Source organism: Roseateles sp. FW301-B2, assembly GCF_058788955.1.
The window spans coordinates 112612-168892 of sequence record NZ_JBYTBE010000001.1 but is presented as its reverse complement, the minus strand read 5'-3'; the positions used below and the strand labels follow the sequence as shown (position 1 = coordinate 168892).

General features: G+C 69.3%; 48 protein-coding genes (2 of these 48 running past the window's edge). 16 read left to right on the top strand and 32 right to left on the bottom strand.

From position 1 onward, the window contains the following. From AC3WQY_RS00725 to AC3WQY_RS00685, 9 genes are all read right to left on the bottom strand, one after another. On the bottom strand, positions 1-1334 hold the 5' portion of the coding sequence (locus tag AC3WQY_RS00725) for a TonB-dependent receptor plug domain-containing protein (RefSeq protein WP_492705012.1). 862 nt of this gene lie to the left of the window's left edge; only the first 1334 of its 2196 coding nucleotides appear in the window; it begins with the start codon at positions 1332-1334; its stop codon lies off the left edge, out of view. A 125-nt stretch (positions 1335-1459) separates the two neighbouring features. Beyond that, the gene (locus AC3WQY_RS00720; protein ID WP_492705010.1) at positions 1460-3808 is read right to left on the bottom strand and encodes a Tex family protein; all 2349 of its coding nucleotides are present in this window, start codon (positions 3806-3808) and stop codon (positions 1460-1462) included. Between the two features lie 62 nt (positions 3809-3870). Next, positions 3871-4620, bottom strand: a complete 750-nt coding sequence (gene eutC, locus AC3WQY_RS00715; protein WP_492705008.1) for an ethanolamine ammonia-lyase subunit EutC — start codon at positions 4618-4620, stop codon at positions 3871-3873. After that, a complete protein-coding gene (locus AC3WQY_RS00710) occupies positions 4617-5999 on the bottom strand; it encodes an ethanolamine ammonia-lyase subunit EutB (protein WP_492705006.1) in 1383 nt (460 codons plus the stop codon). Before AC3WQY_RS00710 ends, eutC begins: the two co-directional genes overlap by 4 nt. A 44-nt stretch (positions 6000-6043) precedes the next feature. Beyond that, a complete protein-coding gene (locus AC3WQY_RS00705) occupies positions 6044-7330 on the bottom strand; it encodes a BaiN/RdsA family NAD(P)/FAD-dependent oxidoreductase (RefSeq protein ID WP_492705004.1) in 1287 nt (428 codons plus the stop codon). A gap of 65 nt (positions 7331-7395) precedes the next feature. Next, the gene (locus AC3WQY_RS00700) at positions 7396-8292 is read right to left on the bottom strand and encodes an SDR family oxidoreductase (RefSeq protein WP_492705002.1); all 897 of its coding nucleotides are present in this window, start codon (positions 8290-8292) and stop codon (positions 7396-7398) included. Beyond that, the gene (locus tag AC3WQY_RS00695; RefSeq protein ID WP_492705000.1) at positions 8289-9230 is read right to left on the bottom strand and encodes a glutathione S-transferase family protein; all 942 of its coding nucleotides are present in this window, start codon (positions 9228-9230) and stop codon (positions 8289-8291) included. The genes AC3WQY_RS00700 and AC3WQY_RS00695 overlap by 4 nt, the downstream gene beginning before the upstream one ends. Next, positions 9227-9661, bottom strand: a complete 435-nt coding sequence (locus AC3WQY_RS00690; RefSeq protein WP_285232983.1) for a GNAT family N-acetyltransferase — start codon at positions 9659-9661, stop codon at positions 9227-9229. The genes AC3WQY_RS00695 and AC3WQY_RS00690 overlap by 4 nt, the downstream gene beginning before the upstream one ends. Beyond that, positions 9661-10680: an NADP-dependent oxidoreductase gene (locus tag AC3WQY_RS00685; RefSeq protein ID WP_492704997.1), complete on the bottom strand. Its 1020-nt coding sequence runs from the start codon at positions 10678-10680 to the stop codon at positions 9661-9663. Before AC3WQY_RS00685 ends, AC3WQY_RS00690 begins: the two co-directional genes overlap by 1 nt. A gap of 248 nt (positions 10681-10928) precedes the next feature. On the opposite strand from AC3WQY_RS00685, the gene AC3WQY_RS00680 reads away from it, so the two are divergent. Beyond that, complete coding sequence (locus AC3WQY_RS00680; protein WP_492704995.1) at positions 10929-12497, top strand: methyl-accepting chemotaxis protein; 1569 nt, start codon at positions 10929-10931, stop codon at positions 12495-12497. Here the strand turns inward: AC3WQY_RS00680 and AC3WQY_RS00675 are convergent. From AC3WQY_RS00675 to AC3WQY_RS00635, 9 genes are read right to left on the bottom strand one after another with little or no spacing between them, the layout of a single operon-like run. Next, positions 12469-12954 carry a PaaI family thioesterase gene (locus AC3WQY_RS00675; RefSeq protein ID WP_285232987.1) on the bottom strand — a complete coding sequence of 162 codons (486 nt, stop codon included), beginning with the start codon at positions 12952-12954 and terminating at the stop codon, positions 12469-12471. The two genes, AC3WQY_RS00680 and AC3WQY_RS00675, sit on opposite strands and share 29 nt — an antisense overlap. 5 nt (positions 12955-12959) lie before the next feature. Then, on the bottom strand, positions 12960-13754 hold the full coding sequence (locus AC3WQY_RS00670; RefSeq protein WP_285232989.1) for an SDR family oxidoreductase: 795 nt from the start codon (positions 13752-13754) through the stop codon (positions 12960-12962). Positions 13755-13772: 18 nt separating this feature from the next. Further along, entirely contained in the window at positions 13773-15587 is a 1815-nt protein-coding gene (locus AC3WQY_RS00665) for an acyl-CoA dehydrogenase (RefSeq protein WP_492704992.1), read from the bottom strand. Between the two features lie 28 nt (positions 15588-15615). Beyond that, a complete protein-coding gene (locus tag AC3WQY_RS00660) occupies positions 15616-16035 on the bottom strand; it encodes a PaaI family thioesterase (RefSeq protein ID WP_492704990.1) in 420 nt (139 codons plus the stop codon). Between the two features lie 4 nt (positions 16036-16039). Further along, positions 16040-16456 (bottom strand): PaaI family thioesterase, encoded by a 417-nt coding sequence (locus AC3WQY_RS00655; protein WP_285232992.1) that lies wholly within the window; start codon positions 16454-16456, stop codon positions 16040-16042. Positions 16457-16472: 16 nt separating this feature from the next. Beyond that, positions 16473-17336, bottom strand: coding sequence for an SEL1-like repeat protein (locus tag AC3WQY_RS00650; protein ID WP_492704987.1), 864 nt, complete (start codon positions 17334-17336; stop codon positions 16473-16475). Positions 17337-17343: 7 nt separating this feature from the next. After that, positions 17344-18519 (bottom strand): acetyl-CoA C-acyltransferase, encoded by a 1176-nt coding sequence (locus AC3WQY_RS00645; RefSeq protein WP_492704985.1) that lies wholly within the window; start codon positions 18517-18519, stop codon positions 17344-17346. Between the two features lie 31 nt (positions 18520-18550). Beyond that, positions 18551-20035: a M20 family peptidase gene (locus AC3WQY_RS00640; RefSeq protein WP_492704983.1), complete on the bottom strand. Its 1485-nt coding sequence runs from the start codon at positions 20033-20035 to the stop codon at positions 18551-18553. A gap of 5 nt (positions 20036-20040) precedes the next feature. Further along, on the bottom strand, positions 20041-22137 hold the full coding sequence (locus AC3WQY_RS00635; protein ID WP_492704981.1) for a 3-hydroxyacyl-CoA dehydrogenase NAD-binding domain-containing protein: 2097 nt from the start codon (positions 22135-22137) through the stop codon (positions 20041-20043). Positions 22138-22325: 188 nt separating this feature from the next. Here AC3WQY_RS00635 and AC3WQY_RS00630 point away from each other — a divergent pair, with 188 nt between their 5' ends. The 5 genes from AC3WQY_RS00630 to AC3WQY_RS00610 all read left to right on the top strand — a co-directional run bounded on the left by AC3WQY_RS00630 (position 22326) and on the right by AC3WQY_RS00610 (position 27207). Then, on the top strand, positions 22326-24089 hold the full coding sequence (locus AC3WQY_RS00630; RefSeq protein ID WP_492704979.1) for a GGDEF domain-containing protein: 1764 nt from the start codon (positions 22326-22328) through the stop codon (positions 24087-24089). A 169-nt stretch (positions 24090-24258) separates the two neighbouring features. Next, on the top strand, positions 24259-24675 hold the full coding sequence (locus tag AC3WQY_RS00625) for a hypothetical protein (protein ID WP_492704977.1): 417 nt from the start codon (positions 24259-24261) through the stop codon (positions 24673-24675). A gap of 24 nt (positions 24676-24699) precedes the next feature. Next, entirely contained in the window at positions 24700-25155 is a 456-nt protein-coding gene (locus AC3WQY_RS00620; RefSeq protein WP_492704975.1) for a GNAT family N-acetyltransferase, read from the top strand. Then, positions 25152-26396: an esterase/lipase family protein gene (locus AC3WQY_RS00615; RefSeq protein ID WP_492704973.1), complete on the top strand. Its 1245-nt coding sequence runs from the start codon at positions 25152-25154 to the stop codon at positions 26394-26396. Before AC3WQY_RS00620 ends, AC3WQY_RS00615 begins: the two co-directional genes overlap by 4 nt. Positions 26397-26448: 52 nt before the next feature. Further along, the gene (locus tag AC3WQY_RS00610; protein ID WP_492704970.1) at positions 26449-27207 is read left to right on the top strand and encodes a substrate-binding periplasmic protein; all 759 of its coding nucleotides are present in this window, start codon (positions 26449-26451) and stop codon (positions 27205-27207) included. Positions 27208-27216: 9 nt separating this feature from the next. On the opposite strand, the gene AC3WQY_RS00605 is transcribed toward AC3WQY_RS00610, so the two are convergent. From AC3WQY_RS00605 to AC3WQY_RS00595, 3 genes are read right to left on the bottom strand one after another with little or no spacing between them, the layout of a single operon-like run. Then, a complete protein-coding gene (locus AC3WQY_RS00605) occupies positions 27217-29667 on the bottom strand; it encodes a Lon protease family protein (protein WP_492704968.1) in 2451 nt (816 codons plus the stop codon). A gap of 18 nt (positions 29668-29685) precedes the next feature. Then, positions 29686-31968, bottom strand: a complete 2283-nt coding sequence (locus tag AC3WQY_RS00600) for an ATP-dependent DNA helicase (RefSeq protein WP_492704966.1) — start codon at positions 31966-31968, stop codon at positions 29686-29688. Continuing rightward, complete coding sequence (locus AC3WQY_RS00595; RefSeq protein WP_492704962.1) at positions 31965-32774, bottom strand: hypothetical protein; 810 nt, start codon at positions 32772-32774, stop codon at positions 31965-31967. The genes AC3WQY_RS00600 and AC3WQY_RS00595 overlap by 4 nt, the downstream gene beginning before the upstream one ends. Positions 32775-32837: 63 nt before the next feature. Here AC3WQY_RS00595 and AC3WQY_RS00590 point away from each other — a divergent pair, with 63 nt between their 5' ends. Continuing rightward, positions 32838-35432, top strand: a complete 2595-nt coding sequence (locus tag AC3WQY_RS00590) for a cation-translocating P-type ATPase (protein WP_492704958.1) — start codon at positions 32838-32840, stop codon at positions 35430-35432. A gap of 2 nt (positions 35433-35434) precedes the next feature. On the opposite strand, the gene AC3WQY_RS00585 is transcribed toward AC3WQY_RS00590, so the two are convergent. The 6 genes from AC3WQY_RS00585 to AC3WQY_RS00560 form a co-directional block, all read right to left on the bottom strand. Then, the gene (locus tag AC3WQY_RS00585; protein WP_492705376.1) at positions 35435-36130 is read right to left on the bottom strand and encodes an ABC transporter ATP-binding protein; all 696 of its coding nucleotides are present in this window, start codon (positions 36128-36130) and stop codon (positions 35435-35437) included. 11 nt (positions 36131-36141) lie between these two features. After that, positions 36142-36906 (bottom strand): ABC transporter ATP-binding protein, encoded by a 765-nt coding sequence (locus AC3WQY_RS00580; RefSeq protein WP_492704955.1) that lies wholly within the window; start codon positions 36904-36906, stop codon positions 36142-36144. After that, the gene (locus AC3WQY_RS00575) at positions 36903-38210 is read right to left on the bottom strand and encodes a branched-chain amino acid ABC transporter permease (protein ID WP_492704952.1); all 1308 of its coding nucleotides are present in this window, start codon (positions 38208-38210) and stop codon (positions 36903-36905) included. The genes AC3WQY_RS00580 and AC3WQY_RS00575 overlap by 4 nt, the downstream gene beginning before the upstream one ends. Positions 38211-38294: 84 nt before the next feature. Further along, complete coding sequence (locus tag AC3WQY_RS00570) at positions 38295-39260, bottom strand: branched-chain amino acid ABC transporter permease (protein WP_425334709.1); 966 nt, start codon at positions 39258-39260, stop codon at positions 38295-38297. Between the two features lie 140 nt (positions 39261-39400). Then, positions 39401-40645, bottom strand: a complete 1245-nt coding sequence (locus tag AC3WQY_RS00565; protein ID WP_492704950.1) for a branched-chain amino acid ABC transporter substrate-binding protein — start codon at positions 40643-40645, stop codon at positions 39401-39403. A 108-nt stretch (positions 40646-40753) separates the two neighbouring features. Next, positions 40754-42415: a 3-(methylthio)propionyl-CoA ligase gene (locus AC3WQY_RS00560; RefSeq protein ID WP_492704948.1), complete on the bottom strand. Its 1662-nt coding sequence runs from the start codon at positions 42413-42415 to the stop codon at positions 40754-40756. A 196-nt stretch (positions 42416-42611) separates the two neighbouring features. On the opposite strand from AC3WQY_RS00560, the gene AC3WQY_RS00555 reads away from it, so the two are divergent. The 7 genes from AC3WQY_RS00555 (at position 42612) to AC3WQY_RS00525 (ending at position 48898) form a co-directional block, all read left to right on the top strand. After that, positions 42612-44156 (top strand): methyl-accepting chemotaxis protein, encoded by a 1545-nt coding sequence (locus AC3WQY_RS00555; protein ID WP_492704946.1) that lies wholly within the window; start codon positions 42612-42614, stop codon positions 44154-44156. Positions 44157-44216: 60 nt separating this feature from the next. Beyond that, a complete protein-coding gene (locus AC3WQY_RS00550; RefSeq protein WP_492704944.1) occupies positions 44217-45713 on the top strand; it encodes a protein adenylyltransferase SelO in 1497 nt (498 codons plus the stop codon). Then, positions 45710-46114 (top strand): peptide-methionine (R)-S-oxide reductase MsrB, encoded by a 405-nt coding sequence (msrB, locus tag AC3WQY_RS00545; protein WP_492704942.1) that lies wholly within the window; start codon positions 45710-45712, stop codon positions 46112-46114. Before AC3WQY_RS00550 ends, msrB begins: the two co-directional genes overlap by 4 nt. 302 nt (positions 46115-46416) lie before the next feature. Then, positions 46417-47064, top strand: coding sequence for a septation protein A (locus tag AC3WQY_RS00540; RefSeq protein WP_285233014.1), 648 nt, complete (start codon positions 46417-46419; stop codon positions 47062-47064). Further along, positions 47061-47333 carry a BolA family protein gene (locus tag AC3WQY_RS00535; RefSeq protein ID WP_492704940.1) on the top strand — a complete coding sequence of 91 codons (273 nt, stop codon included), beginning with the start codon at positions 47061-47063 and terminating at the stop codon, positions 47331-47333. The genes AC3WQY_RS00540 and AC3WQY_RS00535 overlap by 4 nt, the downstream gene beginning before the upstream one ends. Before the next feature lie 101 nt (positions 47334-47434). Continuing rightward, positions 47435-48235 (top strand): peptidylprolyl isomerase, encoded by an 801-nt coding sequence (locus AC3WQY_RS00530; protein WP_492704938.1) that lies wholly within the window; start codon positions 47435-47437, stop codon positions 48233-48235. Between the two features lie 99 nt (positions 48236-48334). Continuing rightward, complete coding sequence (locus AC3WQY_RS00525) at positions 48335-48898, top strand: DUF2062 domain-containing protein (protein ID WP_285233017.1); 564 nt, start codon at positions 48335-48337, stop codon at positions 48896-48898. Positions 48899-48905: 7 nt separating this feature from the next. Here AC3WQY_RS00525 and AC3WQY_RS00520 read toward each other — a convergent pair whose 3' ends face one another. Next, entirely contained in the window at positions 48906-49601 is a 696-nt protein-coding gene (locus AC3WQY_RS00520) for an ABC transporter ATP-binding protein (RefSeq protein WP_285233018.1), read from the bottom strand. Positions 49602-49614: 13 nt separating this feature from the next. On the opposite strand from AC3WQY_RS00520, the gene AC3WQY_RS00515 reads away from it, so the two are divergent. Further along, positions 49615-50271 carry an arylesterase gene (locus AC3WQY_RS00515; protein ID WP_492704936.1) on the top strand — a complete coding sequence of 219 codons (657 nt, stop codon included), beginning with the start codon at positions 49615-49617 and terminating at the stop codon, positions 50269-50271. A 12-nt stretch (positions 50272-50283) separates the two neighbouring features. Here the strand turns inward: AC3WQY_RS00515 and AC3WQY_RS00510 are convergent, their stop codons facing one another. Continuing rightward, positions 50284-52179: a DUF6600 domain-containing protein gene (locus AC3WQY_RS00510; protein ID WP_492704934.1), complete on the bottom strand. Its 1896-nt coding sequence runs from the start codon at positions 52177-52179 to the stop codon at positions 50284-50286. Positions 52180-52262: 83 nt separating this feature from the next. Next, entirely contained in the window at positions 52263-52799 is a 537-nt protein-coding gene (gene def / locus AC3WQY_RS00505) for a peptide deformylase (RefSeq protein WP_285233021.1), read from the bottom strand. A gap of 40 nt (positions 52800-52839) precedes the next feature. Between def and AC3WQY_RS00500 the strand changes: the two genes are divergently transcribed. Continuing rightward, positions 52840-53781 (top strand): MBL fold metallo-hydrolase, encoded by a 942-nt coding sequence (locus AC3WQY_RS00500; protein WP_492704932.1) that lies wholly within the window; start codon positions 52840-52842, stop codon positions 53779-53781. A gap of 18 nt (positions 53782-53799) precedes the next feature. On the opposite strand, the gene ntrC is transcribed toward AC3WQY_RS00500, so the two are convergent. Both ntrC and glnL read right to left on the bottom strand, forming a co-directional pair. Beyond that, complete coding sequence (gene ntrC, locus AC3WQY_RS00495; RefSeq protein WP_492704930.1) at positions 53800-55281, bottom strand: nitrogen regulation protein NR(I); 1482 nt, start codon at positions 55279-55281, stop codon at positions 53800-53802. A 35-nt stretch (positions 55282-55316) separates the two neighbouring features. Further along, positions 55317-56281 carry the 3' portion of a nitrogen regulation protein NR(II) gene (gene glnL, locus AC3WQY_RS00490; RefSeq protein ID WP_285233025.1) on the bottom strand. The gene runs 127 nt beyond the window's last position, so 965 of the gene's 1092 nt are visible here — the last part of the coding sequence; the start codon falls outside the window, past its right edge; it ends in the stop codon at positions 55317-55319.

Sequence of the window (56281 nt, the reverse complement as noted above, 5' to 3'; positions counted from 1 at the left end):
CTGGTGTTGCGCACCTCCTCGCCCAGGCCCACGCTCTCGGTGGCGATGCGCTCGCCGCGCAGTCCCAGATAGGTGGACCATTGCGGCGAGAGTTCCCACTCGTCCTGCACGAACAGGGCCTGGCGCTGGATGCGTGCGCCAAAGGGCTGGCCGTCGAACTCGGGCAGCTGCGGCCGGCCCAGTTCGGTCACCGTGCGCTCCTCGTTGCGCTTGCGCCATTCCAGGTCCCAGCCCAGGGTCAGGCTATGGGCATCGCCCAGCAGCTGGGCGTACTTGCCGGCCTGGGTCAGGCTGCGGTCGTGGTTGTCGCCGACCGTGTGGCGCTGGTCGGCGCCGGCGCGATAGGTCTGGGTATCGAAGATGCTCTTGGAGTCGCCCGCGCCGGCCTTGAGCTCGACGCGCTGGCTGTCGCTGAAGCGGTTCACGTACTGCGCATTGGCGCGCAGGTTCTGCCAGATGCCATGGCTGTAGGCATCGTCGTCGATGCTGGCATTGGGCGTCACCGCCTCGTTGCGGTAGAGCTGGCGGTTGTTCCAGTTGCCGCGCTGGGCAAAGCCCTGCAGGCTCAGCGTCTCCTCGTCGCTCAAGCGCCAGTTGACGCGCGGCGCGCTGTTGAACCCATGGCCCCAGACCGGCTGCAGCTGGTGCTGCACCGAGCTGGCCGGCTTGCCATCGGTGCCGGGCATGGTGCGCGCCAGCGTCGCTTCGTTCTGGCTGCGCCACTCGAACGCCGAGACCGGCAGCGACAGGGCCAGCGGCCCCAGCGTCTCGCCGAAGGTGAAGGTGGCCGAGGGAGTGGGCCGCAGCGCGCTATAGCCGACACCCAGGCGCAGATCGCGCTGGGTCACGCGCGGGGCGTCCTTCAGGATGATGTTGATCGCGCCGGCCACGGCCTGCGCGCTCTGGTCGGCGGTGGGGCCCTTGGTGACCTCGATGCGCTCCACCTGCGCCGGGCTCAGCTGGTCCAGTTGGAAGCCGGGCGGCGCCGGATCGCCGTTGATGAGTATCAGCGTGTAGCCGGCGCCCAGGCCGCGCATGCGCGGCGCGCCGCCGGCCAGATCGACCCCGGGCAGGCGCTTCAGCACATCGGCCACATTGGTGTCACCGTACTTGTCCATCTCCTCGCGGCCATAGATCTGCTTGGCCACGGTGGCCTTGCGGCGCAGATCGGTATCGCTCTGCCGGCTGGAGGTGATTTCCACGCGGTCCAGCTTGGCGCCGGCCGGCCGCTGCTGCGGTTCACCCACACCGGGGGGCAGGTCTTGCGCACGGGCCGGGCTGGCGCACAGCGCGAGGGTGGCAGCAGCCACGGCGGACAGGACAAAGGCTCTCAAGAAGTACTCCAGGGGACGATCGGACGCGCGGCACCATAGCCCAGACGCGCGCGCCGGTCAGCCGCCATGCGATCAGTTGCGGGATCCGGGGTGCCAAGCCCGGCCCGCAGTATCTCAGCGCTCGCTCAGCGTTTGCCCTGCAGCTTGGCAAAGGCCGCGGCCATGGCATTGCCACCCGTGGCCGCTGGGGCGCTGTGCGCACGCGCCGCGCCCGCCGGGCGCTCGTGGCGCGCCGCCGGGCGGAAGCTGTTGTCCTGCGCCTTGCGCTCGCCGCGCGGCGCGGCGGCCGCATCCAGCTTCATGGTCAGCGAGATGCGCTTGCGCGCCAGGTCCACCTCCAGCACCTTGACCTTGACGATGTCGCCGGTCTTCACCACCTCGCGCGCATCACTGACGAACTTGTTGGCCAGCTGGCTCACATGCACCAGGCCGTCCTGGTGCACGCCCAGGTCCACGAAGGCACCGAACTGCGCCACATTGGAGACCGTGCCCTCCAGCACCATGCCTTCCACCAGGTCCTTGATGTCGTCCACGCCCTCGTTGAAGCGCGCCACCTTGAAGTCAGGTCGCGGGTCGCGGCCGGGCTTCTCCAGCTCGGCAAAGATGTCCTTGACCGTGATGGCGCCGAACTTCTCGTCCGCAAAGGCCTCGGGCTTGAGCGCACGGATCACGTCGCTGCGCCCCATCACCTCGGCCGCCGGGCGGCCCAGCTGGGCCAGCACGCGCTGCACCAGCGGATAGGTCTCGGGGTGCACGCCCGAGAGGTCCAGCGGGTTGTCGCCATCGCGGATGCGCAGAAAACCCACCGCCTGCTCGAAGGTCTTGGGGCCTAGCCCCGTCACGTCCAGCAACTGCTGGCGGTTCTTGAAGGCACCGTGGGTGTCGCGCCAGCGCACGATGCTGGCGGCCACCGCGTTGGAGAGGCCCGACACGCGCGACAGCAGCGGCGCCGAGGCGGTGTTGAGGTCCACCCCCACCGAGTTCACGCAGTCTTCCACCACCGCCACCAGGGTGCGCGCCAGCTCGCTCTGGTTCACGTCGTGCTGGTACTGGCCCACGCCGATGCTCTTGGGGTCGATCTTCACCAGCTCGGCCAGCGGATCCTGCAGGCGGCGTGCGATCGAGACGGCGCCGCGCAGGCTCACGTCCAGGTCGGGCAGCTCCTTGGAGGCGAACTCGGAGGCCGAATACACCGAGGCGCCGGCCTCGCTGACCACCACCTTCTCGATCACAGTGCCGGGTGCCAATTGCTGGATGCGCTTGATCAGATCGGCCGCCAGCTTGTCGGTCTCGCGGCTGGCCGTGCCATTGCCGATCGCGATCAGGTTCACGCCATGCGTGGCCACCAGGCGCGCCAGCGTGTGCAGCGCGCCTTCCCAGTCCTTGCGCGGCTCGTGCGGGTAGACGGTGTGGGTGTCCAGCACGCGGCCGGTATCGCTCACCACCGCCACCTTCACACCGGTGCGGATGCCGGGGTCCAGGCCCATCACCACGCGCTTGCCGGCCGGCGCGGCCAGCAGCAGATCGCGCAGGTTCTCGGCGAACACCTTGATGGCGACCTTCTCGGCCTCGTCGCGCAGGCGCGCGAACAGATCGCGCTCCAGGCTCATGCTGAGCTTGACCTTCCAGGTCCAGGCCACCGTCTTGCGCAGCAACTCGTCGCTGGCACGCTTGCCATGGCTCCAACCGAGGTGGCGCGCGATGCGGCCTTCGGCCAGCCCAGGCTGGCCGGCCACCACCTCCTCGTCCAGCACCAGCTTGGCATCCAGGAACTCCTGGGTGCGGCCGCGGAACACCGCCAGCGCGCGGTGCGAGGGCACGGTGCGGATAGGCTCCGCATAGTCGAAGTAGTCGCGGAACTTGGCGATGTCGGGGTTGTTCTCGTCCTTGCCTTCCATCAGCTTGGACTGGAACAGGCCCTCGGCCCACAGCCATTCGCGCAGCTTGCCGATCAGCAGGGCATCCTCGGCCCAGCGCTCGGAGAGCAGGTCGCGCACGCCGTCCAGCACCGCGAAGGCGTCGGCAAAACCCAGCTCGGCATTCACGAAGGCTGAGGCCTCGGCCTGCGGGTCCAGCGTGGGGTCGGCAAACAGCTTGTCGGCCAGCGGCTCCAGGCCGGCCTCGCGGGCGATCATGCCCTTGGTGCGGCGCTTCTGCTTGTAGGGCAGGTAGAGGTCTTCGAGCTCCTGCTTGGTGGGCGCGGCCTCGATGGCTGCGCGCAGCTCGGGCGTGAGCTTGCCCTGCTCTTCGATGCTCTTGAGCACCGCGGCGCGGCGCTCTTCGAGCTCGCGCAGATAGCCCAGGCGCGACTCCAGCTCGCGCAGCTGGATGTCGTCGAGGCCGTCGGTGGCCTCCTTGCGGTAACGGGCGATGAAGGGCACGGTGGCCCCGCCATCGAGCAGCTCCACGGCGGCGTGGATCTGGGCCGGGCGAACTTTCAGTTCGGCGGCAATCTGAAGCAGGATCTTGTCCAAAACGTCGGGGATCGGCTGAATGCGAAGCGCGCGAGTTTGCCACAGCGGGCCATGCAGCGGCGTCAGCGCGCCAGCAGCAGGGTCTCGCTCTCGTCCTTCAGGCCCACGCCGCTCAGGCGGCGGCGCAGGGCCTCGCGCAGCAGCCAGTTCAGGCGCAGCGCCGCCAGCGCGGGCGCCAGGCCTTGCGGGCGGATATTGCTGATGCAGTTGCGCTGTGCATCGTGGCAGCCCAGGCGTGGCGCGTGGGTGAGGTAGGCACCCAGGCTGTCGGGCGAAGACAGCCCCGGTCGCTCACCGATCAGCATCAGGGCCAGGCACGCACCCAGCAGCCCGGCCGCGTCATCGGCCAGGGCCACGCGCGCCTGGCTGGCCAGCAGCAGCGGCGCCAGGCTGAACTCGCCGCGCAATGCGTCGCGCAACGCCCGCAAGAGCGGCACGGCGTGCGCCTGCACCGCCTGGGCCGAGAGCCCGTCGCCCAGCACGATGAGCAGATCCACCGCCGCCCCGCCCTGCGCCTCCAGGCGCTGCGCGCTCGCCGCGTCCAGCCGGCGGCCCAGATCCGGCCGGCGCAGGTACTCGGCGCGGTCGGCGGCGCGGCTGGCCACGCGCAAGCTGGCCCAGCCCTCGGCCTGCAGCGCCGCCTCCAGGGCGGGCAGATCCAGGGCCTGGTGCACGGCATCGCGCGCCTGCGCATGCGCCGCCCCAAAGGCCAGCAGCTCGCGCGTGGGCAGGCTGGCGCCAGCGCGGCCCAGGGCGATGCGCGCCGGCGTGTGGCGGCGCAGCTCGGCCCAGGGGTCGGTGGGTGTGCTCATGACTTCGGCAAGAGCCGCTGCAAGGCCGCTGCCAAGGCGGGCTGGGCGGGCGCCGGCAAGAGCGCGCCCGCCGCATCGGTGATGGACATGGCTTGCAGCCATTCCTCGAACTCCGGCGCACGGCGCAGGCCCAGCAGCTGGCGCACAAACAGCGCGTCGTGGAAGGAGGTGCTCTGGTAGTTCAGCATCACATCGTCGGCACCCGGCACGCCCATCATGAAGTTGAGGCCGGCGCTGGCGAGCAGCACCAGCAGATTGTCCATATCGTCCTGGTCGGCCTCGGCATGGTTGGTGTAGCAGATGTCGCAGCCCATGGGCAGGCCCAGCAGCTTGCCGCAGAAGTGATCTTCCAGCCCGGCGCGGATGATCTGCTTGCCGTCATACAGATACTCCGGGCCGATGAAGCCCACCACCGTATTGACCAGCAGCGGCCGGTAGCGCCGCGCCACCGCATAGGCGCGCGCCTCCAGGGTCTGCTGGTCCACGCCATGGTGGGCATTGGCCGAGAGCGCCGAGCCCTGCCCGGTCTCGAAGTACATCAAGTGCTCGCCGCCACGGCCCAGCCCGCGCACCGCCGCATGCGCCTCGTCCAGCAGCGCGAGGTCGATGCCAAAACTGCGCTGGGCGGCCTCGGTACCGGCAATCGACTGGAACACCAGGTCCACCGGCGCGCCCTGCTGCATCGCCTGCAGGGTGTTGGTGACATGGGTGAGCACACAGCTCTGGGTGGGGATGGCATGGCGCGCGATCAGCTCGTCCAGCATGTGCAGCAGCCGCAGCTGCGCGGCCACGCTGTCGGACACCGGGTTGATGCCGATCACCGCGTCGCCCGCGCCATACATCAGGCCGTCGATGATGCTGGCCAGGATGCCGGCCGGCTCGTCCGCCGGATGATTCGGTTGCAGGCGCACCGCCAGCGTGCCGGGCAGGCCCAGGGTGGAGCGAAAGCGTGTCACCACGCGGCAGCGGCTCGCCACCAGCAGCAGGTCCTGATTGCGCATCAGCTTGCTCACCGCCGCCACCATCTCGGGCGTGAGGCCGGGCGCCAGGGCGGCGAGGCTGGCGCCATCGGCGGCGAGCAGCCAGTCGCGCAACTCGCCCACGGTGAGATGCGCCACCGGTGCGAAGGCGGCGGCATGGTGGCCGTCGATGATGAGGCGCGTGATCTCGTCGGCCTCATAAGGCACCAGGGCCTCCTGCAGAAAGGTATTCAGCGGCAGCTCGGCCAGCGCCATGCGCGCGGCCACGCGCTCCGCGGCACTGTGCGCCGCCAGGCCGGCCAGCTCGTCGCCGGAACGCGCCGGGCTGGCCTTGGCCATCAGCTCGCGCAGATCGGCAAAGTGATAGCTCTGTGCTCCCAGGCTGGCGCGGTATCCCATGGCGGCGTGCTGCTGTAAGCCCCCAGCGTAGCAGCTGGCGCTGGCTAAGCGTTCAGATACGCCGCCGCGCCCTCGCCCGCCACCCAGCCGCTGGCCATGGCGGCGGTGAGCAGATAGCCGCCGGTGGGCGCTTCCCAGTCCAGCATCTCGCCGGCGCAGAACAGGCCGGGCACCTGCTTGAGCATCAGGCGGGCATCGAGCTCGCCCAGGCAGATGCCGCCCGCCGTGCTGATCGCCTCGGCCACCGGGCGCGGGCGCGCCAGGCGCAGCGGCAGCTGCTTGAGCGTGCGCGCCAGCAGCGCCGTGTCCAGGTACTCGGCCTTGCTGAGCACCTCGTGCAGCAGCCCGGCCTTCAGCCCCTCGATGCCCAGCCGGCTCTTCAGGTGCGTGGACATCGAACGCGTGCCACGCCCGCGCGCCACCTCGGCCGCCACCTGGGCCTCGCTGCGGTCGGGCAGCAGGTCCAGCCGGATCAGGGCCTCGCCGAACTCGTCGATTTCCTCGCGCAGGAGGCTGGAGGCGGCATAGATCAGCGAGCCCTCCAACCCGCTGGCGGTGATGACAAACTCGCCCTGGCGCGCAAAGTGGCGCCCGCTGCGGCCCTCGAAATGCAGGGCCACGGGCTTCACCGGCAGGCCGGCAAAGCGCTCGGCAAACAGCGCGCTCCAGCCGGGCGACGGCGCATCGGCGCGCCGCGGGCCCAGGTCGAAGCCGCAGTTCGAGGGGCGCAGGCCCGCCACCGCCACGCCGCGCGCCGTCAGCAGCGGCACCCAGCCGGCGTTCGAGCCGAGCTGGGGCCAGGAGGCCCCGCCCAGCGCCAGCACCACCGCGTCCGCCGCCACGCTGAACTCCTGCCCGGCCTGCGAGAACAGCAGCTCGCGCCGCTCGTTCCAGCCCAGCCAATGGTGGCGCATATGAAAGCGCACGCCCGATTCGCGCAGCCGGCTCAGCCAGGCACGCAGCAGCGGCGCGGCCTTCATGTCGACCGGGAACACTCGCCCCGAGCTGCCCACAAAGGTCTGCACGCCCAGGCCCTGCGCCCATTCGCGCAGGCCCGGCCCGTCCAGATGCTGCAGCCAGGCGGCCACCTCGGCACAGGGCTCGCCACGGCCGGTGCTGTAGCGGCCGGCAAAGGCCTCGCCGGGCTCCGAGTGGGTGAGGTTGAGCCCGCCCTTGCCGGCCAGCAGGAACTTGCGGCCCACCGAGGCCATGGCGTCGTAGACATCCACCTCGGCGCCGGCGGCGCGCAGGCGCTCGGCGGCCATCAGGCCGGCCGGGCCGCCACCGATCACGAGGGCACGAGGGGGGGACGATGGCAGGGAATCAGGCATGGACACTCGCGACAACAACTGGTCGCGAGTGTGCCAGATCGGCCCGTTCGGGCCGATCTACCGGATCAGACGGCCTTGAGCGCCTCGCGCAGCTTCTGCCCCAGCTCCGGCTTGTCCTTGAAGGGATCGCTGGGGTTGCGCAGCTGCATCACGTCTTCCAGGCGGGTCTGCACGCCGGCCAGCGAGTGCGGATGGCTGAAGACATAGAACTGCTCGTGATCCATGGCATCGAACACCATGGCCGCGACCTGGGCGGCGGTGAACTTGCCGGCGTTGACCGCCTTGTCGCTCATGGCCTGGCCGATCAGCTGGCTCCGGGTGGGGCGGCTGCCGGCCATCTCGGCGGGGCGGTTGCGATGGCTTTGCGCAATGCCGGTGGGCACGAAGAAGGGGCACAGCACCGAACAGTGGATCTGCTCGGTCACCAGGGCCAGGTCTTGATAGAGCGTCTCGCTCAAGGCGACCACCGCGTGCTTGGAGACGTTGTAGACGCCCATGTTCGGCGCGTTGAGCATGCCGGCCATCGAGGCGGTGTTGACGATATGCCCTTGATAGCCCGGGTCGGCCTCGGCGGCCGCCAGCATCATGGGCGTGAACAGGCGCACGCCATGCACCACGCCCATCAGGTTGACGCCCAGCACCCATTCCCAGTCGGCCAGGCTGTTCTCCCAGACCAGGCCGCCGGAGCCGACGCCGGCGTTGTTGAAGACGAAATGCGGCGCGCCGAAGCGCTGCTGCACCGCCGCCGCCAGCGCCTCCATCTCCGCGGCCTTGCTCACATCCACCCGCATGGCCAGCAGGGCGTGGCCGTCGAACTCGGCCGCGGCCCGCTCCAGCGCATCGGCCTGTACATCGCACAGCACCAGATTCATGCCGCGCTGGGCGGCCAGGCGCGCCACTTCCAGGCCGAAGCCCGAGCCCGCACCGGTGATCACCGCCGTCTTGCCTTGATAGTTCTTCATGATGCTTGGTCCTCGTCCTTGCGCAGGGCGTAGCCGATGCGCGGGAAATGCACATGCAGCAGGCCGGCACGGGCGTCGCTGCGTTCGATGATGATGCGTTCGTGGCTGAGCCCCACCAGGCGGCCTTGCACCGGGTCGCTGGCGTAGTCGGTGGCCGACACCTGGACCGGCGCGCCGGCGGCAAAGCCCTGCTCGGGCTGCACCGTCACGGCCTCGTGCCGGCCGGCCTCGCGGGCGATGGCGAGCGCCGCCTCGCTGTCCAGCTTCTCGTGCCGGCCATGGCCAAAGGCCGCAACGCGCTTGAACCAGTCGGCCAGCGCCGCATACGGCGCCAGGATGGCGTCCACCGGCGGCGCACGCCGGATGTACCAGAGGCTCTGCGCCACCGAGAAGTCCGCCACCGAGGGCTCGGCGCCGAGCAGGAAGGCACGGCCGTCCTTGAGCAACAAGCTCTCCAGCCAGCCCAAGTAGCTCTGCAGCGCGGCGGCCGCATCACGCGCGCTCGGGCGCTTCATGCCGGCCGTCATGGCGGCGCGGTCGGCCGCGAAGGCCTGCAGGAATTCGGGCGGCGCGCCGGCAAAGATGGCGGCGGCGCCGGCCGGTTGCATGGTGTAGGGGATGGCGGCCCAGAACAGGTCGGAGTCGGCCCATTGCGCGAGCAGCGGGGCCATGCCGGCGGCCGCCACCGGATACAGCGTGGGCGCGGGATGGCGCGCCTCGATCACCTGGCACATCAGCGCGCTGTCGCAGTAGATGTCGGCCCCGATCTGCAGAAAGGGCGTGCGCCGGTAGCCGCCGGTGAGCGCCACCACGTCGGGTTTGGGCAGCATCACCGGCACCGTGACGCTCTGCCAGGCCAGGCCCTTGTAGCCCAGCACCAGCCGCATCTTCTCGGAGAAGGGCGAACCGGCGTAATGGTGCAGTATCAATTCGCTCATGAGACCTCCTGCCGCATGTCGATATGGGGGATGCCGTCCTCGTCGTAGACCGCCGAGACCGGCGCAAAACCCAGGCTGGCATAAAAGCCCTGCAGATAGGCCTGGGCCTGCAGGCTCACCGCCTGGCCCGGCCAGCGCCGCGCGCATTCGGCCAGGGCCTGCTGCATCAGCGCGCGCCCCTGGCCCTGGCCGCGCGCCTGCGGCGCGGTCAGCACACGGCCGATCTTGGGCCCGTCCAGCAGGCGCGCATAGGCGAGCAGCCGGCCGTCCTCGGCCAGGCCCAGCAGATGCCAGGCCTGCAGATCCTGGCCATCGGGGTCCAGATAGACGCAGGCCTGCTCGACCACGAACACCTCGGACCGCAGGCGCAGCACCGCGTAGAGGGTGCGTGCGTCCAGCTCGTCCAGGCGTGCACAGCGCCAGCTCAGCATCAGATCAGCTTGACGATCTGCTTGCCGAAGTTCTTGCCCTTGAGCAGGCCCAGGAAGGCCTCGGGCGCGCTGGCGATGCCTTCGGCCACGCTCTCGCGGTACTTGAGCTTGCCGGTGGCCACCAGGGTGCCCAGCTCCTTGAGCGCCTCGGGCCAGACCTCCATGTGCTCGGAGACGATGAAGCCCTCGATCTTCATGCGGTTCACCAGGATCAGCTGGGGCGCGCTCATCGGGATGGGCTCGCCGTTGTAGCCGGAAATCATGCCGCACATGGCGACACGGCTGAAGGCATTGGCGCGCAGCAGCACGGCGTCGAGGATCATGCCGCCGACATTCTCGAAATAGCCGTCGATGCCGTTCGGGCAGGCGGCCTTGAGTGCGGCCGAGAGCGACTTCACGTCCGGGTGGGCCTTGTAGTCGATGCAGGCATCGAAGCCCAGTTCCTCGACCACGTAGCGGCATTTGTCGGCGCCACCGGCGATGCCGACGGCACGCGCGCCGCGCACCTTGGCAAGCTGGCCCACCGCACCGCCGACGGCGCCGCTGGCGGCGCTCACCACCACCGTCTCGCCCGGCTTGGGGTTGATGATCTTGACCAGGCCGTACCAGGCCGTCACGCCCGGCATGCCCACCGCGCCCAGATAGGCCGAGAGCGGGATATGGCTGGTGTCGACCTTCTGCAGCACGCCGCGCTGGCTGGCATCGACGAGCTGGTACTCCTGCCAGCCGCCCATGCCCACCACCTTGTCGCCCGGCTTGAAGTTGGCATTGAGCGACTCCACCACCTCGCCCACGGTGCCGCCCAGCATCACCTCGCCCAGCGGCTGGGGTTGGGCATAGCTCTTGCCGTCGTTCATGCGGCCGCGCATATAGGGGTCCAGGCTCAGGTAATGGTTGCGCACCAGCACCTGGCCCTCGGTCAGCGCCGGCACGGCGGCCTCGACCAGCTTGAAGTTCTCGGCCGTGGGCTCACCCTGCGGGCGCGAGGCCAAATGAATCTGATGGTTGATGCGGCTCATGGGCTAGAACTCCTGGTGAACAAAACACGATGCCGCGATTGAATCACGCGCGCCGGAGCGGCAAAGTCCCATGGGCGACAAAAAAGCACGACCGTTCTAAAACAGCCGGGAACGGCAATCGGCCACGGCGAGCGCGCAATCAAACCCGCCAAAAAGGCCTTGATCCTCTCGCATTGCCGCCCTCGCTGAGGTGGAATACAAGACTGACCGGGCCCGCGCCCGGCCACAGCAACAAGGAGCACCGGGAAATGCAGTTATCCGATTACAAGATCTCCATCAAGCTGGTCGCGAGCTTTCTCGCCGTGGCCCTGATCGGCGCCGCGACGGGCAGCTTTGCCGTCTACAACATGAACCGCATCAACGATGCCGACAGCGATCTCTACGACCACGAGACCATCGGTCTGTCGCTGGTGAAGGAAGCCAATGTCGAGCGCCTCAAGGGCGTGGTGGCGCTGCGCGACGCCATCCTGGCCACCGATGGCCAGGAGCGCGAGAGCTACCTCAAGTCGGCCCAGGGCAGCCGCGATCTGGCCCTGAGCCTGATCGAGCAGGCCGGCGAGCATGTGCGCAACGACAAGGCCAAGCAAAGCCTGGCGCAGCTGCAAAGCGATTGGGGCAAGGACAAGGCCAGCACCGAGGGCCTGATCCAGCGCATCGCCAAGGCCGACCTCAACACCTCCAACGACACCCTCAAATTCCTCAAGAGCGAGTACGCGCCCAACAGCGTCGCCGTCGGCAAGGCGATGAGCCAGCTCTCGCAGCTCAAGGAGGGCGACGCCAAGGACATCTCCGACGCCAACGACGCGCTCTACACCAGCAGCCGCAACATCACCTTCGTGCTGATCGTGCTGGGCGTGGTGGCCGGCGTGGCGCTGGGCCTGGCCATCAGCCGCCATGTGACCCGGCCGCTGGAAGAGGCGGTGCGCGCGGCGCAGCGCATGAGCGAGGGCGACATGACCCAGAGCCTGCGCAGCGGCGGCAAGGACGAGACCTCGCAGCTGCTGCAGGCGCTCGAGACCATGCGTCAGCGCCTGCGCGACATCGTCGCCACGGTGCGCGGCAATTCCGAGAGCGTGGCCACCGCCAGCGCCGAGATCGCCCAGGGCAATTCGGACCTGAGCCAGCGCACCGAGGAGCAGGCCAGCGCGCTGGAGGAAACCGCCGCCACCATGGACCAGCTGGGCGCCACGGTGCGCAACAACGCCGACAGTGCCCAGCAGGCCAATCAGCTGGCCCTGGGCGCCTCCGATGTGGCGGCGCGCGGCGGCGAGGTGGTGGCCCAGGTGGTGCAGACCATGGGCGGCATCAACGAGAGCTCACGCAAGATTGCCGACATCATCACGGTGATCGACGGCATCGCCTTCCAGACCAATATCCTGGCGCTGAACGCGGCGGTGGAAGCCGCGCGCGCCGGCGAGCAGGGGCGTGGCTTCGCGGTGGTGGCCTCCGAGGTGCGCAGCCTGGCCCAGCGCAGCGCCGAAGCGGCGAAGGAAATCAAGTCGCTGATCGGCGCCAGCGTCGAACGCGTGGAGCAGGGCAATGCCCAGGTGGCGCGCGCGGGCGAGACCATGGAAGAAGTGGTCAACGCGATCAAGCGCGTCACCGACATCGTCGGCGAGATCAGCTCGGCCAGCCGCGAGCAGAGCTCGGGGGTCTCTCAGGTGGGCGAGGCCATCACCCAGATGGACAAGGTCACGCAGCAGAACGCCGCCCTGGTGGAACAGAGTGCCGCCGCGGCCGAAAGCCTGAAGCAGCAGGCCGAGGAGCTGGTGAGCGTGGTGTCGGTGTTCAAGCTGGATGCTCACCACCATCACTGAGCGACTCTGAGCGCTGCAGCGGCTTGAGCGCCCTGCCCCGCCCCGGCAGCGCCTTCAGGTATTTGAAGGTGGCGGTGGCATGGGCGCAGAGCTTGCCGTCCTCGCCCAGCACCGAGCCTTCGCAGAAGGCCATGGTGGTGGAGCGGTGCAGGAGCTTGCCGATGGCGCGCAGCTCGCCCTCGCCGGGGCGCATGAAGCTGGTCTTCATCTCGATCGTCACCACGCCCGGGCCGAAGCCCGGTTGATCGCGGTGGATGCTGCGCGCGGCATGCGCCATGGCCACGTCCAGCAGCGTCATCAGCACGCCGCCATGCGCCACCTCCCAGGAGTTGAGGTGGCCCTCCTTCAGGTCCACACGCAACTCCGCCACCCCCTCGCCCATGCTGTGCAGCTCGAAGCCGAGCTGCTCGACAAAGGGAATGTGGACGGGGAAGGACAGCTTGGTCTTGCTCGACATCGATCTCAGGCTCCGTGAATGGCGGAGACGCCGCCATCCACGGCCAGGATCTGGCCGGTGATGTGTTTGCCCGCCCTGGAGGCGAACAGCAGGGCGGCGCCCTTCAGGTCCTCATCATCGCCGATGCGATTGAGCGGCGCCTTGGCCGCCATGTTCTCTTCGCCCAGGGCGGCCAGCAGGCCCTTGGTCATCTTGCTGGGGAAGAAGCCCGGCGCCAGGGCGTTCACCGTGATGCCGTAGGGGCCCCATTCGCCCGCCAGCGCGCGCGTGAAGTTCACCGCCGCGCCCTTGCTGGTGTTGTAGGCCAGGGTCTTCATCGCCGGGGTATTGCCCGCCAGCCCGGCGATCGAGGCGACGTTGATGATGCGGCCGTAGCGGCGCGGAATCATGCTGCGCTTGCCGACCTCCTGGCTCATCACGAACAGGCTGCGGATGTTCAGGTTCATGACCTTGTCCCAGGCCTCGACGGGATGGTCCTCGGCCGGTGCACCCCAGGTGGCGCCGGCGTTGTTCACCAGGATATCGATCTGGCCCAGGCGCTCGAGCGTCTGCGTGACCACGCCGCGCGCCTGCGCCTCGTCGGCCGCGTCGGCGGCGATCCAGCGCGCATCGATGCCGCGCGCCTGCAGGTGCGCCACGGCCTCTTCCAGATCGCTGGCCTTGCGCGAGCTCAGCATGATCTTGGCGCCGGCCTCGCCCAGGGCTTCCGCAATCTGCAGGCCCAGGCCGCGCGAGCCGCCGGTCACCAGCGCCACCTGGCCGCTGAGGTCAAACAGTTCCTGTACTTTGGTATTGCTCATCATCGTCTCCGTTGTGTCTTAGAACCACGCGTCCTGCATGTCACGCGCGACGGGCTCGCGGCTCGCCGCCACCGCCAGCCAGGCGCCGATCTTGGGCAGCTCGTAGGTAAAGAAGTAGCGTTGCGCGGCCTGCTTGCCACGCGCGAAGTCACTCTCGCCCTGGGCCGCCAGCACCACGTCCAGCCACAGCCAGGCCAGCACCACATGGCCGAAGGCCTGCATATAGGGCGTGGCATTGGCGAGCGCCTCTTCGGGATTGCCGGTGGACCAGGCTGCCTTGGTGGCCTTGCCCACCTGGGCCAGCGCCGCGGCGAGCTCGTTGGCATGTTGGGCAAGAGCTGGCACCTGGACTGCCGCCTGCACCGTCTCGTTGATGCGCCCGGCCAGCGCCAGCAGGGCGCTGCCGCCGTTCATCACCACCTTGCGGCCCAACAGGTCCAGGCCCTGGATGCCATGCGTGCCCTCGTGGATCATGTTGAGGCGGTTGTCGCGCCAGTACTGCTCCACCGGGAAGTCGCGCGTGTAGCCGTAGCCGCCCAGCACCTGGATGGCGAGGCTGTTGGCCTCCAGGCACCATTCGCTGGGCCAGCTCTTGGCGATCGGGATCAGCACCTCCAGCAGCAGGCCGGCGGCCGCCGCCTGCGCGGGCGTGCCGCTGTGCTGCTCGTCCACCAGGCGGGCGCAGAACAGCTCCAGCGCCAGCGCCCCCTCCACATAGCTCTTCTGCGCCAGCAGCATGCGCTTGACGTCGGCATGCTCGATGATGGGCCGCTGCGGCGCGGCGGCATCCTTGCCGGCGGCCGTCATGGGTCGGCCCTGCGGCCGCTGGCGCGCGTACTCGAGGCTGGCCTCGTAGCCGGCATAACCCAGCATGGTGGCGCCCAGGCCCACGCCGATGCGCGCCTCGTTCATCATGTGGAACATGCACTTCAGGCCCTCGCCGGGCCGGCCCACCAGATAGCCGATCGCGCCGCCCTGCCCGCGCGGCTGGAAACGGCCCTCGCCGAAGTTCAAGAGGCAGTTGGTGGTGCCGCGGTAGCCCAGCTTGTGGTTGAGGCCGGCCAGCGCCACGTCGTTGCGCTCGCCGGTCAGCTCGGCGCGCTCGTTCACCAGATGCTTGGGGCAGATGAACAGCGAGATGCCGCGCGTGCCGGGGATGGTCTTGCCATCCGGCCCGGGGATCTTGGCCAGCACCAGGTGCACGATGTTCTCGCTGATCTCGTGCTCGCCGGCCGAGATCCACATCTTGTTGCCCTTGAGGCGGTAGCGCGGGCCCAGCGGGTCGGCCTCGAAGCCTTCGCCATCGGGCTCGGCGCGCGTGGCCACGTCCGACAGCGAGGAGCCCGCCTGCGGCTCCGACAGGCACATGGTGCCGAACCAGCGCCCGGCGAACTCGTTCTTCGCGAACACTTCCTGCTGCAGCGGCGTGCCATGCGCCATCAGCAGATTGGCATTGCCGTTGGTGAGCATCACATAGCCACCCATGGCGATATTGGCCTTGCTGAAGAAGGCATTGGCCGCCATCTCGATCACGCAGGGCAGCTGCATGCCGCCGAGCTCGTAGTCCTGCGCCGCCGCCAGCATGCCGGATTCCACATAGGCGGCCAGCGCCGCGTGGGTGGACTCGGGCAGGTGCACGCGCTCGCCATCGAAGTGCGGCTCCTGCGTATCGGCCAGGCGGTTGAAGGGCGCGAACTTTTCGCGCGCGATCTTCTCGCAGGTGTCCAGCACCGCCGCAAAGGTCTCGGCGCTGTGCTCGGCGAAGCGTTCGCGCTGGGTCAGCTCGCTGACCTTGAGCCAGTCGTGCAAGAGGAATTCCAGGGTCTGGCGCAAGGCGCTCTCCTCGATGAATGGGGGATGACTAGATCTTCACGACGGCCATGGTGGCCGAGAGCCGCGCCACCAGCTGCGACTCACCGTCGGCGTCGCAAAACACGTCGGCCTCGGTGAACATGAGCTGGCGGCCGGGCTTGATGACGCGCGCCTCGCAGCGCAAGACCTGACCCTTGGCGCCGCGCAGCAGGCTCAGCTTGAGCTCGGCCGTCACCGTCATATGGCCCTCGGGCACCAGGGTCTGGGCGGCACCGCCGGCGCTGTGATCGGCCAGGGTGGTCATCACGCCCGCATGCACCACGCCGCTGTGCTGCAGATGGCGCGGCTCGATGCGCAGGCGGCTGTGGCACAGGCCGGCGCCCACCTCGGTGAGCTCGGCGCCCAGGTCCGCCACAAAGGGCGCGGCGCGGAAGATGCGCTGATACTGGGCCAGGCGTTCGTCGCTCATGGCTTCAGCCCAGCTTGACGATGGTGCCCTGCGCCAGCGCGCAGAGCTTCTCCGCCCCGTCCGCGACGGCATAGACCTCGCAGCGGCAGACCGCCTGGGTCTTGCTGACATGCACCGCCTCGGCGCGCGCGATCAGGCGCTCGCCCAGGCCGGGCCGCAGATAGTTGATCTTGAACTCGGATGTCACCACCGGCACCTGCATGGCGGTGCCGCCGGCATAGGTCAGGGCGTTGTCGGCCAGGTAGCTGATCACGCCGCCATGGGCAAAGCCGTTCTGCTGCTTGAGCTGCTCGCGCAGCGCGAGCTGCAGTTCGGCACGCCCGGGCGCCAGCGCGCTGAGCTCGGCGCCCAGCAGCTGGCTGAAGGCCTGCTGGGCCAGCACCTCGCGGCCCATGTTCAGAAAGACTTGCGGGTCCACCATCGCCACTCACCTTGCTTCAATGACTGCGCATGCCGTCCACGCGCAGACGGATGCGCCAGCCGGCATCCACCTGGGCCGGCCGCGGGAAGCGCACCAGTGCATCGCGCGCCACGCGCTCCACCTGGGTCGCCAGCTCGCCTCGGGCCACCTCGGCCTGCTTGGCGCGCAGCTGATCGGCCGAGGGGTCGTTGGCATAACCCTGCATCTGCATGGAGCCGCCGGCCTGGGTGATGCGCGCGCGCAGCTCCTTGCCCTCCTGCTGCAGCTGCGCATAGGCGACGTTGAGCTTGCCCTGCGCCGGCTGGTAGTCCAGCGCGACGCCGTCGCCGGCGTCCTCGGCGGCCTGGATGGCGAAGTCGGCGTCCAGCACGGCCAGCAGGCCGCTGACATGCACGCAGGCATCCAGCTGGCCCGCGGGCCAGGCCGTCAGCACCTTGGCAAAGGCCTCGGCGTCAGCGCGCGAGCCGGGCGCAACGACACAGGCCGCCGGCAGCGGCAAGCCGGCCTGCAGGGCCCACCAGAGCGCCGCGCCCTTGTCCGGGCCGGCCGCCGGCGAGGCGTAGAGCGCCGTCAGGCGCGCGCGCGCGCCCACGCCCCCGAGGTCCGCGGCGCGCATATACAGGCGCACCGCACGCTCGAGATTGGGCTTCAGGCACAGGCCCTGCTCGAACATCGCGCCGCCCAGCATCAAGGCCTCGGCCGTGCCGCCCGCCAGGGCCTGGTTCAGCTCGCGCACCGCGGCCACGCAGTCCTTGGCCTCGATGGCCTTGACCACGGCGCGCGTGGCGTCGGGCGACGCGGCGGCCTGCGCCGGGATCAGGGCGGCGGTCAGCGACAGGGCACAGGCAAGGCGAGCAAGTTGGCGGGCAGCAGATTTCATTTTGAGTTCAGAGGACTTCGAAGACACCGGCGGCACCCATGCCGCCACCGATGCACATCGTCACACAAACTCGCTTGGCGCCACGGCGCTTGCCCTCGATGAGCGCATGGCCGGTGAGGCGCTGGCCCGACACGCCATAGGGGTGGCCCACCGCGATGGCGCCGCCGTTGACGTTCAGGCGGTCCATCGGGATGCCCAGGGTGTCGGCGCAGTACAGCACCTGCACGGCAAAGGCCTCGTTGAGTTCCCAGAGGTCGATGTCGGCCACCGTCAGGCCCAGCTTCTTCAGCACCTTGGGCACCGCGAACACCGGGCCGATGCCCATTTCGTCGGGCTCGCAGCCAGCCACCGCAAAGCCCAGGAAGCGACCCAGGGGCTTGAGGTTGTGGCGCTGGGCGTAGTCCTCGCTCACCACCACGCAGGCGCCGGCGCCGTCGGAGAACTGGCTGGCATTGCCGGCCGTGACCACGCCGCCGGGCATGGCCGGACGGATGTTCTTGACGGCGTCATAGGTGGTGCCCTCGCGCAGACCCTCGTCGGCGCTCACCGTCACCTGCCTGGTGGTCAGGCCCATGACCTTGTCGGCCACGCCGGCCGTCACCGTGATGGGCGCGATCTCGTCGGCGAACTTGCCGGCGGCCTGGGCCGCGCAGGCCTTCTGCTGGCTCTCGGCACCGTAATGGTCCATGCGCTCCTTGGCGATCTGGTAGCGCTGCGCCACCGTCTCGGCCGTCTGCAGCATGCTGAAATAGATCTCGGGCTTGTTCTTGGCATGCCAGCTGTCTTCCAGCATGTGGCGGTTCATTTCCTGCTGCACGCAGGAAATGCTCTCCACGCCGCCGGCCACGTAGACGTCGCCCTCGCCGGCGATGATGCGCTGCGAGGCCATCGCGATGGTCTGCAGGCCGCTGGAGCAGAAGCGGTTGATGGTGACGCCGCTGACCGTGATGGGCAGGCCGGCACGCAGCGCGATCTGGCGCGCGATATTGGCGCCGGTCGCACCTTCCGGGTTGGCGCAGCCCATCAGCACATCCTCGATGTGCGCGGCCTCGATGCCGGCGCGCTCGACGGCGGCCTTGACCGCATGGCCGCCCAGGGTGGCGCCGTGGGTCATGTTGAAGGCGCCCTTCCAGCTCTTGGCCAGGGGGGTGCGGGCGGTGGAAACAATGACGGCCTTGCTCATGGTGCTACCTCGTTGAATGGCTGGATGTTCATTACCTGGCGGCTTCGCTCACCAGGCGGTGATAGAAGCGGATCATTTCCGCCACGTTGGCGGTGGCGATGCGTTCGTTGGTGCCGTGAAAACGGCTCAGGTCCTCGGGCTTGGCGCGCACCGGCGAGAACCTGAAGATGTGCTCGGAGATGGCGGCGAAGTGGCGCGAATCGGTGGCGCCGGTCATCAGGCCCGGTGCCACCAGGGTGCCCGGGAAGACCTCGCGCAGCGTGGTGGCCACGCGCCGGTAGGCCGCGCTGTCGGTGGGCGAGACGGGCGAAGGCTCGGACGAGCCCGGCAGGGTGTAGAGCTCGAACTTGTCGGCGCCCTGCGGCGGCAGGCTGGCCTTCACATGCTCCAGCAGCTGGGCCTGGCTGTCGCCCGGCAGCAGGCGGAAGTTCACCGTCGCCTGGGCCTCGCCGGGCAGCACGTTGTCCTTGTTGCCGGCATTGACGATGGTCAGCGCGGTGGTGGTGCGCATCAAGGCATTGGTCGAGCCGGCCTGCTCCAGCTGCCGCGCGACGATGGGCCCGAACAGCCAGAGATTGGACAGGGCGACGCGGCTGAAGCCCTGCATCTCAGGCGCGATCACGTCGAACATCTCGCGTGCGATGCCGCGCACACCGCCGGGCAGCTGGTCGTCGTCCAGGCGCTTGAGCGCGGCGCTCATCATCGCGATCGCACTCGTGCCCTTGGGCGGCGGCATGCTGGAATGGCCCGGCGTGGCCGGCACCTTCAGCACCACCGACATATAGCCCTTCTCGGCAATGCCGATCAGCGCCGCCGGCTTGTCCAGGCCCTTCAGGATGCCCTCGGTGATGAGCAGGCCCTCGTCGATGACGAAGTCCAGCTTCACGCCGCGCTGCTGCAGCAGCTTGGCGATCTCGGCCGCGCCATGCAGGCCGCCCACTTCCTCGTCGGCACCAAACGCCAGGTAGATGGTGCGGCGCGGCTTGAAGCCGCTCGCGGCCAGCATCTCCACCGCCTCCATCTGCGCGATCAGATTGCTCTTGTTGTCCCAAGCGCCGCGGCCCCAGACAAAGCCATCCTTCAGCGTGCCGGCGAAAGGCTGCTCGCTCCAGCGGCCTTCGGTGCCGGGGGCGATCGGCACCACGTCCTGGTGCGCCAGCATCAGCATCGGCGCGGCCTGAGCGTCGCTGCCCTGCCAGCGGTAGAGCAGGCTGTGGCCGCCCACCAGCTCGCGCTGCAGCAGCGCATGGGCCTTGGGATAGTCGCGCTGCAGCTGCTCGTGCAGGGCCAGGAACTGATCGCGGTTGAGCTCGGGCTGATCGTGCGAGGAGACGGTGCGCAGCCGTATCGCCGCGGCCAGGCGCTGGGCCGCGCCGGCCTCGTCCACCGCCAGCACCGGCAGCGGCGCCACCTCGATCTGGCGCGAGCCCTTGCGCCAGGTGTTGATGGCCACGGCGGCCACCAGCACCAGCAATGCCGCGAGCAGCGCCAGCAGGATTCGCTTGACGACGAGCATGCGGCTCACTCGTTAAAGCCCTTGCCCTGCTCCACCAGGCGCGCCAGCAGCGGCGCCGGCTGCCAGAACTTGCCATCGTCCAGCGGGTTCTTGGCAAAGCGCTTCATCGCCTGCACGACGTTGAAGAGGCCCACCGTGTCGGCATAGCACATCGGGCCGCCGCGCCACAGCGGGAAGCCATAGCCGGTGAGGTAGACCATGTCCACGTCCGAGGCGCGCTGCGCAATGCCCTCTTCCAGCAGGTGCGCGGCCTCGTTGACGAGGGCGAACACCAGGCGCTGCACGATCTCCTCGTCGCTGATCTGGCGCGGCGTGATGCCCAGGGCCGCACGGTGCTTCTCCAGCATTTCCACCACCACCGGCGAGGGGATGGCGTCGCGCTTGCCCGGCACATAGTCGTACCAGCCGGCACCGGTCTTCTGGCCATAGCGGCCCAGCTCGCAGAGGCGGTCGGCGCTGGCCGAGTAGCGCAGCTCGGGCTTCTCCTGGTAGCGGCGCTTGCGGATCGCCCAGCCGATGTCATTGCCGGCCAGATCGCCCATGCGGAACGGGCCCATCGCGAAACCGAACTTCTCGGCCGCCTTGTCCACCTGGGCCGGCGTGCAGCCCTCGTCCAGCAGGAAGCCAGCCTGGCGGCTGTACTGCTCGATCATGCGGTTGCCGATGAAGCCATCGCACACGCCCGAGACCACCGCGGTCTTCTTGATCTTCTTGGCCAGCTGCATCACCGTGGCCAGCACGTCCTTGGCGGTGGCCGCACCGCGCACCACTTCCAGCAGGCGCATCACATTGGCGGGGCTGAAGAAGTGCATGCCCACCACGTCCTGCGGGCGTTGCGTGAAATTGGCGATCTTGTTGACGTCCAGCGTCGAGGTGTTGGAGGCCAGGATGGCACCGGGCTTCATCACCGCGTCGAGCTGCTTGAAGACCGCCTCCTTCACGCCCAGCTCCTCGAACACCGCCTCGATCACCAGATCGGCATCGCCGATGTCGGCGTAGTTGAGCGTGGTCGTCAGCAGCGCCATGCGGGCCGCGTACTTGTCTTCCTTGAGCTTGCCCTTCTTGACCTGGGCCTCGTAGTTCTTGCGGATGGTGGCGACGCCGCGGTCCAGCGCCTCCTGCTTGGTCTCCAGCATGGTCACCGGGATGCCGGCGTTCAGGAAGTTCATGCTGATGCCGCCGCCCATGGTGCCGGCGCCGATCACCGCCACCTTGGCGATGCTGCGCGTGGGCGTGCCCTCGGGCACGTCGCCGATCTTGCTGGCGGCGCGCTCGGCAAAGAAGGCGTGGCGCAGGGCCTTGGACTCGGGCGTCATCATCAGCGCCAGAAAGCCCTCGCGTTCGGCCTTCATGCCGTCCTCGAACTTCATGTTCACGGCCGCGGCCACCGCCTCCAGGCAGCGCAGCGGCGCCGGGAAGTTCTTGCTCATCGCGCCCACGGTGTTGCGGGCGAACTGGAAGAAGGCCTGGTTCTCGGGATGGCGCGCCTTCAGATCGCGCACCTTGGGCAGCGGGCGTTTGTCGGCCACCTCGGCCGCCAGGGCCAGCGCACCCGCCATCAAATCGCCCTCGACGACGCGGTCGAACAGCTTCTGGCCCGGGATCTGCGCCAGCAACTCGCTGTTGACCGGCTCGCCGCTGACGATCATGTTCAGCGCCGGCTCCACGCCCAGGGCGCGCGGCAGGCGTTGCGTGCCGCCGGCGCCGGGCAAGAGGCCCAGCTTGACCTCGGGCAGCGCAATCTTGGCGCCCGGCGACACCACGCGGTAATGGCAACCCAGGGCCAGTTCCAGGCCACCGCCCATGCAGACGGTGTGGATGGCGGCCACCACCGGCTTGCCGCAGTTCTCCACCACCGCAATCAGGCTGTGCAGGCTGGGTTCGGCGAGCGCCTTGGGGCTGCCGAATTCCTTGATGTCGGCGCCGCCCGAGAAGGCCTTGCCGGCGCCGGTGATGACGATGGCCTTGACGGCCGCATCGTTCTCGGCCCGCTCCACGCCTTCTGCGGCGGCCTTGCGGGTGGCATGACCCAGGCCGTTGACGGGCGGGTTGTCCAGGGTGATCACGGCGACCGAGCCGCGGACTTCGTAAGTGGCAGTCATTGCAAAACCCTTTGTGAATCAAGCAGCAAAAATAGAACGATCGTTCGATTCTAGGCAGAGGCTCTGGAAATTGTTTGTCTCTGTTGTGACAAGGCGCGCGGTAACACGGCGGCGCCGCCACGGCACCCGCAAAATGCCGCATGCCCTCTCTCTCGACACTTCGCGTTTACCCTTGCATAACACAAAGAATGCGCACCCTGACGCACACCAGCCTGGCCTTGCTGGCCCTGCTGATGTTGGGTGCCAAGCAGCCCGATGCCGCACCGCCGAGCCAGCGCCTGCAGGCCCTGGCCGAGCATTGCTGGGCCGATGCCGTGGCCCAGCCCGAGGCCGCGCTGCGGGCGCTGGACCCCGCCATCGCCGAGAGCGCCCTGCTGGGCCTGGCGCGCACCCATGCCGAGCTGCGCCTGTGCCGTGGCTATGCGCAGGAGCAGCTGCAGCGGCCCGTGCCGGCGCTGCAGGACTATGAGTTCGGCGTCGCCGAGGGCCAGCGCCTGAACGCCGCCGCCCTGCTGGCCGACGCGCTCTCGCTGCGCGGCGAGGCGCGCTATCTGCAGGGCCTCTACAGCCAGGCCCTCACCGACCTGAAGCGCGCCTACGAGATCAATGTGACGCTCAAGCGTGCCGCGCAGCAGAACTACGCGCTCAACGCGATCGCCAATCTCTACGCCGATGCCAATGTGGGCGATTACGACCGCGCCATCGACTATTACCGCCAGCTGCTCAAGCGCCACGAGGCCGACGGCGCGCAGCAGGAGATCGCCACCGCCCACTACAACCTGGGCAGCACGCTGGAGCGCAAGCAGGACTATGCGGCGGCGCTGGAGGAGTTCCGCCAGGCCGAGGCGCTGGAGCGCCGCCGCCAGCAGCCGCTGGAGGCCGCCTATGTGCAGCGCTCCATCGGTACCGTGCTGGGCAAGCTGGGCCGGGCCGCCGAGGCCCTGCCCATCCTCGAGCAGGCGCTCAAGGTCTTCGAGGCCGCCGGCCATGCCGACCGCGCCGCCCAGACCCGGCTCTCGCATGCGGTGGTGCTGCGCCAGCTGGGCCGGCTGCGCGAGGCGCTGGCCGAGCTGGAACAGGTGCGCGAGTATTTCGAACGCGAGCGCAGCGATCGCTTCCTCGAGAAGATCCACGACGAGCGCGCGCTCACGCTCAGCGGCCTGGGCGAATGGCCGCGCGCGCTGCGGGCGCGCGAGCAGCAGCTGGCCCTGGTGCGCCGCCTGGCCGAGCAGGCCAAGAGCCAGCAGACCTCGCGCCTGCGCGTCGAGTTCGACAGCGCCCGCAAGGAACAGGAGAACCGCGAGCTCAACGCGGAGAACCTGCTGCGCAGCCAGGCCCTGGCCAGCGCGCAGGCGATCCAGCATCTGCAGCTGACGGCGCTGGCGCTGGGCACCGTGGCCCTGCTGGCCCTGGTGGCGCTGGGGCTGCGCCAACGCAGCCATGCCCTGCGCATGCGCACCCTGGCCATGACCGACGAGCTGACGCGGCTGCCGAATCGCCGCCATCTGCAGATGCTGGCCGAGGCGCAGCTGGCCGCGGCCCAGGACGGCGGCACGCCGCTGGCCGTGCTGGCGCTGGACATCGACCACTTCAAGCGCATCAACGACCAGCATGGTCACGACGCCGGCGACCAGGTGCTGCGCCGTGTCGCCGCGGCCGCCCAGGCGGTGCTGCGCCGCAACGATGTGCTGGGGCGCACCGGCGGCGAGGAATTCGTGGCCCTGCTGCCCGGCGCGAGCGCCGAGGTGGCCATGGAGGTGGCCGAGCGCATGCGCGCCGCCGTCGCGGCCCTGCAGATGGACGAGATCGCGCCCGGCCTGCGCGCCAGCATCAGCCTGGGGGTGAGCCCCTGCCAGGCCGGCGAGCGCGCCCTGCACCCGGTGCTCAAGCGCGCCGATGCCGCGCTCTACCGCGCCAAGGCGGCGGGGCGCAATATGGTGGTGCTGGCGTGATGCGCCGGAACGCGTTTAGAATCGCGCCCTGACGGGCCTTGCGCCCCTCGCCGCCGATTTACCAACTACTTGCGGGCGGACTACAAATACGGCTAAAGCGTTGCGGCTCCGAACAGCCCCGGGCCGGCAAACGCCGGTGACACCTGGGCCTTTCGGAGCTTTTTCATTCATGCACGGACTTGCCAGCTTTGACCGCCTGCTGACGCGCGGCCGAACCGACAACCTCGCGCCCGGCGCCCCAAGCCCATCGCGCCAGCTCATCAGCCCCGCGGGTGACGCCGTCGCCCGCCTGCCCTTCCCCTGCGCACCCGACGCCATCCTGCGCGCCGCGCACCGCATCGCCGCCGACGACTGGCTGGGCGTGATCGCCGACGACGGCCGCCAGACCGGGCTGGCCTGCCCCTGGCGCCTGGCGCTGCTGCGCGCCGACCGCCATGGCCAGCCGCGCCTGAGCCGCGACGCCGGCCCCTTGTGGCTGAGCGCCGCGCTGCCGGCCCGGCCGGGCCTGCGCCCGCAGGCGCTGCGGCAGCACCTGCAGGTGCTGGCCCTGCAGTCGCTGTGGCAGGCCGGCTGGCGGCTGGCATAACAAGGCTTCGGGCATGATGGCCACATGCCCACCATGAAGACCCTGCTGCGCCCGGCCACGGCGGCCGACCTGCCCGCCATCTGGGCGGTGCGCTACGCCGTCACCGAGAACACCCTTCCGCGCGGCATCATTCCCGACGAGGAAGTGCGCCTGGCCATCGAGGAGCGCGGCCGCGGCTGGGTGATCGAGGAGGTCGACGCCTTCGGTCGGCGCCTGGTGGCCTTCGGCATCGTGCATGCGGACGACGGCTGCGTCTGGGCCCTGTTCGTGCATCCGCAGGCGCATGGGCGCGGCTACGGCCGGCGCCTGATGGCCGAGATGACCGGCTGGCTGTGGGCGCAGGGCCTGCAGACCCTGTGGCTTACCACCGGCGCCGGCACGCGTGCCGAGGCCTTCTACCGGCGCCTGGGCTGGCGCTGCAGCGGCAGCACGCCCAAGGGCGAGCTGCGCTTCGAACTGCAACGCGAGGCCCAGCCATGAAGAAGCCGCCCACCGACCATGCGCTGCGCCACCTGCGCGCCAGCGATCTGCGCGCGGCGGCCCAGCTCGCCACCCAGGCCACCGCCAGCGTGGCGCGCATGGCCGAGGGCGTGCATCAATCGGTCTGGCAGACCCTGGGCGCGCCGGGCGGCAAGCGCGCCGAGCAGGCGCGCGGCATCACCGGCCTAGTCTACCAATGCGTGCAGGGCGTCAACGCCCTGGTGGGCAAGGGCTTGGACGGCGCCCTGCGCGCGCTGCAGCCGCTGTTCGAGCGCATCGACCAGTCCCGCCCCGACAGCCCCGAGCGCGCCGCGGTGCTGGCCGCGCTCAACGGCGTGATGGGCGACCACCTGCGCGCCAGCGGCAATCCGCTCGCCCTCGACATGACGCTGCGCTGCCAGGGTCAGGTCTTGACGATGGAAAACCTGCCCACCGTGCTGGCGGCGGCCGGGCCGGTGACGGCCAAGCCCCTGCTCTTCATCCACGGCCTGTGCATGAACGAACTGCAATGGGGCGGGCAGCATGCGCGGGCCCTGGCCGCGCTGGGCTACACGCCCGTCTACCTGCGCTACAACACCGGCCTGCACACCTCGCAGAACGGCCGCGAACTCGCCGCCCTGCTGGACCAGCTGCTGCGCGCCTGGCCGCAGCCGCTGCAGGCGCTGGACTGCGTGGTGCACAGCATGGGCGGCCTGGTGCTGCGCAGCGCGCTGCAGATCGCGCAGGCAAGCAAGCTGCCCTGGGCCGCGCTGGTGCGGCGCATCGCCTTCCTCGGCACCCCCCACCATGGCGCGCCGCTGGAGCGCGCCGGCAACTGGGTGGACGTGCTGCTGGGCAGCACGCCCTGGTCGCGCCCGCTCGCCAGGCTGGGGCAGCTGCGCAGCGCCGGCATCACCGACCTGCGCTACGGGCTGGTGCAGGATGCCGACTGGCAGGGCCGCGACCGCTTCCGCCGCCAGCCCGACCAGCGCCAGCACCTGCCCCTGCCCGTGGGCATCGCCTGCTACACCCTCGCCGCCACGCTGGCGCCGCAGCGCGGCCTGCTGGCCGACCGCCTGCTGGGCGACGGCCTGGTGCCGCTGCGCAGCGCCTTGGGCCAGCATGACGAGCCCGCGCGCTGCCTGGACTTCGCGCCGGCGCGCCAGGCCATCCTCTACCGCACCGGCCACATGGCCCTGCTCGACACCCCCGCGGTGACGCAACAGCTGCTGGCCTGGTTCGAGCCTCAAGAGCCGCCATGAGGGGATGAGGCGGGTGCAATAATCCCAGCCCTGGACTTTGACTGAAGCCTCTATGCCACGCAGCTGGGCCCTTGCTGCCATCCTGGTGCTCGCTGCAGGCGCGGCGGGCGCCCATGCCCTCAAGGTCTGCATCCCCTCCAACCCCTTCCCGCCGATCAGCTTCCCGGACCATGAGGGTCAGGGCCAATGGCTGGTGCGCAAGGCGGTGGAACGCCAGGGCGGCACGGTCAGCTACGAGGCCGTGCCCTGGCCGCGCTGCGTCAAGGGCGTGCAGACCGGCGACTACGACGCCGCCATCCCGCCCACCGTGACCCTGGCCGCCAGCATCGCGCTGCCGATGCGCGACGAGAAGACCGTGGACGACGCCAAGGCCCTGGGCAACACGAATATGGTGGTGCTGCGCCGGCTGGGCAGCAAGCCCGGCTGGGACGGCAGGAGCTTCAGCGGCCTGAGCACGCCGGTGATCTTCAACCGCGGCATCGTCTCGATCCGCGACAAGCTGGCCGCCCTGGGCGTGGCCGGCGACGAGGGCGCGCAGCCGAACGAGTCGATGCTGCAGAAGCTGCTGCGCGGCCGCGGCGAGCTGCTCATCATGAACGGCAACGCCGCCCTGGTGGAGCTGGCCGAGGCCGAATACGCGGGCAAGCTGGAGATCCTGCCCGAGCCCTTCATCGTCATGACCGGGCACCTGGGTTTCAACAAGAGCTACTACCTCGCCAACCGCGCCTTCGTCGAGGCGGTCTGGAGCGGCATCGCGCGGCTGCGCAACTCGGCCGAGTGGCAGAGCGTGGCGCCGGCGCTGGCGAAGTAGCGGCCGGCCTCAGCCGCGCTGGCGCGGCTCGCCATGGCGCCGGCCGAAGGGGCGCAGGGAGCGGCCCGCCGCGCGAGCCGGCGGCTCGCAGGCATGGCGGTAATCCTGCAGCGTCTTCTGCGCCCGGCCCAGCACGCTGTCGGGCGCATAGCCATGCGGGCCCAGCGTGCCGAAAGCCTGGCCGCTGAGCAGCTCCATGCCCTCGCTGGCCAGCTCGGCCGTATAGATGTGGAAGCGCCCCGCGGCCACCGCGTCGACCAGGCGCGGCGCCAGCATCAGGTGGCGGCGGTTGCGGTGCGGAATCAGCACGCCCTGCTGGCCATCCAGGCCCAGCAGCTCGCAGCTGCGGAAATAGCCCTCGATCTTCTCGTTGATGCCGCCCACCGGCAGCATCTCGCCATGCTGGTTGAGCGCGCCCGTCACCGCGATGCCCTGGCGCAGCGGCAGGCCCGCGAGGGCCGAGAGCAAGGCATAGAACTCGGCACAGGAGGCCGAGTCGCCCTCCACGCCGTTGTACTCCTGCTCGAACACCACCGCGGCGTTCAGCGCCAGCGGCGTGATATGCGCGAACAGCCCGGCCAGGTGGCTGTGCAGGATCAGCACGCCCTTGTCGTGGATGGGGCCCGACATCTCGACCTCGCGCTCGATATTCAGCAAGCCCTCCTCGCCCGCATGGGTGGAGGCGGTGACGCGCACCGGGAAGCCGAACTGGTAGTCGCCCAGGTCCACCACCGTGAGGCCGTTGACCTGGCCGACACGCGTGCCGGCCACCGCCAGCAGGCGCTCGCCATCGGTGATCGATTCCTGCAGGCGCTGCTCGGGGTAGTCGTGCCGATGCTGGCGCGCCGCCAGCGCCGCCTGCACATCCTCGCTCGCCACCAGGGCCGCGTCGCGCGCGCGCGCCACCGCCGCGGCCTCCATCAGCAGGCCGGCGCTGTGCGCGAAGATGGCGCTCTGGCGCGCCTGGTCCTCGGCCTCGCGGTGCGTCTGCTCGATCAGGGCCGCCACCGCCGGCGCACTGAAATGCGGCAGGCCCAGCTTGCGGCAGCTGTGCGCCACGAAGATCGCGGTGGCGCGCCGCGCCTCGGGCGTGGCGGCAAAGCTCTCGGCGAAATCAACCTTGCAGCGGAAGCGCCGCGCGAAGTCCGGGTCGCCCTCCTGCACCAGGTAGAAGTCTTCCACCGAGGCGATCAGCACCAGCTTGACATCCACGTCCACCGGCTCGGGCTGCAGCGAGACCGCGCCGATCGGCGCCAGCGCCATGCCGGCCTCCTCGATCTGCAGCCGGCCGCTGCGCAGGAAACGGCGCAGCTTCTCCCACACCGCCTCGTCGGTGAGCAGGTCGCGCAAATGCAGCATCAGAAAGCCACCATGCGCCTTCAGCAGGCTGCCGGCGCGGATGCGCGAAAAATCGGTCACCAGCAGGTCGCGCTCGGCCTCGTACTCGATGCTGCCGAACAGCGAGCGGAACACCGGGTTGTCGTCGCTGATGACCGGGGCGCCGCTGCTGCCATGGTGGTCCACCACCAGGTTGACGCGCAGGCGCGCGAGCAGCTCGGCCAGCGCCGCGGCACGGCCCTCGTCGGGCTCCTCGCCCTGCTGGAACAGCGCCAGGCTGGCCAGCACCTCCTGCAGGGCGCGATCCAGATAAAGCCCTAGCTTGACGGCATCCTTGATCTGCTTGCGCAGCCGGTTGCGGATCTGCTGCAGCGCATGGTCCAGCATGGGCTTGAGCAGCTGGCGCCGCAGCGCCGCCAGCTGCTCCAGCATCAATAACTCCTTGGCACGGGTGAGCTCCAGAAAGCGGCCGATCTGCTTGCGCAACTCCTCCTCGGCGGCGTCGCAGGCGCTGCGCTGCGCCGGCGTCAGCGTCATCGCCTTGGCGGCGGTGAGCGGCTCGCCCGCCTCGTCGCGCTGGGTGAAGACCATGCGGCCCTGCTCGCGCATCAGGCCGAAGTTGCGCGCCTCGGCAAAGGCGCTGAGCTCGGCATAGGCGGCCGACTCCTCGGCCTTGTAAGCGCCCTCCAGGCGCTCGCAGCCGGCGCGCACATCGGCGTCCATCAGGCGCTTGGGGATCTCGCTCTGCAGGGTCTTGGCAAACTCGGCCATCAGCTGGCGCAGCAGCCGCCCCTCGCCGGCCGGCAGGCGCAGGGCGAGCGGATGCTCGGGCACCTCGAAGTTATGCAGATAGCAGAGGTCGGGCGGCACCGGCCGCAGCAAGGCCTCCTGCTTCATCATCTCCAGCAGCAGCGAGCTGCGGCCGCTGCCCACCTCGCCCAGCACGAACAGGTGGTAGTCGGGTTGCTGCATGCGCAGGCCGAAGCGCGCCGCCTGCTCGGCGCGCTCCTGGCCTATCCAGGGCAGGGCCTGGTCGAGCAGCTCGGAGGTATCGGCAAAGTCCAGCGTGGCGGGGTCGACCGTGAGGCGCAGCTCGGCGGCGGAGAGTTTGGCAATGCTCATGCGGCGATTGTGCGCCGCCTAGCCGGCCCGCAATGACCACCAACGCGGCAGCAAGGCCTGCACCTCGGCGCGCGCATAGCGATCGTCGATCAGGTGCAGCACGCCCTCGTCCTCGGTCGTGCGTATCACCCGCCCGGCCGCCTGCACCACCTTCTGCAGGCCCGGGTAGAGGTAGGTGTAGTCGTAGCCGGCGCCGAACAGCTGCTGCATGCGCGTACGGATCTGCTCGTTGACCGGGTTGATCTGGGGCAGGCCCAGGGTGGCGACAAAGGCGCCGATCAGGCGCGCGCCGGGCAGGTCGATGCCCTCGGAGAAGGCGCCGCCCAGCACCGCCAGCGCCAGCCCGGCGCTGTGCTCGGTGAAGCGGGCCAGGAACTGCTTCTGCTCGGCCTCGCCCATGCGCCGCGACTGCGCCCACACCGGCAGCTGCGGCTGCTGCGCCGCCAGCACCTCGGCCAGCTGCTCCAGATAGGCGTAGCTGCTAAAGAAGGCGATGTAGTTGCCGGGGCGCGCCGCGTACTGGCGCGCCATCAGCTCGGCCATCGGGCGCAGCGAGGCCTGGCGGTGCGCATAACGGGTGGAGATGCCGCGCGCCACGCTGACCCGCAGCTGCTCGGCCGCAAAGGGCGAGCCCACCTCGATCTGCAGATGCTGCTCGGGCAGGCCGAGGAGCTTGGCGTAGTAGTCGGCCGGCTGCAGGGTGGCGGAGAACAGGGTGCTGCTCAGCGCCGCCTCCAGGCGCGGGCGCAGAAAGGGCGCCGGCAGCACATTGCGCAGGCACCAGCAGAGGCCGGCGCCGCCCTCCTCCCGGCTGCTGTCGACGATCGAATGGCTGCCCAGTTGCTCGGCCATGCGCAGGAAATGCAGGGCCTCGAAATAAAAGGCCTGCAGCGCCGCATCGGGCTCGGCGGGGTGCTCGGCGAAATGCTCGCCGATGGCGGCGCTGCACAGCTGAAGTGGCACAAGCAGCGCCTCGGGCAGCGCCTCGTGCACCTGGTAGGCCTCGGCCTGCGCCTTGGCCAGGGCCGCGCCGGCACGCTGCAGCTTGCCCAGCGCCTTCTTCAGCGGCGCGTGCTTGCGCGCCGCGGGCGAACGCCGCGCCTGCGCCAGCGTCTCGGGCAGGAGTTCGGCGCTGTACATCTTGCGGCCGCGCTCCACCAGGTTGTGGGCCTCGTCCACCAGCAGGGCCACGCGCCACTGGTTGGCCTGCGTCAGGCCGTGCAGCAAGGCGCTGACGTCGAAGAAGTAGTTGTAGTCGCCCACCACCACGTCGACCCAGCGCACCAGCTCCTGGCTCAGGTAATAGGGGCAGACCTGGTGCGCCAGCGCCAGCTCGCGCAACTTCGCCTGGCCGAGCTGGTGCTCCTGCGCGGCGGCGGTACGTGCTGCCGGCAGGCGGTCGTAAAAGCCCTGGGCCAGCGGGCAGGACTCGCCATGGCAGGCCTTGTCGGGATGCTCGCAGGCCTTCTCGCGCGCCACCAGCTCCAGCACGCGCAGCGGCAGCGGCGCCAGCCGTTGCAGGCCATCCAGCGCGAGCTGGCGGCCCGAACTCTTGGCGGCCAGGAAGAAGATCTTGTCCAGCGCTTTCGCCGGCGCCGCCTTCAGCAGCGGGAACAGCGTGCCCAGGGTCTTGCCGATGCCGGTGGGCGCCTGGGCCAGCAGGCAGCGCTGGTTCAGCGCCGCCTTGTAGACCGCTTCGGCCAGCGGCCGCTGGCCCTGGCGGAACTCGCCGAAGGGAAAGCTCAGGCGCTGCAGCGCCGCATCGCGCTCGCTGCGCTGCGCCAGTTGCTGCTGCGCCCAGGCCAGGAAGCGCTCGCCATGCAGCTCGAAATGCGCCTGCAGCTCGGCGGCGCTGCGGGTCTCGGTGAACAGCGTCTCCTGCTGGTTGCCGACATTGAAATACACCAGGGCCAGCTCCAGCGCCGCCAGCCCCTCCTGCTGGCACAGCAGATGGCCGTAGATGCGCGCCTGCGCCCAGTGCAGCGCGCGGTGCGAGGCCGGCTGGGTCTCGAGCCGGCCCTTGTAGGTCTTGACCTCCTCCAGGCGCTGGCGCACCGGGTCGTAGCCGTCCGCGCGGCCGCGCACCTGCAGCGTTTGCTTGTAGCTGCCGCTCAAGCCCACCTCGGCTCTGTATTCGGTCTTGCCGCCGGCACCACGCCGCGCGGCCACGGTGACATGGCCGGCCATGCCCTCCAGCGCGCTGGGCGCCGGCGTGAAGCGCAGGTCCAGGTCGCCCTGCTTGGCGGTGAACTCGCAGAGCTCACGCACCGCGACGCTGTAGACGGCGGGCGCGGTGCTCAAGCGGCGGCCTGCGCGTCGTCGCCCGGCGCGGCCAGCGCGGCCTGCGGCGCATCCGTCTCGCTGCGCAGCGGCACGGCCTTGGCCAGCGCCAGCCAGACCGCAAACGGCAGCTTGCAGGGCTGATGCTGGGCCGGACGCAGCAGTTCGAAGCTGCCCTCCTCCAGCGTGCCATGCAGCACCCAGACGCCAAACTGCGCGGGGATCTCCACCGGCTTGGCCACGCCGGCCGGGAACACGTAATAGACCTCGCTGCACAGCCATTGATAGGCCTGGCGCTTGGCGGCATGGCGCAGGTCGGCGAGCAGATCGGCGCGGCTGAACTTGACCTCGTGCACCAGTGGCTGCAGATAGGCCTCCACCGAGGTGTTGCGCACCGAGAACAGATCGGGCCGCGCCATGCGCCAGACATGCCGGGCCGCGCGCGCGGGGGCCGGCTCGTCCCACAACGGCACCGCCTCGCGCAAGGCCGGTGGCAGCTCGGCCGGCGCCTCGGTCTCGACCTGGGCGCGCAGCGAGAGCTCGCGCCAGACGATGCGGCCGCCCGCCATCAGCTGCTCGGCGAACTTCTGCGCCAGCCGGTCGTGACCGCTCAGCGCCCTGACGTTCTGCTGGCGCGCCTCGGCCAGCCACTGGATGCCGGCCGGGCTCAGGCGCAGGGTCTCGCGCCCGTCCGCGGCGAGGTGCAGATCCAGCATGCCGGCCGCCAGCAGATCGATCTCGAGCGCGTCCTTGCAGGGCCAGCCGGCCGAACGCCAGACCTGCATCAGGCGGCTGCGGTGGCTGCGACTCAGGGCGGGCGGACTCATCCCACTGATTATAAATACAGTAGCCAGCCGACCATGCCTGCGGCGCGCAGGGATACTGGCGGCATGACGCCCCTGCACCCCGCCCCCCACAGCATCGACAGCCAGGCCCTGGCGCGCCAGCTGGGCGTGCGCCTGGACGAAGGCCTGGCCGCCGACGAGGTGCTGGCGCGCCAGCAGGCCCATGGCCCGAACCGCCTGCCCGAGGCGCCGCCGCGCCCGGTCTGGGCGCGCCTCGCGGACCAGTTCCGCGACTTCATGATCCTGGTGCTGCTGGCCGCGGCCCTGCTGTCGGGCCTGATCGGCGATCTGGCCGACACCCTGGTGATCCTGCTGATCGTGCTGCTCAACGCCGCCATCGGCTTCTGGCAGGAATGGCGCGCCGACCAGGCGCTCAGCGCGCTGCAGCGCATGGCGGCGCCGCGCGCCACCGTGATGCGCGCCGGCGGCCAGCGCCATGTGGTGGCCACCGAGCACCTGGTGCCCGGCGACGTGGTGCTGCTGGAGGCCGGCAATCTGGTGCCCGCCGACCTGCGCCTGCACGAGGTGGCGCAGATGCGGGTGGACGAGTCGGCGCTGACCGGCGAATCGGTCACGGTGGAGAAGACGCACCAGCACCTGCCGCTGGAAGTGAGCGCCCTGGGCGATCGCATCAACATGGCCTACAAGGGCACGCTGGTCACGCATGGGCGCGGCGCCGGCCTGGTGGTGGCCACCGGCGCGCACACCGAGCTGGGCCAGGTGGCCGGCCTGCTGAACGGCGCGGCCAGCCGCGCCACGCCGCTGCAGCTGCGCCTGGCGGCCTTCGGCAAGCGGCTCTCGGTGGTGGTGCTGGCGATCTGCGCGCTGGTGTTCGCGATCGGCGTGCTGCGCGGCGAGCCCCTGCTGCTGATGGCGCTGACCGCCATCAGCCTGGCGGTGGCGGCCATCCCCGAGGCGCTGCCGGCGGTGGTGACGGTGCTGCTGGCGCTGGGCGCGCGCCGCCTCGTCACGGTGAACGCGCTGGTGCGGCGCCTGCCCAGCGTCGAGACGCTGGGCTCGGTGTCGGTGATCTGCTCCGACAAGACCGGCACCCTCACCCTCAACCGCATGCAGCTGCGCGAGCAGCGCAGCTGGCACACCGAGGCCGACGCCAACACCAACGTGTTTTGGCAGGCCCTGGTGCTGTGCAACGACGCGGTACCGGCAGCAGACGGCTGGCTGGGCGACCCCACCGAGACCGCCCTGCTGCAGGCCGCCGCCGAGGCCGGCCTGGACGTGGCCGCGCTGCAGCTGGCCAGCCCGCGCCGGCACGAATGGCCCTTCGATGCCGAGCGCAAGCGCATGAGCACCCTGCATCAGGCCGGCGCGGGCTGGGTCGCCTATGTGAAGGGCGCGCCCGAGTCGCTGCTGCCGCGCTGCGCCGCCGGGCCCGAGCGGGCCGAGGCGCTGGCCACCGCGCAGGCCTGGGCGGCCCAGGGCCTGCGCGTGCTGGCGGTGGCGCGCAAGCAGGGCAAGGCCGAGGTGGTGGCGGTGGCGGCCGATGCCTTCGAGCAAGACCTGACCCTGCTGGGCCTGGTGGGCCTGATCGACCCGCCGCGCCCCGAGGCGCGCGCCGCCGTGGCCGAATGCTTGGGCGCCGGCATCCGGCCGGTGATGATCACCGGCGACCATCCGGCCACGGCCCTGGCGATCGCGCGCGACCTGGGGCTGGACGCCAGCGGCGGCGTGCTCAGCGGGGCCGAGCTGGCGCGGCTGGACGAGGCCGGCCTGGCCGCCGCGGTGCAGCGCGTCTCGGTCTATGCGCGCATGGACCCGGCGCAGAAGATCCGCATCGTGCAGGCCCTGCAGGCCGCCGGCCAGTATGTGGCCATGACCGGCGACGGCGTGAACGACGCGCCGGCGCTGCGCAGCGCCGACATCGGCGTGGCGATGGGCCGCGGCGGCACCGACGTGGCGCGCGAGGCCTCCGCCCTGGTGCTGCTGGACGACAACTTCGCCACCATCGTCGGCGCGGTGCGCGAGGGCCGGCGCATCTTCGACAACATCCGCAAGTTCATCCGCTATGCGCTGACCGGCAATTCGGGCGAGATCTGGCTGCTGTTCCTGGCGCCCCTGCTGGGCCTGCCGATCCCGCTGCTGCCCATCCACATCCTCTGGGTCAACCTGGTCACCGACGGCCTGCCGGGCCTGGCGCTGGCCACCGAACCGGCCGAACGCGGCGTGATGCGCCGCCCGCCGCGGCCGCCGCAGGAGAGCGTGTTCGCCCATGGTCTGTGGCAGCACGCGCTCTGGGTGGGCCTGCTGATCGGCGGCCTGTGCCTGGGCGTGCAGGCCTGGTCGCTGGGCCTGCACCCCCAGGCAGCAGACTCGGCGGGCAACGCGCATGGCCAGACCATGGTGTTCACGCTGCTGACGCTGGCGCAGATGGCGCATCTGCTGGCGATCCGCTCGGAGCGCGAATCGCTCTTCACGCAGGGTCTGACGAGCAACCTGCCGCTGCTTGGCGCGGTGCTGCTGACGCTGGTGCTGCAGCTGGCCACCGTCTATGTGCCCTGGCTGCAGCCCATCTTCCGCACCCAGGCGCTCAGCGCCGGCGAGCTCTTCGCCTGCTTCGGCCTGGCCGGCCTGGTGTTCCTGGCGGTGGAGATCGAGAAGCTCTGGCGTCGGCGACGCGGCTAGAACTACACCTCCAACCACTCCTTGCGGATATAGCTGTTGGCGCGCAGCTCGGCGGGCGTGCCCTCGAAGACGATGCGGCCATGGCCCATCACATAGCAGCGCTCGGAGATCTCCAGCGCGATCGCCAGCTTCTGCTCCACCAGCAGCACGGCGATGCCGCGGCGCTTCAGCTCCTTCAGGTACTCGGCCACCAGCTCGACGATCTTGGGCGCCAGGCCCTCGGTGGGCTCGTCGATCATGATCAGGTCCGGGTCGCCCATCAGGGTGCGGCACAGCGTCAGCATCTGCTGCTCGCCGCCCGAGAGCACGCCGGCCTCGGTGTGCTGGCGCTCCTTCAGGCGCGGGAACATCTGGTACATGTCGTCGAAGCCCCAGCGCGCCTTCTTGGCGCCGCTCTTCTGGCCCAGCAAGAGGTTCTGGTGCACGGTGAGCTTGGGAAAGATGTCGCGGTTCTCGGGCACATAGCCGATACCCTCGTGCGCGATCTCGTAGGCCTTACGGCCCAGCAGCTCACGTTCGCCGAACTTCACCGAGCCGGTGCCGTCCACCTGGCCCATGATGGTCTTGGCGGTGGTGGAGCGGCCCGAGCCGTTGCGGCCCAGCAGGCTGACGATCTCGCCCGGCTGCACCTCCATGCTGACGCCATGCAGCACATGGCTCTTGCCGTAGAAGGCGTGCAGGTTGTCGAGTTTGAGCAGGCGACCTTGGCTCATGCGTGCACCTCCGCCAGCACCGAGCCCAGATAGGCCTCCTGCACGCGCGCATTGGCGCGCACCGCGTCGGGCGTGTCGAAGGCGATCACCTCGCCATAGACCAGCACCGCAATCTTGTCGGCCAGGCCGAACACCACGCCCATGTCGTGCTCCACGGTCAGCAGGGTCTTGCCCTCGGTGACCTCACGTATCAGCTGGATGAAGCGCTTGGTCTCGCTCTTGCTCATGCCCGCGGTGGGCTCGTCCAGCAGGATCACGCTGGAGCCGCCGGCGATGGTGATCCCGATCTCCAGCGCGCGCGCCTCGGCATAGGTGAGGTTCATCGCCAGCACGTCGCGGCGCTTGTCGAGCTTGATCATCTCCAGCACCTCTTCGGCGCGGTCGTTGGCATCGTCGAGCTCGGCCAGGAATTTCCAGAACGCGTACTTGTAGCCCATGCTCCACAGCACCGCGCAGCGGATGTTCTCGAACACCGAGAGGCGCGTGAACAGATTGGAGACCTGGAAGCTGCGCGAGAGCCCGCGGCGGTTGATCTCGTAGGGCTTGAGGTCGTTGATGCGCTCGCCGTGCAGCAGGATGTCGCCGCTGCTCGGGTGGAAGCGCCCGCTGATGAGGTTGAAGAGCGTGGACTTGCCGGCACCGTTGGGGCCGATCACCGCCACGCGCTCGCCGGGCTTCACCGCCAGCTCGGCGCCGCGGATGATCTCGCTCTTGCCGAAGCTCTTGCGCACATTGCGCAGTTCGAGGGCGTATTCGCTCACAGCGTCTCCCTGCGTTTGATCTCTTTCTCGATTTCCTCTTGCACCAGGTCCCACTCCTGCTTGAACTGGCGGCGCGCCAGCTCGAACAGGGCCAGCCCGGTCAGCAGCACGAAGCCGGCGCCGAACCAGGCGTCCACGCCGCCGGCGTTCAGGGCCATGCCGGCAAAGCGCATCTGCGGGCCCAGCGCGGCGTTCAGCTGGAGGTGATAGAGCATCTCCACCATCACCGCGGCGCCGGCCAGCAGGGTCAGGCCGGTGCCGGCCAGGGCCAGGTAGCTGGTCCAGAGTTTGCGCAGCTTGCCGAAGGCGGCAACGCGCAGATTCATCATGATCAGGGCGGCAAAGCCGCCCGGCGCATACATCACCATGAAGAGGAAGATCAGGCCCAGGTAGAGCAGCCAGGCCGAGGTCAGCTCGGACAGCAGCACCCCGGCCAACACCATCAGCACCGCACCGATGATGGGGCCGAAGAAGAAGGTGGCGCCGCCCAGGAAGGTGAACAACAAATAGGAGCCCGAGCGCAGCGCCCCCACCACCTCGGCGGTGACGATCTCGAAGTTCAGCGCCCCCAGACCGCCGGCAATGCCGGCGAAGAAGCCCGAGATCATGAAGGCCATGAAGCGCACCCACTGGGTGTCGTAGCCGATGAACTCGACGCGCTCGGGGTTGTCGCGCACCGCGTTGAGCATGCGGCCCAGCGGCGTGCGGGTGAGCGCGAACAGCAGCGCGGTGCAGATGAAGGCGTAGACCGCGATCAGGTAATAGACCTGGATCTGCGGGCCGAAGCTGATGCCCAGCACCGCCTTGCCGATCACGCGGTTGCCCGAGACCCCGCCCTCGCCGCCGAAGAACTCCGGCAGCATCAGCGACATCGACCAGATCAGCTCGCCCAGGCCCAGCGTGATCATCGCGAAGGGCGTGCCCGACTTCTTGGTCGAGACATAGCCGAACAGGGCCGCGAAGCCCAGCCCCGCCAGCCCGCCCACCAGCGGCACCAGGCTCACCGGCAGGCCCAGCTGGCCGGCCGACACGGCATTCAGCGTGTGCATGGCGAGGAAGGAGCCCAGCCCGCTGTAGACCGCATGGCCGAAGCTGAGCATGCCGCCCTGCCCCAGCAGCAGGTTGTAGGCCAGGCAGGCAATGATGGCGATGCCGATCTGCGACAGCATGGTCTGCGCCAGGCTGCTGGTCCACAGCAGCGGCGCAACCAGCAGCACCAGGGCATAGATGCCCCAGATGAACCAGCGGCCGACGTTGTAGGGTTTGAAGTGGTAATGGGAGGAACTGGCGCGAACGTGGTTCATGACAGGGCTCCCGCCGGGCCGCCCCAAGGGAGGCCTGCGCCCCCTTGGGGGGCAGTGAACGAAGTGAACGTGGGGGCCAACATGTCAGTCCTCGCGCGTGCCGAGCAGGCCCTTGGGGCGGAAGATCAGGATCAGCACCATCAGCAGATAGGGAAGAATCGGCGCCACCTGCGCCAGGCTGAGCCTCAGAATGGGGTAGCCGAAGGTCTGCGGGCCGGCCGCGATGCCCAGGCTGTTGAGCAGGGTGATGAGCGAGCCGTCCACCGTCAGCGGCAGGGTCTGCAGCAGGCCGATCAGGATCGAGCCGACGAAGGCGCCGGCCAGCGAACCCACGCCGCCCACCACCACCACCACGAAGATGATGGAGCCGACGATCACCGCCATCGAGGGCTCGGTGACGAAGGTGAAGCCGCCGATCACGCCGGCCAGCGCGGCCAGCGCGCAGCCGCTGCCGAACACCAGCATCAGCACGCGCGGCACGTTGTGGCCCAGCGCCTCGACCATCTCGGGATGCGTCAGCGCCGCCTGTATCACCAGGCCGATGCGGGTGCGCGTGAGCAGCAGCCACAGCGCCAGCAGCATGCCCAGCGCCACCAGCATCATGAAGGCGCGCGTGAGCGGGAACTTGGAACAGGCCGCCCCCGCCGCCGAGCACAGCGCCAGCGGCGCCTCGCCCAGCGCCAGGCTGAGACCCTGCAGCGGATGCTGCACGATGGTGAAGGCCGGCCCCTGCAGCGAGGGCGGCGGCGTGAACGGCACCGCCGTGCGGCCCCACACCAGCTGCACCAGCTCCAGCACCACATAGGACAGGCCGAAGGTGATGAGCAGCTCGGGCACATGACCGAACTTGTGCACGCGCCGCAGCGCCATGCGCTCGAAGCCCGCGCCCACCAGGCCCACCAGCAGCGGCGCCGCCAACAGCGCCGGCCAGAAGCCGATCACGCCCACCAGGGTGTAGGCGAAGTAGGCCCCCAGCATGTAGAAGCTGGCATGGGCAAAGTTCAGCACCCCCATCATGCTGAAGATCAGCGTGAGGCCGGAGCTGAGCATGAACAGCAGCAGCCCGGAGGACAGGCCGTTCAGCAGATTGATGAGGATTTGGTCCACGGGTTCTCGCGAAGTCGGTGCGTCTCAAGAAGCGGGGCCATCGTCACGATGCCCCCGCGCAGCCGGCTCGAATCAGACGGTGCTCAAGGGCGCTTCATCTGGCAAGAGGTGGGCGTGCTGGACACATAGGGCTCGTAGGTCTTCACCTCGGCAAAGGTATAGCCGGTGTTCTCCGGGCTGTACGTATGCTTGGCATCGACCTTCTGCCACACCGAGATGTAGAGCGGCTGCTGCAGCTGGTGGTCGGTCTTGCGCATTTCCACATCGCCGTTGAAGCTCTTGAACTTCAGCCCTTCCAGCGCCGCCGCCACCTTGAGCGGGTCGGTGGACTTGGCCTTGGCCATGGCATCGCCCAGCGCGCTGTAGATATGGATCACGCTGCCGGTGTAGAAGTCGTCGTTGAACTTGGCCTTGAACTCGTCGGCCCACTTGCCCATCTGGCCGCCCATGCTGTTGTGGTTGTAGGCCACCTGGTAGACGCGGCCCGCACCGCTGGCGCCAATCGCCGTGGGCGTGCCGGTGACGCCGGCGTAATAGGTGTAGAACTTGCCGTTGAAGCCCGACTCGTTGGCGGCCTTGATGAGCAGCGCCAGGTCCGAGCCCCAGTTGCCGGTGATCACGGTGTCGGCGCCGCTGGCCTTGATCTTGGCCACATAGGGCGCGAAGTCGCGCACCTGGGCGATCGGGTGCAGGTCTTCGCCGACGATCTGGATGTCCGGACGCTTGCGCGCCAGCAGTTCCTTGGCGTACTTGGCGACCTGGTGGCCGTGCGCGTAGTTCTGGTTCAGCAGGAACACCTTCTTGACGTCGCTCTGGTCCTTCAGGAAGGTCGTGATGGCCTCCATCTTCATGGAGGTGTCAGCGTCCATGCGGAAGTGCCAGTAGCTGCACTTGCTGTTGGTCAGGTCGGGATCGACCGCCGAATGGTTCAGGAACAGGATTTCCTTGCCGGGGTTGCGCTCGTTGTGCTTGTTGATCGCGTCCACCAGGGCCAGCGCCACGCCCGAGCCATTGCCCTGGGTGACATAGCGCACGCCCTGGTCGATGGCTGACTTCAGCGCGTTCAGCGATTCCGCCGGGCTCAGCTTGTTGTCGATCGGCACGATCTCGAACTTCACGCCGGCGGGGTTGGTCTTGTTGAACTTCTCGGCGAAGAACTGGAAGCTCTTGACCTGGTTCTGACCCACCGGGCCCATCAGGCCGGAGAGCGGATCGATCCAGGCAATCTTCACCGTCTCGCCCTTCTGGGCATGGGCCAGGCCGGCGCAGCTGAGCAGCGCTGCGGCGGCAAGGGTTGCCAGGGTGGCGGTTCGTTGGGCTCTGTGCATCGTTGTCTCCTTGGGTTGTATAAGGCGTGCGTTACAGAAAAAACCGGCGTCGTGCCAAGACCCGACCCGCCGGCTCGAGCGGCCGCGGTGTCAGGTCTTGCCTCGTGATCAGGCCGTGGGCAGCTTGTAGCCCTTGAACTGCTCGCGCAGCTTGAGCTTCTGCAGCTTGCCGGTGGCAGTGTGCGGCAGCTCGGTGACGAAGGCCACGTCGTCGGGAATCTGCCACTTGGCGATGCGGCCCTCGTAGAAGGCCAGCAACTCCTCGCGTGTGAGTTCCGCCCCGGGCTTCTTCACCGCCACCAGCAGCGGGCGCTCGTCCCACTTGGGATGGCGGCAGGCGATCACGGCGGCCTCGTGCACGGCCGGGTGGGCCATGGCGATGTTCTCCAGGTCGATCGAGCTGATCCATTCGCCGCCGGACTTGATCACGTCCTTGCTGCGGTCGGTGATCTGCATGAAGCCATCGGCATCGATGGTGGCCACGTCGCCGGTGGGGAACCACTCGCCCATCGAGCTGCCGTCGGCGGCATGCACGGGTACCAGCGGCGAGCCGTCCTGCAGGAAATAGGTGTTGATGACCCAGGGGCCGCGCACCACCAGGTTGCCGGCGCTGGCACCATCCCAGGGCAAGGCCTGACCCTCGTCGTCGATCACGGCCATGTCGATGCCGTAGATCACCTTGCCCTGCTTTTCCAGGATGCGGCGCTGTTGCTCGGGCGGCAGGGCCAGCTGCTTGGCGGTGAGCTTGGAGAGCGTGCCCAGCGGCGACAGCTCGGTCATGCCCCAGGCATGGATCACCTCCACGCCATAGTCGTCCATCAAGGTCTTGAGCATCGCCGGCGGGCAGGCCGAGCCGCCGATCACGGTGCGCTTGAAGGTGCTGAAGCTGAGCTTGTTGCTGGCCACATAGGTCAGCAGGCCCAGCCAGACGGTGGGCACGCCGGCGCTGAAGCTGACCTTCTCGGTCTCGAACAGCTCGTAAAGCGACTTGCCGTCCAGGTGCGGGCCGGGGAACACCAGCTTGCAGCCGACGATGGCGCTGCTGTAGGGCAGGCCCCAGGCGTTGACGTGGAACATCGGCACCACCGGCAGGATCACGTCCTTGGCCGAGCAGTCCATCGCATCCGGCAGGGCCGAGCCATAGGCATGCAGCACGCTGGAGCGGTGGCTGTAGACGGCGCCCTTGGGGTTGCCGGTCGTGCCCGAGGTGTAGCAGATGCTGGAGGCGGTGTTCTCGTCGAAGCTGGGCCAGGCATAGCGGCCGTCCTCGGCCTCCAGCAGCTCCTCGTAGCAGAGCAGATTGGGCAGCGTGCTGGCGGCCGGCATGTGGGCACGGTCCGTCATCAGCACATAGTGCTTGATCTGCGGCAGGTGCTCGGCCAGCTTCTCGACCAGGGGCAGGAAGTTGAGGTCGAAGCACAGGGCGCGGTCCTGCGCATCATTCGCGATCCAGGCGATCTGCTCGGGGAAGAGACGCGGGTTGATGGTGTGGCAGACCAGCTGCGAGCCCGAGCTGCCGTAGTAGATCTCCAGATGGCGGTAGCCGTTCCAGGCCAGGGTGCCGACGCGCTCGCCGGCCTGCAGGCCCAGACGGGCAAAGGCCTGGGCCAGCTTGCGCGAGCGCAACTCGGCCTCGCGCCAGTTGTAGCGGTGCAGATCGCCCTCGACCCGCTTGCTGACGATCTCGGTATCGCCCGAATGCCGCGCCGCATGCTGGATCAGTGAAGAAATCAGCAAGGGCATGGACATCATCTGTCCCATCAAGGCCATCTACGGTCTCCTGTATTTCTTGGTTCAATCCAGTTTAGGGCGCGTCCCCTAGCTCGATAGTCACCCTCGTTACACAGGTTGCGCAAGAGCACCTAGCGTAAACACTGCCCCGGCTTGCGACAGCCCCTGCACCAGCAGTTGGCAGATTCCCGCCCCATGCTCAGAATCGGTGCATCGCCCGCCAAGAGGATTCGCCATGAACCTGAACAACCTGGGCCTGGCCCGCAAGCTCACCGGCGCCATCGCGCTGCTGCTGGCCGCGATGCTGGCCATCGGTGGTTTCACCCTGTTCCGCGCCCAGGCCATCGAGCGCCAGGCCAGCGCGGCGATCGAACAGGCGCAGACGCTGATACGCAAGTCGGTCAAGTGGCAGGGCATGACCGAGACCGCGGTGGCGCGCAGCATGGCCGCCGCGGTGAGCAAGGACCCCGCGGTGGGCGAGCTCTTCAAGGAAGCCATGGCCACCGACACGCCGCGCGTGGTGAAGCTGCGCGAGGAGATCACCAAGGAGGCGCAGACGCCCGAGGACCAGACCCAGCTGAAGCAGATCGTCGGCTTTGGCGGCAGCCTGCTGGCCGCCAGCAAGAAGGCGCGCGAACTCGGCGCGGCCGGCGACAGCGCCGGCGCCGCCAAGGTGGTGCAGGAGGAATACGGGCCGGCGGTGCGCAGCTATCTGGGCGCGATCGAGCGCTTCGTGCAGATGCAGGCCGACAAGGCCAGCAAGGCCGAGCAGGCCGCGGTGGCGGCGCGCAGCGGCCTGCTGTGGATGGGCGCCATCGGTGCGCTGCTGATCGTGGCGGCCGGCATGCTGATCGCCTGGGCCCTGGTGCGCTCCATCGTCACCCCGCTGGCCCAGGCCGTGAAGCTGGCCGAGGCGGTGGCGGCCGGCGATCTGCGCACCCATATCAGCGCCGCGGGCACGAACGAAACCGGCCAGCTGCTGGCGGCGCTCAAGCGCATGAACGACGGGCTGGTCGACATCGTGGCCCAGGTACGCGAGGGCAGCGACTCGATCGCCACCGGCAGCGCCGAGATCGCGCGCGGCAACGCCGACCTGAGCCAGCGCACCGAGGAGCAGGCCAGCAATCTGCAGCACACCGCGGCCTCGATGGAGCAACTCACCGCCACCGTGAAGCAGAACGCCGACACCGCGCGCGCCGCCACCCAGCTGGCCGCCAGCGCCTCGGCCGTGGCAGCCCAGGGCGGCACGGCGGTGAACGAGGTGGTGGCGACGATGGAGCAGATCAGCGCCGCCTCGCGCAAGATCTCCGACATCATCGGCACCATCGACGGCATCGCCTTCCAGACCAATATCCTGGCGCTGAACGCCGCGGTGGAGGCGGCGCGCGCCGGCGAGCAGGGCCGCGGCTTCGCGGTGGTGGCCGGCGAGGTGCGCACGCTGGCGCAGCGCAGCGCGCAGGCGGCGCGCGAGATCAAGACGCTGATCGGCGACAGCGTCGACAAGGTCGAGATCGGCAGCACCCTGGCCGGTAATGCCGGCCGCACCATGGCCGAGATCGTGAGCCAGGTGAAGCGCGTCTCCGACCTGATCGCCGAGATCAGCGCCGCCAGCGCCGAGCAGAGCCAGGGCATTGCCCAGGTGGGCGATGCGGTGACCCAGCTCGACCAGGTGACGCAGCAGAACGCCGCCCTGGTCGAACAGGCCGCGGCGGCGGCCGACAGCCTGCAGCAGCAGGCCGGGCGCATGACCGAGGTGGTGGCGGTGTTCCGGCTGCACTGACAGGGGCATTGCGCGCCCGCCCGACGGCTTGGCGGGCGCCTGTCTACACTGCCGGCCATCATGCATGCTGACTGGCCCAACCGCTTTGCCCGCCTGGGCCCCGAGTTCTACACCGAGCTGCCCGCCCAGGGTCTGCCCGACCCGCATTGGGTGGCGCAGAGCCCGGCCTGTGCCGAGCTGCTGGGCCTGGGCGCCGACTGGGCCTCGCAGCCGAGTCTTCAGGCCCTGCAGGTCTTCAGCGGCAACGCGCTGTGGCCCGGCATGCAGACCCTGGCAAGCGTCTACAGCGGCCACCAGTTCGGCCAATGGGCCGGCCAGCTGGGCGATGGGCGCGCGCTCTGGCTGGGCGAGCTGGCCACGCCACAGGGCGGCCTGGAGCTGCAGCTCAAGGGCGCGGGTCTGACGCCCTACTCCCGCATGGGCGATGGCCGGGCGGTGCTGCGCTCCTCGATCCGCGAATTCCTCTGCTCCGAGGCGATGGCCGCGCTGGGCATCCCGACCACCCGCGCGCTGTGCGTCACCGGCTCAGCCCTGCCGGTGCGGCGCGAGAGCATCGAGACCGCGGCGGTGGTCACGCGCGTCGCGCCCAGCTTTCTGCGCTTCGGCCACTTCGAGCATTTCGCCCACCATGGCCAGCATGCCGCGCTGCGCCGCCTGGCCGAGCATTTCATCGCCGAGCATGCGCCCGAATGCCTGGACGCGCCCCAGCCGGTGGTGGCGCTGCTGGCGCGCGTGGCCGGGCAGACCGCCGAGCTGCTGGCGCAATGGCAGGCGGTGGGCTTCTGCCATGGGGTGATGAATACCGACAATATGTCGATGCTGGGCCTGACGATCGACTACGGCCCGTTCGGCTTCCTGGACGGCTTCGACCCGGGCCATGTCTGCAACCATTCCGACCACCAGGGCCGCTATGCCTATGCGCGCCAGCCCAATGTGGCGTTCTGGAACCTGCATGCGCTGGCCCAGGCCCTGCTGCCGCTGCTGCCCGCCCACCCCGAGGCTACGCGTGAGGCTGCACGCGAGGCCGAGCGCGAGGCCGCCGGCGAGCAATTGCTGGAGGCATTGGAGCCCTACCGCGAGCGCTTCCCGCGCGCCCTGCTCGGGGCCATGCGCGCCAAGCTGGGCCTGGCCACCGCACAGGAGGGCGACCGCGAGTTGGTGGACGACTGGCTGCGGCTGCTGGCCGCCACCCGGGTGGACTACACGATCGCGCACCGCCGCCTGAGCCGCTACGGCGCCCAGCCCGAGGCGCTGCGCGACCTGTTCCTGGACCGCCCCGCCTTCGACGCCTGGGCGCTGTGCTACCAGGCCAGGCTGGCCCAGGAGGGCAGCGTGGCGGCCGAGCGCGAGGCCGCCATGCTGGCCCGCAACCCCGCGGTGGTGCTGCGCAACCATCTCGCCGAGGGCGCGATCCGCCAGGCCCAGGCGGGCGATTTCAGCGAAGTGCAGCGCCTGCTGAAAGTTTTGAGCCGGCCCTTCGACGAACCCGCGCAAGCCAGCGACGCCGGCTTCCCGCCCGACTGGGCGCAACATCTGGAAGTGTCTTGTTCATCATGAGTGACTACCCCATCAAGAAGACCGATGCCGAGTGGCGCGAGCAGCTCGACCCCATGCAGTACCAGGTGGCCCGCCACGCCGCCACCGAGCGCGCCTTCACCGGCAAGTACTGGGACCATTGGGACAGCCAGGGCCGCTACAACTGCGTCGGTTGCGGCACGCCGCTGTTCGAGCCGGCAACCAAGTTCGACGCCGGCTGCGGCTGGCCCAGCTACTGGGCGCCCATCAACAGCGAGGTGGTGGAGCGCGTGGTGGACAAAAGCCATGGCATGGTGCGGGTGGAGGTGCGCTGCCAGCGCTGCGGCTCGCACCTGGGCCATGTCTTCCCCGACGGGCCGGAACCCAGCGGCGAGCGCTTCTGCATCAATTCGGCCGCGCTAGACTTCGCCCCCAAGACCTGAGCCACCCGGCCCGAGGCGCCCTGATTGCGACTAGGGCCTGCTAACACTACGTTTGTCCGATGCGTTGCCACCAGAAAAGCCGTGAACTAGGCGCAAACCGAAGCCGGGGCTGCTCCCCCGGCGAGGCTTTGCAACGACGTGCACGGCTTTTCTGGTGGCAACCCGAAGGGAACGGGGCTGGCAGGGCCCATCTCGTCGTTGAACTCCTCGCCCAGGCAGAGAGCCTGGGCTTCGTCGTCCGCCTAGACCTGGGCCCTGCCGGCCCCGTTCGCACGGGCAAACGTAGTGTTAACAGGCCCTAGATGAAGCTCCTGCTCGATTTCCTGCCCCTGCTGCTGTTCTTCGGCAGCTTCAAGTACGCCGAATCCCACAAGGACTGGGCCGCCCTCTTCGCCAGCGAGCATTTCGGCTTCATGGTCTCGGGCGGCAAGGTCGGGCCCGAGGAGGCGCCGGTGCTGCTGGCCACCGTGGTGGTGATGGCCGCGACCCTCTTGCAGGCCCTGGTCCTGAAGCTGCGCGGCAAGAAGATCGACCTGATGCTGTGGATCAGCCTGGGCCTGGTGGTGACCCTGGGCGGTGCCACCATCTGGTTCCATAACGAGACCTTCATCAAGTGGAAGCCCACCGGCCTGTACTGGGGCATGGCCCTGGTGTTCCTGCTGAGCGACAAGCTGATGGGCAAGAACCTGCTCAAGTCCATGCTGGGCGAGGAGATCCAGATGCCCGCCGCCATCTGGTCGCGCCTGAACCTGGCCTGGGTGGGCTTCTTCGTCGCCATGGGCGTGCTCAATCTCTACGTGGCCTACAACTTCTCGACCTCCAGCTGGGCCAATTTCAAGGTCTTCGGCAGCACCGGCCTGATGCTGGTGTTCACGCTGGCGCAGGGCCTCTACATGGGCCGCCACATCATCGAAGACAGCAGCAAGAACGACGGCAAGGAGACGCCATGAGCCCGCGTGCCTCGGTCACCGACATCGAGTCGAGGCTGCGCGAGCGCCTCTCGCCCAGTAGCCTGGAGGTAGAGGACGACAGCGCCCGCCATGCCGGCCATGCCGGCGCGCGCGAGGGCGGCCATTACACGGTGCGCATCGTGGCGGCCGGCTTTACCGGGCTTAACCGGGTCGCCCGCCATCGCCTCGTATATGATTCCCTCGCTGAACTGATGCAGCAGGGCATCCATGCGCTGGCGATCGACGCCCGCAGCCCGGATGATCGCTGAACAGATTTCGCCTTGAATCCGCGCCGGCCACGGCGCTTTGTTTTGTGTATTGAACCCGGTAGATGCCCCGCCGGTGGAGTCTGTTGAAAGGCCCAATGTCCATGAAGAAGATTGTGCTCGCCGCCTCGATCGCGGCCCTGTCTGCAGCGTTCGCACCCATCACGGCCAGCGCCCAGAACATCGCGACGGTGAATGGCAAGGCCGTGCCCAAGGCACGCGCCGACCTGCTGATCGGCCAGATCACCAAGAACGGCCAGCCCCGCACGCCGGAGATGGAAACGCAAGTGAAGGACGAGATCGTCCTGCGCGAAATCTTCATGCAGGAAGCCGAGAAGCGCGGCATCCCCGCCAGCGCCGACTTCAAGGCGCAGATGGAACTGGCGCGCCAGAGCATCCTGATCCGCGAACTGTTCGCCGACTTCAGCAAGAAGAACCCGGTCACCGACGCCGATGCCAAGGCCGAGTACGACAAGTTCAAGGCCCAGAGCGCCGGCACCGAATACCGCGCCCGCCACATCCTGGTGGAAAAGGAAGAGGACGCCAAGGCCCTGATCGCCCAGATCAAGGGCGGCGCCAAGTTCGAGGAACTGGCGACCAAGAACTCCAAGGACCCCGGCTCGGCCGCCAACGGTGGCGACCTCGACTTCGCCAACCCCAACTCCTATGTGCCCGAGTTCAGCAAGGCCCTGACCGCCCTGCAAAAGGGCGAGATGACGCAGGAGCCGGTGAAGAGCCAGTTCGGCTACCACATCATCAAGCTGGAAGACACGCGTGAAGCGACCTTCCCGGCCTTCGACGATGTGAAGGCGCAGATCCTGCAACGTCTAAACCAGCAAAAGCTGGGCGACTTCCAGAAGGACCTGAAGGCCAAGGCGAAAACGGACTACAAGTTCGCCAACTGATGGACAGGGGCTGAGTCCCCTCGCATCAAAACCCGCGTAGCGCCAGGCCTGAGTCTGGCAACGCGGGTTTTTTCATGTTTCGTCCCCATCTAGCGCCTCATGCCCGCAACCCGCCTCGCCCGCCGCCTGCTGCCCACGCCCGAGACCCTGGAGAACATCAAGGGGCTGCGCTGGTTGGGTCATTACCTGCGGCCGCGGCCCTGGCTGTGGGTGGCGCATCGGCGCCGGGTGGCCTGGGGTGTGGGCCTGGGCCTGGCGGTGGGCGTGATCCCGCTGCCCACCCAGATGCTGCTGGCCGCCGCGGTGGCCATCCTGTTTCGCGCCAATGTGGCGGCGGCGATTGCCGCCACCTGGCTCACCAACCCCTTCACCCTGGTGCCGATCTGGAGCCTGGCGATCTGGCTCGGCGGGCTGCTGGTGCAAGAGGCCAGCCCGGTGCATGCGCCGCCGATGCTGAGCCTGGACTGGCAGCATCCGGCCGGCTGGATCAGCGATCTGGGCCTGTGGCTGGCCAGCCTGGGCAAGCCCCTGCTGGTGGGCCTGCCCTTGGCCGGCCTGCTGCTGGGCGCGCTGGCCTACCTGGCCGTCTACATGGGCTGGTGGGCGGTGATCATGTTCGAGCGCGGGCGGCGGCTGCGCCAGCGCGCGCGACGCGGCCTCTGAGCCCGGCTCAGACGGCCATGTCGGTGAGCCGGGACTCGACCAGATGCCCCGCCTCGATGCGCAGCTGGCGGTCGCAGCGCTCGGCGATGGCCTGGTCGTGGGTCACCAGCACCAGGGTGGTCCCGGCCTCGCGGTTGAGTTCGAACATCAAGGCCATCACCTGGGCGCCGGTGGCGAAGTCCAGGCTGCCGGTGGGCTCGTCGGCCAGCAGCAGCGCCGGCCGCACCACGAAGGCACGCGCCAGCGCCACGCGCTGCTGCTCACCGCCCGAGAGCACGCGCGGGTAATGGCCGAGGCGCTGGCCCAGGCCCACGCGCTGCAGCATCTGCGTCGCCAAGGCCTTGGCATCGCGCTCGCCGCGCAACTCCAAGGGCAGCATCACGTTCTCCAGCGCGGTCAGGTTGGCCAGCAGCTGGAAGCTCTGGAACACAAAGCCCAGCTCCGCACCGCGCAGGGCCGCGCGCGCGTCTTCGTCAAGCGCAAACATGTCCTGGCCGCGCAGCCGCACCGTGCCGCTGCTGGGCTTGTCCAGGCCCGCCAGGATGGACAGCAGGGTGCTCTTGCCCGAGCCCGAGGCGCCGACGATGGCGACCGATTCACGCGCCAGCAGATGAAAGCTGATGTCGTGCAGAATCGTCAGCTCGCCGGTGGCGTCCTGCACGGACTTGCTGACGCGATCGACTTCGATGATGAATTCAGACATAGGGCGGGCTGGAATGCGGCGTAGAGACTGGATAGCGCAATGTAGCCTGCTTGGCCTGGCATGCCTCGGGTCACCCCTGGCCGGCGCCGCCGATGCCAGGGGCAAGCACAGCGGGCCGCGCCGCATCGTCGTGCTGGGCGACAGCCTCTCGGCAGAGTACGGCCTGGCGCGCGGTAGCGGCTGGGTGGCGCTGCTGGAGGCCAGGTTGAAGGAACAGCGCCTCGCCATCGAGGTGGTGAACGCCAGCATCAGCGGCGACACCAGTTCGGGCGGCCGCTCGCGCCTGCCCGGCCTGCTGAAGGCACAAACGCCCAGCCACCTGATCATCGAGCTGGGCGGCAATGACGCACTGCGCGGCCTGCCGCTCGCGATGACGCGCGACAACCTGCGCGCCATGGTGCAGGCCGGCAAGGCCGCCGGCGCCAGGGTGCTGCTGGTGGGCATGCAGATGCCGCCCAACTACGGGGCGGCCTATGGCAAGGAGTTCGTGCAGCTGTTCGAGCAGGTGGCGCGGGACGAGAAGACCGCCCTCACCCCCTTTCTGCTCGCCGGCGTGGCGGAGCGGCCGGATGCGGAGGGCTGGTTCCAGCCCGACCGCATCCACCCGCTCGCCAAGGCGCATCCCTTGATGCTGGACAACGTCTGGCGCGCCCTCAAGCCCCTGCTGTAGCGCAGCCGGTCGTCAATCGTTGTTGCGCTGCGGGCGTCCGTCCTGGCGGCGCGGCACTTCGTCGCCGGCCTTGCGCTGCGGGCGCTCCTCGGCGCGCGCGGCGGGCGGGGCCGCGGGTGGCACGGGTTGGGCGCTGCGCATCGGCACGCCGCGGTCGGGCTGGCGCTCCGGTGCCCGCTCTTGCGGCCGTTCCTGCGGCCGCTCGATCGCACGCTCGGGCATGCGCACCGGTTCACGCATGATGGGCTCGCGCTGCTGTTCACGTTGCTGCTCGCGCTCGATGGCCGAGCGCGGCGCACCAGGCTCGCGCTGGGGCAGGGTTTGCGGTGCGGGCTGGGGCACCGGCTGCGGCATCACCTGCACCGGGCTGGGGCGCTCGATGCTGCGCTCGGGGGCGCGTTCCAGGCCACGCTCGGGTGCGCGGGCACGCTCGGGCTCGCGCCGCGGCAGTTCGCGCGGCACAGGCTCACGTTGCTGCTCGCGCTGCTGTTCACGCTCGATGATGGAGCGCGGCGCTTCGCCAGCATTGCGGTCCGGGCGGTTGTCGCGCGAGGGGCGCGGCGCGTCGAACACCGGGCCGCGGCGCTCCGGCAGCGTCGCCGCCGGCAGTGGCGGCAGCTCCTGCCGGCCGGGCGCCTGCGGCACCGGGCGCAGCGGCACCTGCGCGTCGCGCCAGGGTGCCGGGCGCAGCACGCCGCCGGGCTGCGGCGTCAGCGTGCTGACGGCTCCCACCACATCGCGGTTGCGATAGACGGGCTTGTTCACCGAACCATTGGGGTTCAGCACCGTCACCGGGTCGGCCTCGGGATTGAGGCGACGCACATAGCCGGGGCTGTGGTGGTAGCTGGGGCGGTAGACCTCGCGCGGCGCCAGCGGGAACCAGCCATAGCGCGGATAGTCGTGGCGCGAGCCGATGCTGATGCCGACGCTGACCGAGCCGCCGCCCACCCAGGCCACCAGGGCCGGCGCGTACACGGGGCGTGCCACATAGCGGCCCGGCACCCAGCACCAGCGCGCGCGGTAATGCACCCAGCGGCCATAGTGGAAGGGTGCAAAGCCCCAGGGGGCATCGTCCACCCAGGTCCAGCCCCAGGGGCGCGACCAGACCCAGCGGCCATCGCGGTAGGGGGCCCAGTCGGGCGCCACCTGCACCGGGATCCAGACCGGGCCATAGTCGGGCGCGTTCTCCCAGCGGCCATAACGGTCGAGGTCCTCGGCGCCGGTCATCTCGGGCGAGACATAGCGGTAGCTGACGGCTTCGCCGTCGGAGCGGCTCTGCGCCAGCGCCCAATCGGTGAAGGCGTCGACGTCGAAGCGCTGGCGCTCGGCGCGCGGGCCGTTGGCCCACCAGAACTCGACCTGCTCATTGGCCCCCAGCCAGACCGGCTGGGCATCGCCCTCGCGCGCCTCGAAGCGCATGCGGCCCTGCCAGTTCAGGGCGCGGCTGCCACGGTCGAGTTGGTCGACGCGGTAAAAGCCCTCGCGCTCGAAGATGAAGCGCCCCTCGCGGGTGCGCAGCCGGGTCTCGTTGGCGCTCTCGGCATTGCGCAGGCGCAGTGCCAGGCTGCCCTGGTCCACGCGCAACTCGACGCGCTCGTCGTCGAGCTGGCTGAATTCGATATCGCTGCGCTCGTCCACCCACAGGCTGGTGGAGCCGATGCGCAGGGCCATGCGTGCGCCCGGGTCGGTGCGCAGGCGGTCGCCCTCGCTGATGGTGTGATTGCGCCCGAGCTGCAGCCATTCCTTGCTCTCGGTGTCGAACAGCCAGGCCTCGCCGCTCAGCTCCGACACGCGGGCGACGCGGCCGGGCGGGTCGGCCCAGGCGCAGCCCAGGCTCAGGCTCAGCAACAAGGCCAGGGCCAGCTGCCACCAGCGCTTGGCCGGGGATGTTTGTATTGCGCTTTCCATGAGCGATCTCCTCTGCCCCGGCTTAACGCCCGAAACCTGCCCCAGGACGACGCACTTTACAAAAAAGAACTCAGTCGTCCGCCTCAATCATCGGCATGGGGATCGACGCCGGGGAACAGCACCTCGGTATAGCCGAAGCGGCTGAAATCCGTCATGCGCATGGGATAGAGCTTGCCGATCAGGTGGTCGCATTCATGCTGCACCACGCGGGCATGGAAGCCTTCGGCCTCGCGCGCTATCGGCGCGCCCATTGCGTCGAAGCCCTGGTAGCGCAGGCGCGCATGCCGCGACACCACGCCGCGCAGGCCCGGCACCGAGAGGCAGCCCTCCCAGCCCTCCACCATCTCGTCCGAAAGCGGCGTGATGAGCGGATTGATCAGCACCGTCATCGGCACCGGCGGCGCCTCCGGGTAGCGCTCGTTGTGCTGGAAGCCGAACACCACCACCTGCAGGTCCACGCCGATCTGCGGCGCGGCCAGGCCGGCGCCGTTGGCGGCCTTCATGGTCTCGAACATGTCCTGCAGCAGCTGCGCCAGCTCGGGCGTGCCGAATTGCTGCACCGGTTTCGCCACGCGCAGCAGGCGCGCATCGCCCATCTTGAGAATCTCACGAACGGCCATCGGTACTTCCTTGCGATATCGTGGCGGGATTCTAAGGAGCATGCTGATGCAGGACCTGGGCCATGGGATTTACGCCATCGACACCGCTTTCCAGCGCGCGCATTTCGATGCCGCCTACCTGATCGTCGAACAGGGCCGCGCCGCCTTCGTGGACAGCGGCACCAACCACAGCGTGCCGCTGCTGCTGGCGGCGCTGGAACGGCTGGGCCTGCCGCGCACGGCAGTGGACTATGTCATCCCCACCCATGTGCACCTGGACCATGCCGGTGGCGTGGGCCTGTTGATGCAGGCCCTGCCGCAGGCGGTCTGCCTGGTGCACCCGCGCGGCCTGCGCCACATGCTGGACCCGAGCGCCTTGTGGGCCGGCGCGCTGGCTGTCTATGGCGAGGAGGAAATGCGGCGCTCCTATGGCGAGCTGGTGGCCGTGCCGGCGGCGCGTGCGCGCGCCAGCAGCGACGGCATGGAGATTGCGCTGGCGGGCCGCCCGCTGCTGCTGCTGGACACGCCCGGCCATGCGCGCCACCACCATTGCATCTGGGATGCGAAGAGCCGCGGCTGGTTCACCGGCGACACCTTCGGCCTCTCCTACCGCGAGTTCGATACCGAGCAAGGCCCCTGGATGCTGCCCACCAGCACGCCGGTGCAGTTCGAGCCCGAGGCGCTCGAGGCCTCGGTGCGGCGGCTGCTGAGCTACCAGCCCGAGTGCATGTACCTGACCCACTTCGGCCGCGTCGCCGACGTGCCCAGGCTGGCCGAGGCGCTGCTGGTGGCGGTGCGGGCGATGGCCGATACCGCGCTGTCGCTGCGCCGGGCGCCGGATCGGCACGCCGCCCTCAAGGCCGCGCTGCTGCAGCAATACCTGGCCAGCCTGCGGCGCCATGGCTGCCAGCTGCCCGAGGCGCGCTGCGCCGAGCTGCTGAGCATGGACGTGGAACTGAACGCCCAGGGCCTGGCGGTGTGGCTGGACAAGCTGCCCGCCTAGGGCCGTTCATGCGCGCGCTCAGGCGTCCAGGTCCAGCTCCTGGATCTTGCGCGTGATGGTGTTGCGGCCGATGCCCAGCTTCTGCGCCGCCTCGATGCGGCGGCCGCGCGTGATGTCCAGCGCGGTGAGGATCAGGCTGGCCTCGAAACGGCGCGTCAGCACGTCCCACACGTCCGGCTCGCCGGCGATCAGCAGGCGGCGCGCCTCGCGCGCCATCTCCGCCACCCAGGCATCGGTGCCGGCGGGCTGCGGGCCGGCCGGCATCACCGGCAGAGCCGCACCGGCGACGCCGGACGCGGGCTCCGCGGCATGCGCCGTGGCCACCGAGCTCGCTGCCGGCACGGGCGTGGTGGCCAGCAACTCCTGCGGCAGGTCCTTGGCCTCCACCACCTGGCTGGGCGCCATCACGCTGAGCCAGTGGCAGATGTTCTCGAGCTGACGCACATTGCCGGGGAAGTCGAAGGCCACCAGGCGCGCCAGCGCCGGCTCGGTGAGGCGCTTGGCCTCCACGCCCAGCTCGGTGGCGCTGCGCTGCAGGAAGTAGCGCGCCAGCACCGGGATGTCTTCGCGGCGCTCGCGCAGCGGCGGCAGGCGCAGGCGGATCACGTTGAGGCGGTGGAACAGATCCTCGCGGAAGCGTCCGTCGCGCACCAGGGCCTCGAGGTTCTGGTGCGTGGCCGCCACCACGCGCACATTGCTGCGCTGCGGGCTGTGGCCGCCCACGCGGTAGAACTGGCCGTCCGAGAGCACGCGCAGCAAACGCGTCTGCAGGTCCAGCGGCATGTCGCCGATCTCGTCGAGGAAGAGCGTGCCGCCCTCGGCCTGCTCGAAGCGGCCGCGCCGCGTCGCCTGCGCGCCGGTGAAGGCGCCGCGCTCATGGCCGAACAGTTCGGACTCCAGCAGGTCCTTGGGGATCGCCGCGGTATTGATGGCGACGAAGGGGCCCTCGGCGCGCGGGCTGTGCTTGTGCAGGGCACGCGCCACCAGCTCCTTGCCGCTGCCCGACTCGCCGGTGATCAGCACCGTCACATTGCTCTGGCTGAGGCGGCCGATGGCACGGAACACGTCCTGCATCGCCGGCGCTTGGCCCAGCATCTCGGGCAGCGGCGCGGCCGCCTCCTCGGCCACCGCCTCGCGCACGCTCTCCTCCTGGGCGCGGCGGATCAGCTCCACCGCACGCGCCAGGTCGAAGGGCTTGGGCAGGTATTCGAAGGCGCCGCCCTGGAAGGCCGAGACGGCGCTGTCCAGGTCGGAGTAGGCCGTCATGATGATGACGGGCAGGCCGGGCAGCTTTTCCTTCACCTTGGTGAGCAGATCCAGCCCCGAGCCGCCGGGCATGCGGATGTCGGACACCAGCACCTGCGGGCTGTCCTCCTCGAGCGCGGCCAGCAGATCGCGCGCGTTGCTGAAGCTGCGCGTCGGCAGACCCTCGCGGCCAAGTGCCTTCTCCAGCACAAAGCGGATCGAGTGGTCGTCGTCAACAATCCAGATGGATTTCATTCAGGGGCTCCGCGCTAGGCCTGACGGGGTACCCATCAGGGCAAAGGCAAGGTAATTCGAAAGTCGGTCCGACCTGGTTCGCTGTCGCAGTCGATCATGCCTTGATGTTGTTGGACGATCGTCTGCGACAAGGTGAGCCCGAGACCCGATCCGCCGTCCCGGCCGGAGACCAGGGGGAAGAAGATCCGGTCACGGATCTCGGCCGGCACACCAGGGCCGTTATCTTCGATATGCAATTCCAGTGCCAAGCGCCAGCGCTGCTTACCAATCGTGACCTGTCGGGCCACGCGCGTGCGCAGGGTGATCTGCGCATCGCCGGCCGCGATGCGCGCCTGCAGCGCCTGGGCGGCGTTCTGCACGATGTTGAGCACCGCCTGGATCAGCTGCTCGCGGTCGCCGCGGAAATCGGGCAGCGAGGTGTCGTAGTCGCGCACCAGCCTGAGCCCCTTGGGGTACTCGGCCAGGATCACCGAACGCACGCGCTCGCAGACCTCGTGGATGTTCACATCGCCCACCACCTGGGCAAAGCGGTGCGGCGCCAGCAGGCGGTCCACCAGCGATTGCAACCGGTCGGCCTCGTGGATGATGACCGAGGTGTACTCCTGCAGCTCGGGCCCCATGTCGGTGGGCTCCAGCTCCAGCGCCAGCAGCTGGGCCGCGCCGCGTATGCCGCCCAGCGGGTTCTTGATCTCGTGCGCCAGATTGCGTATCAGCTCCTTGGTGGCCTGCACCTGGTCGAGCTTGCGTTCATCGCGGTCCTGGCGCGTCTGCTGCGCGTTCTCGATCAGCTCGACCAGCAGCTGCTGCGGATCGTCGGTCTGGCTGACGATCACATGCACGGGTAGCAGGTCCTCATGCACGCGCGGGCCGCGGCGCAGGAGCGCATCGAAACGGCTGCTGGAATAGGCATTGCGCGCCACGCCGTCCATGGCCTCGCGCAGGCGCGCGGTGTCGGCAAACCAGTCGAACAGCTGGCTGCGCTGCACCGCGCGGCGCGACA

What these genes read in the sequence shown, in the direction of transcription:
- eutC (WP_492705008.1), bottom strand. Translation starts at nt 4,620, where the DNA reads ATGAGCACACCCACCGACCCCTGGGCCGAGCTGCGCCGCCACACGCCG.
- AC3WQY_RS00710 (WP_492705006.1), bottom strand. Translation starts at nt 5,999, where the DNA reads ATGGGATACCGCGCCAGCCTGGGAGCACAGAGCTATCACTTTGCCGAT.
- AC3WQY_RS00705 (WP_492705004.1), bottom strand. Translation starts at nt 7,330, where the DNA reads ATGCCTGATTCCCTGCCATCGTCCCCCCCTCGTGCCCTCGTGATCGGT.
- AC3WQY_RS00700 (WP_492705002.1), bottom strand. Translation starts at nt 8,292, where the DNA reads ATGAAGAACTATCAAGGCAAGACGGCGGTGATCACCGGTGCGGGCTCG.
- AC3WQY_RS00695 (WP_492705000.1), bottom strand. Translation starts at nt 9,230, where the DNA reads ATGAGCGAATTGATACTGCACCATTACGCCGGTTCGCCCTTCTCCGAG.
- AC3WQY_RS00690 (WP_285232983.1), bottom strand. Translation starts at nt 9,661, where the DNA reads ATGCTGAGCTGGCGCTGTGCACGCCTGGACGAGCTGGACGCACGCACC.
- AC3WQY_RS00685 (WP_492704997.1), bottom strand. Translation starts at nt 10,680, where the DNA reads ATGAGCCGCATCAACCATCAGATTCATTTGGCCTCGCGCCCGCAGGGT.
- AC3WQY_RS00680 (WP_492704995.1), top strand. Translation starts at nt 10,929, where the DNA reads ATGCAGTTATCCGATTACAAGATCTCCATCAAGCTGGTCGCGAGCTTT.
- AC3WQY_RS00675 (WP_285232987.1), bottom strand. Translation starts at nt 12,954, where the DNA reads ATGTCGAGCAAGACCAAGCTGTCCTTCCCCGTCCACATTCCCTTTGTC.
- AC3WQY_RS00670 (WP_285232989.1), bottom strand. Translation starts at nt 13,754, where the DNA reads ATGAGCAATACCAAAGTACAGGAACTGTTTGACCTCAGCGGCCAGGTG.
- AC3WQY_RS00660 (WP_492704990.1), bottom strand. Translation starts at nt 16,035, where the DNA reads ATGAGCGACGAACGCCTGGCCCAGTATCAGCGCATCTTCCGCGCCGCG.
- AC3WQY_RS00655 (WP_285232992.1), bottom strand. Translation starts at nt 16,456, where the DNA reads ATGGTGGACCCGCAAGTCTTTCTGAACATGGGCCGCGAGGTGCTGGCC.
- AC3WQY_RS00650 (WP_492704987.1), bottom strand. Translation starts at nt 17,336, where the DNA reads ATGAAATCTGCTGCCCGCCAACTTGCTCGCCTTGCCTGTGCCCTGTCG.
- AC3WQY_RS00645 (WP_492704985.1), bottom strand. Translation starts at nt 18,519, where the DNA reads ATGAGCAAGGCCGTCATTGTTTCCACCGCCCGCACCCCCCTGGCCAAG.
- AC3WQY_RS00640 (WP_492704983.1), bottom strand. Translation starts at nt 20,035, where the DNA reads ATGCTCGTCGTCAAGCGAATCCTGCTGGCGCTGCTCGCGGCATTGCTG.
- AC3WQY_RS00635 (WP_492704981.1), bottom strand. Translation starts at nt 22,137, where the DNA reads ATGACTGCCACTTACGAAGTCCGCGGCTCGGTCGCCGTGATCACCCTG.
- AC3WQY_RS00630 (WP_492704979.1), top strand. Translation starts at nt 22,326, where the DNA reads ATGCGCACCCTGACGCACACCAGCCTGGCCTTGCTGGCCCTGCTGATG.
- AC3WQY_RS00625 (WP_492704977.1), top strand. Translation starts at nt 24,259, where the DNA reads ATGCACGGACTTGCCAGCTTTGACCGCCTGCTGACGCGCGGCCGAACC.
- AC3WQY_RS00620 (WP_492704975.1), top strand. Translation starts at nt 24,700, where the DNA reads ATGCCCACCATGAAGACCCTGCTGCGCCCGGCCACGGCGGCCGACCTG.
- AC3WQY_RS00615 (WP_492704973.1), top strand. Translation starts at nt 25,152, where the DNA reads ATGAAGAAGCCGCCCACCGACCATGCGCTGCGCCACCTGCGCGCCAGC.
- AC3WQY_RS00610 (WP_492704970.1), top strand. Translation starts at nt 26,449, where the DNA reads ATGCCACGCAGCTGGGCCCTTGCTGCCATCCTGGTGCTCGCTGCAGGC.
- AC3WQY_RS00605 (WP_492704968.1), bottom strand. Translation starts at nt 29,667, where the DNA reads ATGAGCATTGCCAAACTCTCCGCCGCCGAGCTGCGCCTCACGGTCGAC.
- AC3WQY_RS00595 (WP_492704962.1), bottom strand. Translation starts at nt 32,774, where the DNA reads ATGAGTCCGCCCGCCCTGAGTCGCAGCCACCGCAGCCGCCTGATGCAG.
- AC3WQY_RS00590 (WP_492704958.1), top strand. Translation starts at nt 32,838, where the DNA reads ATGACGCCCCTGCACCCCGCCCCCCACAGCATCGACAGCCAGGCCCTG.
- AC3WQY_RS00575 (WP_492704952.1), bottom strand. Translation starts at nt 38,210, where the DNA reads ATGAACCACGTTCGCGCCAGTTCCTCCCATTACCACTTCAAACCCTAC.
- AC3WQY_RS00570 (WP_425334709.1), bottom strand. Translation starts at nt 39,260, where the DNA reads ATGCTCAGCTCCGGCCTCACGCTGATCTTCAGCATGATGGGGGTGCTG.
- AC3WQY_RS00565 (WP_492704950.1), bottom strand. Translation starts at nt 40,645, where the DNA reads ATGCACAGAGCCCAACGAACCGCCACCCTGGCAACCCTTGCCGCCGCA.
- AC3WQY_RS00560 (WP_492704948.1), bottom strand. Translation starts at nt 42,415, where the DNA reads ATGGCCTTGATGGGACAGATGATGTCCATGCCCTTGCTGATTTCTTCA.
- AC3WQY_RS00555 (WP_492704946.1), top strand. Translation starts at nt 42,612, where the DNA reads ATGAACCTGAACAACCTGGGCCTGGCCCGCAAGCTCACCGGCGCCATC.
- AC3WQY_RS00550 (WP_492704944.1), top strand. Translation starts at nt 44,217, where the DNA reads ATGCATGCTGACTGGCCCAACCGCTTTGCCCGCCTGGGCCCCGAGTTC.
- msrB (WP_492704942.1), top strand. Translation starts at nt 45,710, where the DNA reads ATGAGTGACTACCCCATCAAGAAGACCGATGCCGAGTGGCGCGAGCAG.
- AC3WQY_RS00540 (WP_285233014.1), top strand. Translation starts at nt 46,417, where the DNA reads ATGAAGCTCCTGCTCGATTTCCTGCCCCTGCTGCTGTTCTTCGGCAGC.
- AC3WQY_RS00535 (WP_492704940.1), top strand. Translation starts at nt 47,061, where the DNA reads ATGAGCCCGCGTGCCTCGGTCACCGACATCGAGTCGAGGCTGCGCGAG.
- AC3WQY_RS00530 (WP_492704938.1), top strand. Translation starts at nt 47,435, where the DNA reads ATGAAGAAGATTGTGCTCGCCGCCTCGATCGCGGCCCTGTCTGCAGCG.
- AC3WQY_RS00525 (WP_285233017.1), top strand. Translation starts at nt 48,335, where the DNA reads ATGCCCGCAACCCGCCTCGCCCGCCGCCTGCTGCCCACGCCCGAGACC.
- AC3WQY_RS00520 (WP_285233018.1), bottom strand. Translation starts at nt 49,601, where the DNA reads ATGTCTGAATTCATCATCGAAGTCGATCGCGTCAGCAAGTCCGTGCAG.
- AC3WQY_RS00515 (WP_492704936.1), top strand. Translation starts at nt 49,615, where the DNA reads ATGCGGCGTAGAGACTGGATAGCGCAATGTAGCCTGCTTGGCCTGGCA.
- AC3WQY_RS00510 (WP_492704934.1), bottom strand. Translation starts at nt 52,179, where the DNA reads ATGGAAAGCGCAATACAAACATCCCCGGCCAAGCGCTGGTGGCAGCTG.
- def (WP_285233021.1), bottom strand. Translation starts at nt 52,799, where the DNA reads ATGGCCGTTCGTGAGATTCTCAAGATGGGCGATGCGCGCCTGCTGCGC.
- AC3WQY_RS00500 (WP_492704932.1), top strand. Translation starts at nt 52,840, where the DNA reads ATGCTGATGCAGGACCTGGGCCATGGGATTTACGCCATCGACACCGCT.
- ntrC (WP_492704930.1), bottom strand. Translation starts at nt 55,281, where the DNA reads ATGAAATCCATCTGGATTGTTGACGACGACCACTCGATCCGCTTTGTG.